This is a genomic window from Luteibacter sp. UNCMF366Tsu5.1 (assembly GCF_900119235.1).
In the GTDB taxonomy this organism is placed as follows: Bacteria; Pseudomonadota; Gammaproteobacteria; order Xanthomonadales; family Rhodanobacteraceae; genus Luteibacter; species Luteibacter flocculans.
In genome coordinates this window covers 1,487,832-1,545,502 of sequence record NZ_FPIS01000001.1, presented here as the reverse complement: position 1 = coordinate 1,545,502, position 57,671 = coordinate 1,487,832, and the positions used below count along the sequence as shown (strand labels likewise).

General features: G+C 64.7%; 51 protein-coding genes (2 of these 51 cut by a window edge). 39 read left to right on the top strand and 12 right to left on the bottom strand.

The window, feature by feature from the left end; genetic code table 11:
- From fliD to BT115_RS06685, 35 genes are all read left to right on the top strand, one after another.
- Window positions 1-1,185: the 3' portion of a flagellar filament capping protein FliD gene (fliD, locus tag BT115_RS06850; RefSeq protein ID WP_072321721.1), read on the top strand. 171 nt of this gene lie to the left of the window's left edge; only the last 1,185 of its 1,356 coding nucleotides appear in the window; its start codon lies off the left edge, out of view; it ends in the stop codon at window positions 1,183-1,185.
- Window positions 1,186-1,205: 20 nt separating this feature from the next.
- Window positions 1,206-1,622: a flagellar export chaperone FliS gene (gene fliS / locus BT115_RS06845; RefSeq protein WP_072321720.1), complete on the top strand. Its 417-nt coding sequence runs from the start codon at window positions 1,206-1,208 to the stop codon at window positions 1,620-1,622.
- The gene (locus BT115_RS06840) at window positions 1,619-1,912 is read left to right on the top strand and encodes a flagellar protein FliT (RefSeq protein ID WP_072321719.1); all 294 of its coding nucleotides are present in this window, start codon (window positions 1,619-1,621) and stop codon (window positions 1,910-1,912) included. The genes fliS and BT115_RS06840 overlap by 4 nt, the downstream gene beginning before the upstream one ends.
- Window positions 1,913-1,939: 27 nt before the next feature.
- Window positions 1,940-2,521, top strand: coding sequence for a PilZ domain-containing protein (locus BT115_RS06835; RefSeq protein WP_072321718.1), 582 nt, complete (start codon window positions 1,940-1,942; stop codon window positions 2,519-2,521).
- A gap of 284 nt (window positions 2,522-2,805) precedes the next feature.
- On the top strand, window positions 2,806-4,224 hold the full coding sequence (locus BT115_RS06830) for a sigma-54 dependent transcriptional regulator (RefSeq protein ID WP_072322291.1): 1,419 nt from the start codon (window positions 2,806-2,808) through the stop codon (window positions 4,222-4,224).
- Window positions 4,225-4,291: 67 nt separating this feature from the next.
- A complete protein-coding gene (gene fliE, locus BT115_RS06825; protein WP_072321717.1) occupies window positions 4,292-4,621 on the top strand; it encodes a flagellar hook-basal body complex protein FliE in 330 nt (109 codons plus the stop codon).
- A 37-nt stretch (window positions 4,622-4,658) separates the two neighbouring features.
- A complete protein-coding gene (gene fliF / locus BT115_RS06820; RefSeq protein WP_072321716.1) occupies window positions 4,659-6,365 on the top strand; it encodes a flagellar basal-body MS-ring/collar protein FliF in 1,707 nt (568 codons plus the stop codon).
- A gap of 13 nt (window positions 6,366-6,378) precedes the next feature.
- On the top strand, window positions 6,379-7,368 hold the full coding sequence (gene fliG / locus BT115_RS06815) for a flagellar motor switch protein FliG (protein WP_250340766.1): 990 nt from the start codon (window positions 6,379-6,381) through the stop codon (window positions 7,366-7,368).
- On the top strand, window positions 7,368-8,030 hold the full coding sequence (locus BT115_RS06810; protein ID WP_072321714.1) for a FliH/SctL family protein: 663 nt from the start codon (window positions 7,368-7,370) through the stop codon (window positions 8,028-8,030). The genes fliG and BT115_RS06810 overlap by 1 nt, the downstream gene beginning before the upstream one ends.
- A complete protein-coding gene (fliI, locus tag BT115_RS06805; RefSeq protein WP_072321713.1) occupies window positions 8,027-9,388 on the top strand; it encodes a flagellar protein export ATPase FliI in 1,362 nt (453 codons plus the stop codon). The genes BT115_RS06810 and fliI overlap by 4 nt, the downstream gene beginning before the upstream one ends.
- On the top strand, window positions 9,388-9,822 hold the full coding sequence (gene fliJ, locus BT115_RS06800; RefSeq protein WP_072321712.1) for a flagellar export protein FliJ: 435 nt from the start codon (window positions 9,388-9,390) through the stop codon (window positions 9,820-9,822). The genes fliI and fliJ overlap by 1 nt, the downstream gene beginning before the upstream one ends.
- Before the next feature lie 52 nt (window positions 9,823-9,874).
- A complete protein-coding gene (locus BT115_RS06795; protein WP_072321711.1) occupies window positions 9,875-10,978 on the top strand; it encodes a flagellar hook-length control protein FliK in 1,104 nt (367 codons plus the stop codon).
- 192 nt (window positions 10,979-11,170) lie between these two features.
- Window positions 11,171-11,665, top strand: coding sequence for a flagellar basal body-associated FliL family protein (locus BT115_RS06790; RefSeq protein WP_072321710.1), 495 nt, complete (start codon window positions 11,171-11,173; stop codon window positions 11,663-11,665).
- A 16-nt stretch (window positions 11,666-11,681) separates the two neighbouring features.
- On the top strand, window positions 11,682-12,698 hold the full coding sequence (fliM, locus tag BT115_RS06785; protein WP_072321709.1) for a flagellar motor switch protein FliM: 1,017 nt from the start codon (window positions 11,682-11,684) through the stop codon (window positions 12,696-12,698).
- A 305-nt stretch (window positions 12,699-13,003) separates the two neighbouring features.
- The gene (locus BT115_RS18650) at window positions 13,004-13,159 is read left to right on the top strand and encodes a hypothetical protein (RefSeq protein ID WP_177257387.1); all 156 of its coding nucleotides are present in this window, start codon (window positions 13,004-13,006) and stop codon (window positions 13,157-13,159) included.
- A 389-nt stretch (window positions 13,160-13,548) separates the two neighbouring features.
- On the top strand, window positions 13,549-13,824 hold the full coding sequence (gene fliN, locus BT115_RS06780; protein WP_250340764.1) for a flagellar motor switch protein FliN: 276 nt from the start codon (window positions 13,549-13,551) through the stop codon (window positions 13,822-13,824).
- Window positions 13,825-13,829: 5 nt separating this feature from the next.
- Window positions 13,830-14,243 (top strand): flagellar biosynthetic protein FliO, encoded by a 414-nt coding sequence (gene fliO / locus BT115_RS06775; RefSeq protein ID WP_072322290.1) that lies wholly within the window; start codon window positions 13,830-13,832, stop codon window positions 14,241-14,243.
- A gap of 86 nt (window positions 14,244-14,329) precedes the next feature.
- On the top strand, window positions 14,330-15,031 hold the full coding sequence (fliP, locus tag BT115_RS06770; RefSeq protein WP_143144514.1) for a flagellar type III secretion system pore protein FliP: 702 nt from the start codon (window positions 14,330-14,332) through the stop codon (window positions 15,029-15,031).
- Window positions 15,028-15,297, top strand: coding sequence for a flagellar biosynthesis protein FliQ (fliQ, locus tag BT115_RS06765; RefSeq protein ID WP_072321706.1), 270 nt, complete (start codon window positions 15,028-15,030; stop codon window positions 15,295-15,297). The genes fliP and fliQ overlap by 4 nt, the downstream gene beginning before the upstream one ends.
- A complete protein-coding gene (gene fliR / locus BT115_RS06760; RefSeq protein ID WP_072321705.1) occupies window positions 15,297-16,073 on the top strand; it encodes a flagellar biosynthetic protein FliR in 777 nt (258 codons plus the stop codon). The genes fliQ and fliR overlap by 1 nt, the downstream gene beginning before the upstream one ends.
- Complete coding sequence (gene flhB / locus BT115_RS06755) at window positions 16,070-17,212, top strand: flagellar biosynthesis protein FlhB (RefSeq protein ID WP_072321704.1); 1,143 nt, start codon at window positions 16,070-16,072, stop codon at window positions 17,210-17,212. Before fliR ends, flhB begins: the two co-directional genes overlap by 4 nt.
- Before the next feature lie 2 nt (window positions 17,213-17,214).
- The gene (flhA, locus tag BT115_RS06750; RefSeq protein ID WP_072321703.1) at window positions 17,215-19,323 is read left to right on the top strand and encodes a flagellar biosynthesis protein FlhA; all 2,109 of its coding nucleotides are present in this window, start codon (window positions 17,215-17,217) and stop codon (window positions 19,321-19,323) included.
- Window positions 19,324-19,416: 93 nt separating this feature from the next.
- Window positions 19,417-20,757, top strand: coding sequence for a flagellar biosynthesis protein FlhF (flhF, locus tag BT115_RS06745; protein WP_072321702.1), 1,341 nt, complete (start codon window positions 19,417-19,419; stop codon window positions 20,755-20,757).
- Window positions 20,758-20,806: 49 nt separating this feature from the next.
- Entirely contained in the window at window positions 20,807-21,682 is an 876-nt protein-coding gene (locus BT115_RS06740) for a P-loop NTPase (protein ID WP_072321701.1), read from the top strand.
- Window positions 21,679-22,410 (top strand): RNA polymerase sigma factor FliA, encoded by a 732-nt coding sequence (locus BT115_RS06735; RefSeq protein ID WP_072321700.1) that lies wholly within the window; start codon window positions 21,679-21,681, stop codon window positions 22,408-22,410. The genes BT115_RS06740 and BT115_RS06735 overlap by 4 nt, the downstream gene beginning before the upstream one ends.
- Window positions 22,411-22,469: 59 nt before the next feature.
- Window positions 22,470-22,871 (top strand): chemotaxis response regulator CheY, encoded by a 402-nt coding sequence (gene cheY / locus BT115_RS06730; protein ID WP_072321699.1) that lies wholly within the window; start codon window positions 22,470-22,472, stop codon window positions 22,869-22,871.
- A gap of 9 nt (window positions 22,872-22,880) precedes the next feature.
- Window positions 22,881-23,522: a protein phosphatase CheZ gene (locus BT115_RS06725; protein WP_072321698.1), complete on the top strand. Its 642-nt coding sequence runs from the start codon at window positions 22,881-22,883 to the stop codon at window positions 23,520-23,522.
- Window positions 23,523-23,529: 7 nt separating this feature from the next.
- Window positions 23,530-25,596 carry a chemotaxis protein CheA gene (locus BT115_RS06720; protein WP_072321697.1) on the top strand — a complete coding sequence of 689 codons (2,067 nt, stop codon included), beginning with the start codon at window positions 23,530-23,532 and terminating at the stop codon, window positions 25,594-25,596.
- 1 nt (window position 25,597) lies between these two features.
- Window positions 25,598-26,338: a flagellar motor protein gene (locus BT115_RS06715; protein WP_072321696.1), complete on the top strand. Its 741-nt coding sequence runs from the start codon at window positions 25,598-25,600 to the stop codon at window positions 26,336-26,338.
- Window positions 26,335-27,351 (top strand): flagellar motor protein MotD, encoded by a 1,017-nt coding sequence (motD, locus tag BT115_RS06710; protein ID WP_072321695.1) that lies wholly within the window; start codon window positions 26,335-26,337, stop codon window positions 27,349-27,351. The genes BT115_RS06715 and motD overlap by 4 nt, the downstream gene beginning before the upstream one ends.
- On the top strand, window positions 27,351-28,139 hold the full coding sequence (locus BT115_RS06705) for a ParA family protein (RefSeq protein WP_072321694.1): 789 nt from the start codon (window positions 27,351-27,353) through the stop codon (window positions 28,137-28,139). The genes motD and BT115_RS06705 overlap by 1 nt, the downstream gene beginning before the upstream one ends.
- Window positions 28,139-28,708, top strand: a complete 570-nt coding sequence (locus BT115_RS06700; RefSeq protein ID WP_072321693.1) for a chemotaxis protein CheW — start codon at window positions 28,139-28,141, stop codon at window positions 28,706-28,708. Before BT115_RS06705 ends, BT115_RS06700 begins: the two co-directional genes overlap by 1 nt.
- Window positions 28,705-29,154, top strand: a complete 450-nt coding sequence (locus BT115_RS06695; protein WP_072321692.1) for a chemotaxis protein CheW — start codon at window positions 28,705-28,707, stop codon at window positions 29,152-29,154. The genes BT115_RS06700 and BT115_RS06695 overlap by 4 nt, the downstream gene beginning before the upstream one ends.
- Window positions 29,155-29,325: 171 nt before the next feature.
- On the top strand, window positions 29,326-29,733 hold the full coding sequence (locus BT115_RS06690; protein ID WP_072321691.1) for a DUF2802 domain-containing protein: 408 nt from the start codon (window positions 29,326-29,328) through the stop codon (window positions 29,731-29,733).
- An 81-nt stretch (window positions 29,734-29,814) separates the two neighbouring features.
- A complete protein-coding gene (locus tag BT115_RS06685) occupies window positions 29,815-30,351 on the top strand; it encodes a YaeQ family protein (RefSeq protein WP_072321690.1) in 537 nt (178 codons plus the stop codon).
- Window positions 30,352-30,444: 93 nt separating this feature from the next.
- Here BT115_RS06685 and BT115_RS06680 read toward each other — a convergent pair whose 3' ends face one another.
- From BT115_RS06680 to BT115_RS06640, 8 genes are all read right to left on the bottom strand, one after another.
- The gene (locus BT115_RS06680; protein WP_072321689.1) at window positions 30,445-31,080 is read right to left on the bottom strand and encodes a TMEM175 family protein; all 636 of its coding nucleotides are present in this window, start codon (window positions 31,078-31,080) and stop codon (window positions 30,445-30,447) included.
- Window positions 31,081-32,530: 1,450 nt separating this feature from the next.
- Window positions 32,531-34,675 carry a peptidase domain-containing ABC transporter gene (locus BT115_RS06670; RefSeq protein ID WP_072321687.1) on the bottom strand — a complete coding sequence of 715 codons (2,145 nt, stop codon included), beginning with the start codon at window positions 34,673-34,675 and terminating at the stop codon, window positions 32,531-32,533.
- Entirely contained in the window at window positions 34,672-35,943 is a 1,272-nt protein-coding gene (locus tag BT115_RS06665) for an HlyD family secretion protein (RefSeq protein WP_177257386.1), read from the bottom strand. The genes BT115_RS06670 and BT115_RS06665 overlap by 4 nt, the downstream gene beginning before the upstream one ends.
- Before the next feature lie 246 nt (window positions 35,944-36,189).
- Window positions 36,190-36,411, bottom strand: a complete 222-nt coding sequence (locus BT115_RS06660; RefSeq protein ID WP_072321685.1) for a hypothetical protein — start codon at window positions 36,409-36,411, stop codon at window positions 36,190-36,192.
- A gap of 1,277 nt (window positions 36,412-37,688) precedes the next feature.
- Entirely contained in the window at window positions 37,689-41,438 is a 3,750-nt protein-coding gene (locus BT115_RS06655) for a translocation/assembly module TamB domain-containing protein (protein ID WP_072321684.1), read from the bottom strand.
- A gap of 11 nt (window positions 41,439-41,449) precedes the next feature.
- On the bottom strand, window positions 41,450-43,216 hold the full coding sequence (locus tag BT115_RS06650) for an autotransporter assembly complex protein TamA (protein WP_072321683.1): 1,767 nt from the start codon (window positions 43,214-43,216) through the stop codon (window positions 41,450-41,452).
- 139 nt (window positions 43,217-43,355) lie between these two features.
- Window positions 43,356-45,962, bottom strand: coding sequence for a glycosyltransferase family 2 protein (locus tag BT115_RS06645; RefSeq protein ID WP_177257396.1), 2,607 nt, complete (start codon window positions 45,960-45,962; stop codon window positions 43,356-43,358).
- Between the two features lie 176 nt (window positions 45,963-46,138).
- Window positions 46,139-46,606 (bottom strand): Dps family protein, encoded by a 468-nt coding sequence (locus tag BT115_RS06640; RefSeq protein WP_072321681.1) that lies wholly within the window; start codon window positions 46,604-46,606, stop codon window positions 46,139-46,141.
- Window positions 46,607-46,727: 121 nt separating this feature from the next.
- Here BT115_RS06640 and hrpA point away from each other — a divergent pair, with 121 nt between their 5' ends.
- Both hrpA and BT115_RS06630 read left to right on the top strand, forming a co-directional pair.
- The gene (gene hrpA, locus BT115_RS06635) at window positions 46,728-50,624 is read left to right on the top strand and encodes an ATP-dependent RNA helicase HrpA (RefSeq protein WP_072321680.1); all 3,897 of its coding nucleotides are present in this window, start codon (window positions 46,728-46,730) and stop codon (window positions 50,622-50,624) included.
- A gap of 13 nt (window positions 50,625-50,637) precedes the next feature.
- A complete protein-coding gene (locus tag BT115_RS06630; RefSeq protein WP_072321679.1) occupies window positions 50,638-52,743 on the top strand; it encodes a bifunctional (p)ppGpp synthetase/guanosine-3',5'-bis(diphosphate) 3'-pyrophosphohydrolase in 2,106 nt (701 codons plus the stop codon).
- Between the two features lie 45 nt (window positions 52,744-52,788).
- Here the strand turns inward: BT115_RS06630 and BT115_RS06625 are convergent, their stop codons facing one another.
- Window positions 52,789-53,364 (bottom strand): YggT family protein, encoded by a 576-nt coding sequence (locus tag BT115_RS06625; protein WP_072321678.1) that lies wholly within the window; start codon window positions 53,362-53,364, stop codon window positions 52,789-52,791.
- Window positions 53,361-54,185 carry a pyrroline-5-carboxylate reductase gene (proC, locus tag BT115_RS06620; RefSeq protein ID WP_072321677.1) on the bottom strand — a complete coding sequence of 275 codons (825 nt, stop codon included), beginning with the start codon at window positions 54,183-54,185 and terminating at the stop codon, window positions 53,361-53,363. The genes BT115_RS06625 and proC overlap by 4 nt, the downstream gene beginning before the upstream one ends.
- A 125-nt stretch (window positions 54,186-54,310) precedes the next feature.
- Here proC and BT115_RS06615 point away from each other — a divergent pair, with 125 nt between their 5' ends.
- The gene (locus tag BT115_RS06615) at window positions 54,311-55,348 is read left to right on the top strand and encodes a type IV pilus twitching motility protein PilT (RefSeq protein WP_072321676.1); all 1,038 of its coding nucleotides are present in this window, start codon (window positions 54,311-54,313) and stop codon (window positions 55,346-55,348) included.
- Between the two features lie 135 nt (window positions 55,349-55,483).
- Window positions 55,484-56,647: a PilT/PilU family type 4a pilus ATPase gene (locus BT115_RS06610; protein ID WP_072321675.1), complete on the top strand. Its 1,164-nt coding sequence runs from the start codon at window positions 55,484-55,486 to the stop codon at window positions 56,645-56,647.
- A 209-nt stretch (window positions 56,648-56,856) separates the two neighbouring features.
- Here the strand turns inward: BT115_RS06610 and BT115_RS06605 are convergent, their stop codons facing one another.
- Together BT115_RS06605 and BT115_RS06600 are read right to left on the bottom strand one after the other, a co-directional pair.
- Complete coding sequence (locus BT115_RS06605; protein WP_072321674.1) at window positions 56,857-57,222, bottom strand: BON domain-containing protein; 366 nt, start codon at window positions 57,220-57,222, stop codon at window positions 56,857-56,859.
- A 237-nt stretch (window positions 57,223-57,459) separates the two neighbouring features.
- Window positions 57,460-57,671, bottom strand: partial view of a hypothetical protein gene (locus tag BT115_RS06600; protein WP_072321673.1) — the end only. 1,543 nt of this gene lie beyond the right edge of the window; only the last 212 of its 1,755 coding nucleotides appear in the window; its start codon lies beyond the right edge, outside the window — the gene reads right to left on this strand; its stop codon occupies window positions 57,460-57,462.

Sequence of the window (57,671 nt, the reverse complement as noted above, 5' to 3'; positions counted from 1 at the left end):
CTGCAGACCGCGATCAAGTCCCTCACGGACGGCACCGCGTTCACCACGCAGACGACCTCGGTCCAGGATTCGACGGTCCTCTCGGCCAGCGCCGACAACACCGCGCAGCCCAACAATTACAACATCGTCGTCAGCAAGCTGGCCACGTCGCAAAAGACTACGTCCACCGCGTTCACGGACTCCAAGACCGCTGTCGGAACGGGCAATCTCACCATCGCCATCGGCAGTAAGTCGATGAGCCTGGACATCGAAGCCGGCGCGAACACGCTCGAAAACATCCGCGACGCCATCAACAAGTCCAAGGACAATCCTGGCGTCAACGCCAGCATCGTCACCGGTACGGATGGTGCGCATCTTGTGTTGACGTCGGCGGCCACCGGCAAGGCCAATGCCTTCACGGTCACCAGCAGCGGCGGGGACGGCAATCTCGCGCAGTTCAACTTCGATCCGACCACCGGTACCACGCCGACCCCGGCGCAGGATGCCGAGTTCACCATCGACGGCCTGCCGGCAACGAGTTCGTCCAACGTCGTCACCCAGGCGATCGATGGCGTGACCCTGTCCCTGTCGAAAGTCGGCAACAGCAGCGTCACCATCGCCAACGACACAACGGCGGTGAGCACGGCGCTCGGTTCGCTTGTCAGTGCCTATAACTCGTTTATATCGACCTATCAGACGCTGACCAAGTACGACGCCACCAACAACCAGGTCGGCGCGCTGATTGGCGATGCCACAGTCAATTCCATCAAGAGCCAGGTGTCCTCGCTGCTCGGTTCGCAGGCCACCGGCACCACCAGCGGCCCGACGTCGCTCAGCAATCTTGGCGTCTCGTTTCAGGTGGACGGTACGCTCAAGCTCGACACCAACCAGCTCAACAAGGTGCTTGCGCAGAATCCGAAGGAGACCCGCAACCTGCTCAGCGGCGATAACGGGATCGCGCCGCAGCTGGACAAGCTGATCACCAGTTGGACCTCGACCACCGGCATCCTCACTCAGCGCACGGCCAACCTGAACCAGAAGTCGAAGGACCTGGACGATCAGGCCACTGCCTTCAACCAGCAGATGGACGACTATGCCGCTCGCCTCACCAAGCAGTACTCGGCGCTCGACGCGATGATGACCAAGCTGGCGGGCACCAGTAGCTATCTGCAGCAGCAGTTCGACGCGCTGACGGCGAACAAGTAGCGGTAACCAGGACTCAAGACATGGCACTCGGATATTCCCAGGGCGCAGGCGCCTACCAGCAGGTCCGTACGCAGGGCGGCATCGAAACCGCCGATCCGCACGGGCTCATCACCATGCTCATGGATGGCGCGCTGGAACGCATGCGCTTCGCCCGCGGCTGCATCGCCACGGGCAATGTGGCGGGCAAGGGCGAAGCGATTTCGAAGGCACTGGAAATTGTCGGTGGCCTGCAATCGGCGTTGAATCCCGAGGTGAAGACGCCGCTGGTGAATCAGCTCGACGCGCTGTACGACTACATGAGTCGTCGCCTGCTCGAAGCCAACGTGCACAGCGACCCCGAGGCGCTTGACGAAGTCAGCCGTCTGCTCGGCCAGATCCGCCAGAGCTGGGTGGCCATCCCTGTCGAGGCACGCCAGGTGGCCGGAGCCGGGGCATGACCGAGGTCTGGTGCGATCTCGATCGGGCGCTGGTCCTGACCGAATCGATGCACGCAGCGGCCAGCGAGAGTCGCTGGGACGATCTCACCGAACTCGAAGCACAGCGCGAGCCCGTGCTGCGCGCGGGCAGCATGCGGCCCGCGCCGGAAACGCTCGAAACCTTGAAGTCCATCATGCTGCTGGATGGCCTCATCAAGGATCTGGTCTCGGTCGCTCGCGACGAAGCGGCGGTGGCCTGGGAAACTTCCCGCCGCGTGCGCCGCGCGGTGGCCGCGTATAGTTCGTTCTAAGCGGCGGCTTCGGCAGGAGTGAAACGCATGAGCGACGAAGGCTGGAACGCATTTTCGGACCGGGTCGCCTGGCAGGCGGCATTTCACGCCACCTGCGATGCCTGCCCTCGGCCCGATGCGGCCGCCCTCGCGCTTATCAACGACCGAAATGCCAGCGTTCTCGTCGCCGTGTCCGCTCTCATGGACCGGCGCAGCGACAGCGTCGAGGACGACAGTCCGCTGACTCAGGAAGTGGCTCGCCTCGATGCGAAGCTCAACGTCCTTATGGAGATCGTGAACCGTCTCTTGCTTCCGCAGTCCGGCCTGCCGCCGCGGGTGCCCCTGCGTTTCAATGCCGCGGGTGCCGTGCTGTCCTGGGCGGCGCTGCCGCCGGTGGGTGAGCCGGTTCTGCTCAAGATCCATTTCGACGTATGCCGGGCTTTGCCACTGGAGTTGCCCGGCCTTCGCCTGCCCGGGCCGGTGGACGGCAAGGGTTTCGTGGGCTTCGAAGGGCTCTCCGAAGCGGTCCGGGACGGCATCGAACGCCTCGTTTTCCGCCAGCATCGGCGCCAGGTCGCCGAGGCCAGGGCGCTCGGACGGCCCGCGGAAGGCGCCTCCGAGCCCATGTGACCTTTTACGTCACGTGACGTTGGAACGTCGCGTGGCGCCCAGCGTCACATTTTGAACACGCGTCGTCATCCTTGACGCTCAGTGCGCTCCGACGGCGTCCGGCCACTTCCTTGCCGGCTTTGCCCACGCCGCGCCGCAACCCGCCGCCACGTCAATTTCCTCCGGCATGCGTCGGAATTCCGGCGTTGGCACGCTCCTTGATTGATACCTTGCAACGAGGCCGACGGGATTCCATCGCGAATTCCTCGATGACCTTCGAAACACACGCCAAGCGAGGTATCCACGTGAAGTCTTCCCACTTTCTCGTCGTCGAATCCGACAGCTCCCGTGCCGACAATGTCGTCTCCGCGCTGGCCTTCCTGGGCTATCGCCCGGTGCTGGCCCGCGGTGCGCAGGCGGTCGAGGGTGTCGAAGGCTGGCGTGGTGTCTACGTCGGCAATGTCGAGGACGAGAACGAGCTGGAAGGCCATCTTGCGGCCCTGGGCCGTGGTGGTCGCAACCTGCCGATGCTGGTTGCGGCGGATTCCCCCCTGGCTACGGCGCTGATCGCCGATGACACCCGCACCAATAACGTGGAACTGGTCGACATTCCGCTGCGCTACGAGCGCCTGTCCGAAGCGCTGCGTACGCTGCAGTCACGCATCGAGCCGGCGCATTCCAACCGCCGCTTCGTGGGTCAGTCCGGCCCGATGCAGCGCGTGAACGCCCTGATCCGCCAAGTCGCCCCGTTCGATTCGAGCGTGCTGGTGCTCGGCGAATCCGGCAGCGGCAAGGAACTGGTCGCTCGCACCATCCATGACTGCTCGCCGCGCCGCGACAAGCCGTTCGTCGCGATCAACTGCGGCGCGATTCCTGCCGAACTGCTCGAAAGCGAGCTGTTCGGTCACGAGAAGGGTGCCTTCACCGGTGCGATCAGCACCCGCAAGGGACGCTTCGAGATGGCCGAGGGCGGCACGCTGTTCCTCGACGAAATCGGCGACATGAGCCTGCCCATGCAGGTGAAGCTGCTTCGCGTGCTGCAGGAGCGCGTGTTCGAGCGTGTCGGCGGCAATCGTCCGCAGCGCTGCGACGTGCGCATCATCGCAGCGACTCATCGCGATCTCGAGAGCGCCATCGAGCGCGGCGGCTTCCGCGAAGACCTGTTCTACCGCCTCAGCGTGTTCCCACTGGAAATGCCGCCGCTACGTCAGCGCCTCGAAGACCTGCCGGCCCTGATCTCCGAGTTCAACCAGCGTCTCGTGCAGCGCGGGCTGTCGTCCGTCCGCTTCTCGCCCAGCGCCATGGGCGCACTCTGCCGCTACGGCTGGCCGGGCAACGTGCGCGAACTGTCCAACCTGGTCGAGCGCATGGCCATCCTCATGCCGCAGGGCGAGGTGCGTGCGCCGGATCTGCCGGAAAAATATCGCGGCGCGCTCCCGGTGGAAGAAGTCTCCGGTGCCGCCCTCATCGCGATGATGGAGGCGGAGCCGGAAGTCACCGAGTCGTTCTCGTTCGCCAGCGAAGGCGATCCGTCCGTGCTGCCGCAGGGTGGCCTGGATCTGAAGGATCACCTCGCCGGCATCGAAATCGGGCTGATCCGCCAGGCGCTGAACTCCGCGAACGGCGTGGTGGCTCATGCGGCGAAGCTGCTTCGCGTCCAGCGCACCACGCTGGTCGAGAAGCTGCGCAAGTACGGTTTGTCCGAGACGGTGCAGGCCGGCTGATCGTCGACGAGTTGGCACAGGTCGTGCATCGGGTGTCGCAAACCCGTTCCCGCGTTGGAAAACCGTCATGACCACGATCGACGTCAACAGCCTCCTGCTCCAGATGCGCCGCATCAGCGCGCAGACCGAGATGCCCGCCCTGCGCGGTGTGGGCGAGGCGGCTCCGGCGGCCAAGGGGGAATTCGGCGATCTGCTCAAGCAGTCGATCGAGGGTGTGGCGAAGACGCAGGACAAGGCCGCGAAGATGTCGGCGGCTTTCGAGCGTGGCGATCCGGGCATCGATCTGGCGCAGGTGATGATCCAGGGGCAGAAGGCCGATCTTTCGTTCCGCGCCATGACCGAGGTGCGCAACAAGATGGTCGATGCGTACAAAGAAATCATGAACATGTCGATCTGACGCGACATGCACGCAATGACAGGATTCGAGTCGAACCATGGCAGATAACGGCGTAGCCACCACGGACAGCAATGCGTCGCGCATGGACTCGTTGAAGTCGCTCGCGCAGACCCCCGCTGTACGACAGATCCTCTTGCTGGCGGGCATCGCCGCCGCCGTGGCTATCGGCATCGCTGCGGTCATGTGGTCGCGGGCGCCGAACTACGGCCTGCTCTACGGTGGCCTCGAACAGAAAGACGCCGCCGCCGTCACCCAGGCCTTGCAGGCTGGCAACACGCCTTACACCTTGAGCGCCGATGGCAGCTCCATCTTCGTGCCTGCGGCCGATGTCGCCGGTATCCGCCTGAAGCTCGCAGGGCAGGGGCTGCCGCAGGGCAGCGCCGCCAGTGCGATGCCGCAGGCGGATTCGCCGTTCGGCATGAGCGACATGGCCGAGCGCTCGCGCTACCAGTCGATGCTCGAAAGCGATCTGTCCAACACGATCGCCGGGCTGCAGTCCGTGCGTGCTGCCCGCGTCCATCTCGCGCTGCCCAAGCCGTCGGCCTTCATCCGCGACAACAAGCCGGCCAGCGCCTCGGTCGTCGTCACGCTGTATCCCGGTCGCCAGCTCGACCAGGGGCAGGTGGCCGCCATCGTCCACCTCGTGGCCGCCAGCGTGCCCGATCTGGACACGCGCCAGGTCTCGGTCATCGACCAGGCGGGCAATCTGCTCACCGTCAGCGATCCGGACAGCGCTTCCGCCATCGGCGACAGCCGCCTGCGCCTGTCCAATCGCATCGAAGCGACGTACACGCAGCGCGTCGAAGACCTGCTCACGCCGCTCGTCGGCGCCGGCAAGGTGCGCGCACAGGTGTTCGCCGATCTGGATTTCTCGCAGACCGAAAAGGCCAGCGAGACCTTCAATCACGACAACCCGGCGCTGCGCAGCGAGCAGACCAGCAGCGATACGCGCACCGATGCGGCGAACAACGGCGGCGTGCCAGGCGCGTTGAGCAATCAGCCGCCGAACACGGGTGCCAACGCTACGGCGGCGAATCCCGCTGCGGGTGGCAAGGCCGGCGCGCAGACCGCCAGCACGCAGGGTGCGCAATCGCCGACGCAGCAGACGCAGAGCGCCACGCGTAACTACGAACTCGATCGCACGGTGAGCCACGTCACCGATCCGGCGGGGAAGGTCGCTCGTCTGTCGGTGGCCGTGGTGGTCGACAACAAGCAGGTTCCCGACAAGGACGGCAAGACGAAGAGCGTGCCGTTTACCACCGAGGAACTGGCCCGCCTTACCGAGCTCACCAAGAATGCGGTCGGCTTCAGCGCCACGCGCGGCGACAGCGTCAGCGTCATCAACGAACCGTTCCATGGCACGCTCGCCGAAGATGCGCCGCAGAGCACACCCTTCTGGGAGCGGCCGGGCATGCTTGATCTGATCAAGCAGGGCCTCGGTGTCATGATCGCGCTCATCGTCGGCTTCTTCGTCCTGCGTCCGATTCTGAAGGGCTTGCTGAAGCCGGCGCCGATCGTCATGAACAACGCCGCGCTCGCCGGGCCGATGCCCACGGTGTCGGTCATGGTCGATGACGACGACATGACGCCCGATCGCGTCAGTACCTCGTCCCAGGCCCAGCTCGGTTCCCCCGCGCTACTTGCCTACGAACAAAAGGTCGGCCTTGCCAAGCGCATGGCTGCCGAAAATCCGAAACAGATGGCTCAAGTCGTGAAGAGCTGGGTATCCGACGATGGCAGCTGAGCAGAAAGAGGCCCTGACGGGCGCACAGAAAGCGGCGATCCTGCTCCTCACGCTGGGTGAGGAAGATGCAGCGTCGATTCTGAAGCACCTCGGCGCACGCGACGTGCAGGCCGTCGGTACGGCCATGGCCGCACTGAAGAACGTCACCCGCGAGCAGGTCGACCATGTGTTGACCAAGCTGCAGGAAGACGTGGGTCAGCATACGTCGATCGGTGTCGGTACCGAGGATTACATCCGCCGCATCCTCGTCAATGCACTGGGTGAGAACAAGGCGGGCGGTCTGATCGATCGCATTCTCCTGGGCCGCAGCAGCAAGGGCCTGGAATCGCTCAAGTGGATGGAGAGCCGCGCCATCGCCGAGATGATCGGCCAGGAACATCCGCAGATCATCGCGCTGGTCATGGCTCACCTGGAGGCCGATCAGGCCGCCGAGGTCATCGGCTACCTGCCGGCGCGTACGCGTAGCGACGTGGTCATGCGTATCGCCACGCTCGACGGCGTGCAGCCGCATGCGCTCAACGAGCTCGACGAAATCATGGAGCGTCAGTTCTCCGGCAATTCGACCAAACTCAAGTCTGCAAACGTGGGTGGCCTCAAGGCCGCGGCCGATATCCTCAACGCGATGGAGACGGCGCGCGAAGCCGAGCTGATGGCGTCCATCCGCGGCATCGACTCCGGCCTCGGCGAGCGCATCGAGGAGCTGATGTTCGTCTTCGACGACCTGGCCGAACTCGACGATCGCAGCATGCAGACCCTGCTGCGCGAAGTACCCTCCGCTCGGCTCATCACCGCCCTCAAGGGGGCCGAAACCGCCATTCGCGAGAAGATTTTCGCCAACATGTCCAAGCGCGCCGCCGACATGTTGCGCGACGACCTCGAGGTCAAGGGCCCGGTTCGCCTTTCCGAGGTGGACGCGGCACAGAAGGAAGTGCTCGCCACCGCGCGGCGTCTTGCTGACGCCGGGCAGATCAACCTGGCGGGCGGCGGCGAAGAATTCGTCTGATGAGCCTGACTTCCATCCTCACCCGGGAGCGGGTCGCCAACTTCGAGCGTTGGGAGCTTCCCGTCGTCGGCGCGCCCGATGTGCGCGAAGCGGAAGAGGCGGTCGACGAAGGCCCGCAGCGGCCCACGGTTGCCGAGATCGAGGCGATCGAACGCCAGGCTCGTGAGGAAGGCTTTCATGCCGGCCTCAGCGAGGGCAGGGCGATGGCCAAGCGTGAACTGGAAGCGCAGGTCGCCCGGCTCGATGCCTTGTTCGCCGCGGTGGAGCGCCCTTTCAAAGATCTCGATGACGACGTCGCGGGCGACCTCGTCGCGCTGGCGACGGTCATCGCCGAGCGCGTGTTGGGTTTCGAGATCGCCACGCGTCCCGAGACGATCACCGAGGTCGTGCGGCAGGCCGTGGACGTCCTGCCGGCCGCGTCGAATCACTTGAAGATTCATTTGCACCCTGCTGACGCCGCCATCGTGCGGGAACATCGTTCGTCGCTGGATCACGAAGGCACGGTCGTGGACGATGCGACGCTGGAGCGCGGCGACGTGCGCCTGGAGAGCGAGCATTCGCGCCTCGACGGGCGCGTGCGTACCCGGCTTGCGGCCGTGATCGACGGACTCCTGCAAGGCCAGTTTTCCGCCGACTCTGCCGACGGCGCGGAGTCACCGTGAGCGGGGATCGACACGTTGCCGCTCGGCATGCGCGCTGGCGCGAGACGATCGCGGCACAGCGCGCAAGCGCAGAGCACGTTCGCCCGTTGCAGGCCGAAGGCAAGTTGCGCCGCGTGGTCGGGTTGACGCTGGAAGCCGTGGGCTGCGAGGCGCCCGTGGGCGCTCGCTGCATGGTCGCGGGCGCTGACGGCAAGCAATTGGAAACGGAAGTCGTCGGTTTCTCCGATGGGCGGCTGCTGCTCATGCCGACGGGCGAGATGCACGGTGTGCTGCCCAATGCCCGCGTCATACCCGTGGCTGCGGTGTCCGGTGTACCGGTCGGCGATTCGCTGCTCGGTCGCGTGATCGGCTCCGATGGCGCGCCACTGGATGGACAGGGGCCCCTGCTCGCGCGCGAGCGCACGCCGCTGCGCCGCGAGCCGATCAATCCCATGCTGCGCCAGCCGATCGATACGCCATTGGATACCGGCGTGCGAGCGATCAACGCACTGCTTACCGTTGGCCGCGGTCAGCGCATCGGCCTGTTCGCCGGCTCGGGCGTCGGTAAGTCGACGCTGATGGGCATGATGACGCGCTTCACCAATGCGGACGTGGTAGTCGTCGGTCTGATCGGCGAGCGCGGCCGAGAAGTGAAGGAATTCGTCGACCACACGCTGGGCGAGGAAGGTCGTCGCCGTGCCGTGGTAGTGGCTGCCCCCGCCGATGCGCCGCCGTTGTCGCGCCTGCGCGGCGCTCAGGTGGCCACGGCGGTTGCCGAACATTTCCGCGATCAGGGCAAGCGCGTGCTGTTGCTCATGGATTCCCTGACGCGTTACGCCCAGGCACAGCGCGAGATCGCGCTCGCCATCGGCGAGCCGCCGGCCACGAAGGGTTATCCGCCGTCGGTGTTCGCGATGCTGCCGGCGCTGGTCGAACGCGCGGGCAACGATGCCGAGGGCCGCGGTTCCATCACCGCGTTCTATACCGTGCTGACCGAAGGCGACGATTATCGTCACGATCCCATCGCCGATTCCGCCCGCGCCATTCTCGACGGCCATATCGTGCTTTCGCGCGACATGGCCGAAGCGGGCCATTACCCGGCGATCGACGTCGAGGCGTCGATCAGCCGCGTGATGCCCGCGGTGGTCACGAAGGAGCACATGCGTTCCGCGCAGCGTTTCCGTCAGGTCTATTCGGCGTATCGCCAGCAGCGCGATCTCATCGCCGTGGGCGCCTATCAGAAGGGTAGCGATCCGCGCACCGACGAGGCCATCGCGCTCTATCCGAAACTGTCGGCCTTCCTGCAGCAGGAGACCGATGTGCCGGTCAACCTCGAAGAGGCTCAAGCCGGTCTCGCCGACGTCACTCAGGTGAACTGATGCCCTCCCGCGCCGACCGCCTTCAACCTGTCGTGGACCTCGCAGCCGAAAAAGCCGAGGACGCCACCCGCGCGCTCGCCACACAGCAGCGCGCGCTTGCGGATGCGGAACACCAGCTGGTGGAGTTGCGTCGCTACCGCAACGAATACGCCGAGATGCCAAGTGGCATTGGCGTAAGTGCGTTGCTCAACCGGCAGCAGTTCCTGCAAAAGATCGATATGGCGATCGTGCAGCAGCTGGGCGAGGTACAGCGCCGCGAGCGTGCGCTCGAACGCGCTCGCGAGGACTGGACCGCGGCCCGCGGCCGCGCCAAGGCACTGGATTCGGTCACCACGAAATACCGCGAGCAGGAACGCAAGAGCCAGGATCGCCGCGAACAGGAACAGGCCGACGAACGTTCGCAGCACCGTCGTCCGACGCGAAGCGACGCTTGATGTGTCCGACCGGCCACCTCATCCCCATGCACGCATTGAACGGGTACATCGCATGAACAACGCCACGCTTGCTCTCAACATCGCCCGCCCGCCGGCTCCTGCCGCTGCTGCGACGCCGACCGCGGCCGGTCGCGAGCAGGAGGGCGGTGCCTCCACGAAGCGTTTCGACGCAGCGTTGGATGCGGCTCATGCGGACGCGCACGCGCCGCGAGACCAGGCGCGCGACGCGCAGGACACGAAGACAGCCCCAGCGGCTCCTGCTCAGGCGGCCGCCAATGCGAAGGCGGACAAGGAACCCGACGCGAAGCCTTCGGATAAGGAAGCGTCCGCCGTGGACGATCCGTCCATTGCCGCGACAATGCTTTCACTGATCGGCGTGCCGGCGAAAGCGGTCGACGTGGCCGCTGCGGCGCTGGGCGTCACGAAACAGGCGGGCGCCGCGCTCGGCATGCCTGGCGCCGCCGCGCCGTTGGCTGGCGCACTCGCCGCGGGCGGCGATGCCGCCGGTGCGGTTGTGCCGGACGCGACCGCCGCGCTGCTCGACAAGACGACTCTTCCGGCTGCGGGTGTAGCAGGTGCGGCTGCGGGTGTGGTGCCGCCATCGTTCGCGGCGTTGCTGGCGACGCAAGGCGGTGCGGCGGCATCGAAGGACGACAATGGCCCCGTCGTCGACGCTGCCAATAGCCCGATGCCGCTGATGCATACGCCTGACCTTGGGAACGCCGCGCCGGTGATGCAGGTGCAGGCCACTCAGGCGGCCACTACACCGCAGTTCGCACAGGAACTCGGTGAACAGATTGCCTGGATGGGCTCCGGTCAGATCAAGGAAGCACGCATCAAGCTGCATCCGGAGGAGCTGGGCAGCATGGACGTTCGCGTCCACCTCGACGCGGGCAAGGTCAACGTGGCGATTCTGGCGCAGCATCCTGCGGCGGTGCATGCCGTACAGCAGACGCTTTCGCAATTGGACAGCATGCTCGCCCATCATGGCCTCTCCCTGGGGCAGGCGGACGTGGGGCAGCGTCAGGGCGGCGAAGCCGCGGATGGGCGCAGCGACGGTTCGCAGGGGCAGGGCGCCGAGCCGGGCGCATCCGGCGCCGCAGAGACGGTCGCTGTTTCCTCCGTAAGCCGCAGCCTTCTGGACGAGATCGCCTGACGCTTGCCTGACGTAAAACCGTCGGTCGTCAAATTTTCGACCGACAATCCTTCGGGCGGGAACCGCGAACCGCGCTGTGGCGCGCCCCTGTCTCTCGGTGAGCATGGCACGCGGTTTGCAATACGATTCGCGAGGCCCAGGCGCCGAGTCGCCCGGGCCCATTCCATTCGACAGGCAAGAGGTTTTCCCCGCATGGCTGCTGTACCCGACGAAGTGACCGAACAGGCACCCAAGAAAAAGAAGAAAGGCCTGCTGCTCATCATCGGCGCGCTGGTGGTCCTCGCTGCGGGTGGCGCGGGCGCCTGGGTCATGCTCAAAGGCGGTCACGCCAAGGGTGCGGAGAACGCCGCTGAAGCGGCGAAGTCCAAGCCGGCGTTGTATCTCCAGCTCGATCCCGCCTTCGTCGTCAACTTCCAGGACGAGAACGCCCTGCGCTTTCTGCAGATCGGCGTGAACGTCATGTCGCACGACCCGGAAGCCATCGCTGCGGCGAAGCAAGCCGATCCGGAAATCCGCAATGCACTGCTGATGCTGTTCTCGGCGCAGGACGTGAAAAGCCTGTCCGACGTGAAGGGCAAGCAGAAGCTGCAGGCTGCGGCGCTCGCGGAGATCCAGAGGGTACTGAAGGAAAAGATCGGCCGCCCCGGTGTGGATGCGGTCTATTTCACCAGCTTCATCATGCAGTGACGGGAATCACTCGGCCATGAGCGACATCCTCACCCAGGAAGAAATCGACGCCCTGCTCGCAGGCGTGGAAGGTGGCGCGGTCGAGACCGAGGTCGAGCTGCCGCCACCCGGTGGCATCCTCGATTACGACTTCACCCAGCAGGACCGCATCGTTCGCGGTCGCCTGCCCACGCTGGAGATGGTCAACGATCGTTTTGCCCGGTATTTCCGCGCGAATCTCTTCAATGTGTTGAGAAAGTCGTGCGAAGTGTCGGTGCTCGGCGTGAAGATGACCAAGTTCAACGAGTACGTGCACTCGCTGGCGGTCCCGAGCAATCTGAATCTCATTCGGATCAAGCCGCTGCGCGGTACTGCGCTGATGGTGTTCGAACCGCGTCTGGTCTTCACCGTGATCGACAACTTCTTCGGCGGCGACGGCCGGTACCACGCCCGTATCGAGGGTCGTGACTTTACGCCGACCGAAAACCGGGTGATCCAGATCGTGCTGCAGGAAGCCTTCGGTGCGATGGCCGAGGCCTGGGCGCCGGTCTTGAAGATGCATTTCGAGTTCTTGAATTCCGAGATCAATCCGCAGTTCGCGAACATCGTGAGCCCCACGGAAACCGTGGTGGTTTCGCGCTTCCACATCGAACTGGATGGCGGTGGCGGCGAAGTCCATCTGACGCTGCCGTATTCGATGGTCGAGCCGATCCGCGAATTGCTCGATGCCGGCGTGCAGAGCGACCGTGCCGAGCGCGACGATCGCTGGATCCAGAACCTCCACGAGGAAATCCTCGATGCGGAAGTCGAAGTCACGGCGATGCTCGCGGAAGCGCGGCTGACGATCCGGGATTTCCTTCACCTGCGTAAGGGCGACGTCATCCCGATCAGTCTTCCCGAAACGGCCACCATCTTTGCCGAGGACGTGCCGGTCTTCCGTGGTCGCATGGCGAATTCCAACGGCAACAAGGCGATCCAGTTCGAATCGCTGCTGCGTCGTAGCGCCCCGCGCTCCACGCCGGTTCCCGTCCAGCCGGTGACCGAGCCGGCTTGATCAACTGTGCCGCGGTCGACCGCGGCACAGCCGCAACAAACAAAGCCTGGGGCCGAGTACTACAGTACGGGCGGCTCCCGCTTACATACATAGCACCTGAGCCTCCGTAGCTTTCTCGCGCTCTACAAGCGGTAGAGAATTCAACCGGAGGTGATGATGCGCAACGTGACACTTGAAGAATCTCGGCGCGTCGATCCGATGATTGTTCAACCATGGATCATGCGTGGGCACCCGTGATGGTTGCCTCGGGAGCAACCGCCAAGCGGCAAAGGCGGCCTTCATGGATCAAGGAATGGATGGTGTGTATGTCCGTGTTCCTGCTGGCTCAAATTGCCAGCTATGAAGGCGGCTTTTATCAAAACCTTAAGCATGACGTCGTTTTCTGGTTCATCGGCGCCGTGGCCTTGACGATGGTAGGGGTGGTAACCGCCATCTTCTTCAAGAAAAACGCTGCCCGTTGATATCCGGTGGTCCGGGCGGCTCGGCCACCCCGACTATGCAACGTCCCTGACGCCACCCGCCATCCGTCGATGGCGGGTGGCGTCCTGCGTTCCGGGCGAGCTTTCCGCCATGTGACGCGTCAATGCCCCGTCATGGTGACTAACTGCCGTCGAGCGTCAGGTTTCCGTCTGCCCTCCTGCGTCACCTTCCGTTCTCGACCTCGCCCTGGCGTCCAAGTGACTGATTCAGCGCAGAAACGTGCGATTCACGCGGCGCAGACATCGTGGCACGCCGCTTGCTTCAAGGGGATAGCAACCCGCCATACCCTCTCTTACACGGAACGGCCATGAACGAACCCACCATCCACGAAGAACTCGACAACGGTGCCGAGGCGTCCATCGCCGCCACCATGGGCCTCGGCAGCGAGGTCAATCTCGACGTCATCCTCGATGTGCCCGTCACCATGGCCATGGAAGTGGGCCGCACCAAGATCAGCATTCGCAACCTGCTCCAGCTGAACCAGGGTTCGGTGGTGGAACTGGACCGCGCCGCGGGCGAGCCGCTCGACGTGTTCGTCAACGGTACCCTGGTCGCCCACGGCGAAGTGGTCGTCATCAACGAGAAATTCGGTATCCGGCTGACCGACGTGATCAGCCCGGCCGAGCGCGTCCGCAAGCTGCGGTGATTCTCGTGCGCCGTACGTTCGCCGCCTTCGTCGCAGCCCTTCTCCCGTGCGTCGTGCTGGCGGCTCCCGCCGTTGCGCCCGCGGTCGACTCGGGCGCGGAAATCGTCCGCGTGCTGATCAGCCTGCTCGGTGTCGTGGCGCTCATTTTCTTCGTCGGCTGGCTGAGCCGTCGCGCCCAGGCAAGGGTGCGTCCGGGCGGCCGGCGGATTCGCGTCATCGAGTCGATGCCGGTCGGTATCAAGGAAAAGGTCATGTTGATCGAGGTCGGCGGTACCCAGTTGCTCGTCGGCGCCTCGCCGACCGGTGGCCTGCGGACGCTGCACGTGCTCGACACCCCGATCGCGGAGGACGTGCTGCCGCCGTCGTCGCCTGCCATTCGCGGCTTCCGCGACGTGCTTAACCAGTGGAAGCGTCCATGAAGTCTGCCAGTCCCGCGGCCCCCCGCCGCTCGCGCGCGATCCTGCGTTCCGCCTGGTGGATCCTGATCCTGTTGCTCGCAACACCCATGGTTGCGTTTGCCGCGGAGCCGCCGGGCATTCAGTTGCTCAACGTGCAGCCGGCCGGCAACGGCGGCCAGACCTGGTCGCTGTCGATCCAGATGGTGGCGCTGATGACGGCGTTGACCGCGCTGCCAGCGATCCTGCTGATGATGACCTCGTTCACCCGCATCATCATCGTGCTGGGCTTCCTGCGTCAGGCGCTGGGTACGAACAGCACCCCGCCGAACCAGGTGGTGCTCGGTCTGTCGCTGTTCCTCACGTTGTTCGTCATGACGCCGGTGATGAACAAGGCGTACGACGCAGGCGTCAAGCCGTACATGGATGGGCAGATGAGCGTGCAGGACGCGCTGCCGCTGGCTGCCGCGCCGTTCCGCCACTTCATGCTCGAGCAGACGCGCGAACCCGACCTGCAGTTGTTCACCAGGCTTGCCGGTGAGCAGCCCTATGCGGACAAGGATGCGGTGCCATACCGCGTGGCGCTGCCGGCGTTCGTCACCAGCGAGCTAAAGACGGCGTTCCAGATGGGCTTCCTGTTGTTCATTCCGTTTCTCATCATCGATCTCGTCGTCGCCTCCGTGCTGATGTCGATGGGCATGATGATGGTCTCGCCGATGATCATCTCTCTGCCGTTCAAGATCATGCTCTTCGTGCTGGTCGACGGGTGGACCCTGTTGCTCGGTACGCTGGCGGGGAGTTTCTTCCCATGACGCCGGAATCGGTCATCGGCTTCGGCCAGCAGGCCCTGCACATCGCGATGCTGATCGGCGCGCCGCTGCTGCTCACTGCGCTCGCAGTCGGTCTCATCATCGGCATGGTCCAGGCGGCTACGCAGATCAACGAGCAGACCTTGAGCTTCATTCCGAAGCTGATCTCCATGGCCCTGGTGATGATCATCGCCGGCCCGTGGATGCTCCGCACGCTGGTGCAGTTCACGCGTACCTTGATCGAGAACCTGCCCCAGGCGGTGCGTTGATGCCGATCGACGTCGGCCAGCTCGAAGGGTGGGTGGGCAGCGCGTGTTGGGCGTTGGCGCGGATCTCGGGTCTCCTGCTCGTGGCGCCCGTCCTGGGTGCCACCATGATTCCTGCGCGGATTCGCCTCGGTCTGGCGCTGCTGCTGACCATGGCGCTTGCGCCGTTGGCGCCGCTCGACATTCGGCCGCTCTCCGCCGAAGGCGTGGCGACGCTCGCCCAGCAGGTGCTGGTCGGCGCCTCGCTCGGTTTCATCCTCAAGCTGATCTTCGAAGCCGTGTCGTTCGGCGGCCAACTCGTGTCGCAGGCGATGAGCCTTGGCTTCGCCGAGACCGTGAACCCCGGTGTCGGCGGCACCACGCCGGTACTCAGCCAGTTCTACACGATGCTGGTGACGCTCCTGTTCCTGGTCATGAACGGCCACCTGCAGCTGATTGCGCTGCTGGCCGATAGCTTCCGCTCGTTGCCGGTGAGCGAGCAGGGCATCGGCACCAACGGTCTGTGGGGTGTGCTCGAGTTCGCCAGCCATTTGTTCGGTGGCGCGGTACGCGTGGCCTTGCCGGCGTTGACCGCGACGCTGGTGGTGAACCTGGGCTTCGGTGCAATCAGCCGGTCTGCTCCGTCCATGAATCTCTTCGCGGTCGGTTTTCCGATCACGATCTGTCTCGGCCTGCTGGCCGTCTGGCTTGCGTTGCGCGCGCTCCCCGGCGCGTTCGATTCGCTGCAGACCGAGGCGTGGGACGCCATGCGTCAACTCGTCGGGAGGTCCTCGCCATGAGCGAGACCGACAAGGAAGACCGCACCGAAGCCCCTAGTGATAAACGCCTTCGCGAAGCTCGCGAGAAGGGCGACCTTCCGCGTTCGCGCGACCTCTCCACCGCGGTGGTGGTGCTCTCGGGCGTCACCACCATGATCGCCTCGCGTGAGCAGATGGCTGCGCATGCGGCCAACATCATGCACGTGGGGCTGCGCTATTCGCGCGACGACCTGTTCGCCGCCGATGGCATCTCACGCGCGCTGGCGGCGGCGGCGCTGGAAGCCTTGAAGCTGCTGGGCCCGGTATTTGCCGTGACCGCAATCGCGGCGATCGCTGCGTCGGCGCTGATGGGCGGACTCAATTTTTCGGGCCAGGCACTCATCCCGAAGTTCGACCGGCTCGATCCGATCAAGGGGTTTTCCCGGCTGGTTTCGATGAACGGGCTGGTCGAACTCGGCAAATCCTTGCTGAAGCTGCTGCTGATCGGCGGCGCGCTGGCCTGGTTCCTGCGCCGTTCGACGCAGGAGATGTACACGGCAGGCACCGGCCCGGTGAGCAACGGCATCGCCCAGGCCTTCGGCATCTTCGGGCATGCCTCCCTCGTCTTCGCCTGCGCCCTCGGCGCCATCGCTCTGGTGGACGCGCCCTGGCAGAAGTTCAGCTTCACCAAGAAGATGAAGATGACCAAGCAGGAAGTGAAGGACGAGCACAAGGAAAACGAAGGCAGTCCGGAGCTGAAGTCGAAAATCCGTCAGATGCAGCACCAGATGGCACGCCGTCGAATGATGGAAGACGTGCCGACGGCCGACGTGATCGTGACCAATCCGACCCACTTCGCCGTCGCGCTGAAATACGACGAAGACCGCATGGGAGCGCCGCGCGTGGTGGCCAAGGGCATGGATGTGATCGCCCAGCAGATCCGCGACGTGGCGGGTGGCGCGAAGGTGCCGGTGGTGGAATCGCCGCCGTTGGCACGCGCCTTGTATCACACGACGGAGATCGGTCGGGAAATCCCGTCGGCGTTGTATATCGCCGTGGCTCAGATCCTGGCCTATGTGTTCCGGTTGAAACAGGCGATCGCCATGGGCGATCTCCCGCCCGACCTCCCGAAGCAGGACATCGACCCTGAATTGATGGGTCCCTACCGCATGGACAACTGACGATGGCAGCCTCCACCAACCTCATGGGCACGTTCCGCCAGATCGGCCGCCGCGGCGTCGTGGCACCGGTGGCGATGCTGATCATGCTCGGCATGATGATGCTGCCCCTGCCGCCGTTCATGCTCGACCTGCTGTTCACCTTCAACATCGCGCTCTCGCTGGTGATCCTGCTGGCGACGATGTACGTGATGCGACCGCTGGAACTGGCCTCGTTCCCCACCGTGGTGCTGTTCGCCACGTTGCTGCGCCTGGCGCTGAACATCGCCTCGACCCGCGTCGTGCTGCTGCACGGCCACAACGGTCCGGGTGCGGCGGGCAAGGTGATCGAGGCGTTCGGCGAGTTCGTCATCGGCGGCAACTTCGCCGTCGGCTTCGTGGTGTTTGCAATCCTCACCATCATCAACTTCGTGGTCGTGACCAAGGGCGCCACCCGCGTGTCCGAGGTGACGGCACGCTTTACCCTCGATGCGATGCCCGGCAAGCAGATGGCGATCGACGCCGACCTCAACGCCGGTCTGTTGACGCAGGAGCAGGCGCGCGAGCGCCGCCAGGAAGTGCGCGAAGAAGCGGACTTCTACGGCTCGATGGACGGTGCGTCGAAATTCGTACGCGGCGATGCCACGGCGGGCATGCTGATCCTCGCGATCAACATCATCGGCGGCTTCTTCATCGGCATGCTGCAGCATGGCCTCTCCGCTGCCGAGGCCGCGCGCACGTACACGCTGCTCACCATCGGCGATGGCCTGGTGGCGCAGGTGCCCGGCCTCATGCTCTCGATCGCCACGGCCGTCATCGTGACGCGCGTCTCCAAGTCGCAGGAGATGGGCAAGCACGTGATGGGGCAGCTCTTCGGCCAGCCCAAGGCGCTCGGTGTCGCGGCGGCGGTGCTGGGCACGATGGGTCTCATCCCGGGCATGCCCAATATTCCGTTCCTCATCCTGGCGGCCATCGCCGGCTTTGCTGCGTGGAAATTGAACCGCGCGCAGCTCGACGCCGCGGCGGGTGTCGCCGCCGGTACGGGTGCCCCGGGTACCGAGCTGGCGCTGGAAGCGGCGCCGCCCGCCGAGCGGCTGGAACTGTCCTGGGAAGACGTGGCTCAGGTGGACACCATCGGTCTGGAAGTGGGCTATCGCCTGATCCCGCTGGTGGACAAGGCGCAGGGCGGCGAGCTGATGGCGCGGATCAAGTCCGTGCGCCGCAAGCTCTCGCAGGAACTGGGTTTCCTGGTGCCGTCGGTGCACATCCGCGACAACCTCGATTTGGCGCCGCACGGCTATCGCATCTCCCTGATGGGTGTGCCGATGGGCGAGGCGGAGATCCACACCGAGCGCATGCTGGCGATCGATCCGGGTCGTGTGCACGGCACGATCAACGGCATCGCCACGCGCGACCCCGCGTTTGGCCTCGATGCGGTCTGGATCGAGCCGGGCATGCGCGAGCACGCGCAGACGCTCGGCTATACCGTGGTCGATCCGGCGACGGTGATCGCCACCCACCTTTCGCACATCCTGCAGAACCATGCGCACGAGCTCATCGGTCACCAGGACGTGCAGCAGTTGCTCGACCGTCTCGCCCAGCAGACGCCGAAGCTGGTGGAAGACCTCGTGCCGAAGCGCCTGTCGCTCGGCGCCGTGGTCAAGGTGCTGCAGAACCTGCTCGCGGAGCGGGTACCCATCCGCAACTTCCGCGGCATCGTCGAATCGTTGGCGGAGCATGCAGGCCAGAGCCAGGATCCCGGCGTGCTCGCTGCCGCAGTGCGCGTCACCCTCGGCCGACAGATCGTGCAGGAAATCGCCGGCCTCGGGACGGAAGTGCCTGTCATTACTTTGGCGCCGGAGCTGGAGCAGATCCTGCTCCAGTCCCTGCAGGGCGGCGGTCCTGCCGGAGCGGCCGTCGAGCCGGGCCTGGCGGATCGCCTCCAGCAGAGCGTCGCGGACGCCGCGCGGCGTCAGGAAGCGGCGGGGGAACCGGCCGTTTTGTTGGTCTCGCCGGCACTTCGTCCGTGGTTGTCGCGCTTCACGCGGCATGTGGCCCAAAACCTGCATGTACTCGCCTACAACGAGGTTCCGGACAACCGTCGCGTCAAGCTGGTGACGGCCCTCGGGCGATAGGAATGAGACGCCGCGCGAAGAATAGGCGCGCGGACCGAACGAACATGGTGGCGCCTGGGAAAGAGGCGCCAGGACAAAGACAGGATCGAACGCATGAAAATCAAACGATTCGTTGCTCCCGACATGCGCCAGGCCATGCGCCAGGTCAGGGACGAACAAGGCCCGGACGCCGTGATTCTGTCGACGCGCCGCCTGGATGACGGCATCGAGATCATCGCTGCGCTGGATTACGACGAAGCGCTGGTGCGCGAGGCCGGCTTCGGTGTCGACGCGCCGAAGCGCGACGAGTCGCCGCTGCGCGCGCTGCGCGACGACGCCGAGCGCGCCGCACGTATCGATCAGGCCCGCGCCGCCACCGCCGCGGCCGTCGAACGTGCCGCGAAGGGCGGGGCACCGGCCAGCCAGCCGAACACCAATGCTCCGCAGCGTCAGTCGAGCGCGGCGCTGGCTGCCAGCGTCGCCGACGTGGTGCGTGCCGCCACCGTCACCCCCAACAACGATGCCGCCGTGAACGGCGTGCGCGCCGAGATCAACAACCTGCGCGAGATGCTCGAAGTGCAGCTCTCGACGCTGGCCTGGAATCAGATGGATCGCGAGCAGCCGCTGCGTGCCCGTGTGCTGCGTGAGATGACGCGGTTGGGCATCGACGCCGACGTGGCCCGCGCGCTGTGCGCGGAACTGCCGCCGGGCATGACGCCCGAACAGGCGCGCTATCTGCCGCTGGGCATCCTTTCGCGCAACATCCGCACGAGCGGACGGAATTTCGACACGGTGGGCGGCGGCGTCATCGCGCTGGTCGGTACCACCGGCGTCGGCAAGACCACCACCATCGCGAAGCTCGCCGCGCGCGCGGTGCTGCGTCACGGTGCGTCCAATGTTGCCCTCATCAGCACGGACCAGTACCGCATCGGTGCCGGGGCACAGCTCGAACACTATGGTCGCCTGCTCGGCGTGCGCGTGTTCAACGCGCAGGACGCCAACAGCCTGCGCAACGTGCTGCTCCAGCTGCGCGGCCGCAACACGGTACTGGTCGATACGGCCGGGCTGGCGGGCAACGATCCGAAGCTTCAGCAGCAGTTCGAGACGCTGCGTGCGACCTCGGATCTGCGCGTCTGTCTCGTACTGGCGGCCAACGCGCAGGCGCAGGCCATCGACAACGCGGTGCGCGCTTATGCGCCGCTGGCTCCGCAGAGCGCCATCCTCACCAAGCTCGATGAGGCGCCGCTGATCGGCGGCGCGCTGTCCGCACTGATCCGCCACGGCCTGCCGTTGGACTACACCACCGACGGCCAGCGCGTGCCCGAGGACATTGCGTCCGCCGATGCGCGCAAGCTGGTCTGCCTGGCTGCGCAGCTCGTCAAGCAGCGTAGCGACGAACCCGACGACGCCATCCTCGCCGACCGCTTCGGCGGTGTGGCGCCGGCCCTGGCTTGACCCTCTTTCTCTTCAACCGCAACCGACTCCCACGGCAGTGACTTACTTCATGAGCACACACGTCGATTCCACCCAGGCCGCCGGGCTCCATTGGCTCGCCGATCGCCGCCCCACCCGCAGCATCGCGATTGCCGGCGGCAAGGGCGGCGTGGGCAAGACCACGGTGGCGGTCAACCTCGGCATGGCGCTCGCGATGGGCGGCCGTGACGTCCTTCTACTCGACGCCGATCTCGCCATGGCGAACGTCGACGTCCTGCTCGGCTTGCAGCCGACCCGGCACCTGGGTCACATGCTGGAAGGGGAGTGCGGCATCGAAGACCTCATCCTGCAGGCCGCACACGGCCTCAAGGTGATCCCTGCCACGTCGGGCGCGCGTCGCATGGCGCAGCTGCCGAACATCGAGCACGCGGCGGTGATCCGGGCGTTCGACGAATACCCGCTGGCGCCGGAGTACCTGATCGTCGATACGGCGGCGGGCATCTCGGACAGTGTCTCCATGTTCGCCGCGGCATCGGACGAGGTGGTGGTGGTGGTCTGCGACGAGCCGGCCTCGCTCACCGATGCCTACGCCCTGATCAAGGTCATGAGCCGCGAGTTCGCGGTCAACCGCTTCCGCATCGTGGCGAACATGGTTCGCCACGCCCAGGAGGGGCGCCAGCTCTTCGAGAAGCTGTCCCGGGTGACCAATCGTTTTCTCGATGTTTCCTTGGATTTCATGGGCATGGTTCCGCACGACGAGTACCTGCGCCAGGCGATCCGCCGCCAGTCGGCGGTGGTCGATGCCTGGCCCAGCAGCCGGTCGGCGGTCGGATTCAAGAATTTGGCCAGGTCGGTCGATACATGGGGTGAACCCGAACCCCGTGCACAGGGCCGTATTGGCTTCTTCGCCGAACGGTCCCATCAGGGGGGAGGGCTACCACTGTGAGCGTCGCGACCGAATACCTTGAAATCACGCGCATCCCAGCGGATGAACTGGTAAAGACCCACGCGCCGCTGGTGCGCCGAATTGCCTATCACCTGATGGGCCGGCTGCCGCCGAGCGTGGATGCAAACGACCTGATGCAGGCCGGGATGATCGGGCTGCTTGAGGCCGCAAGAAATTACTCGCCGACTCGCGCGGCCAGCTTCGAAACCTATGCGGGTATCCGCATACGTGGCGCCATGCTGGACGAACTGCGCAAGACGGATTGGACCCCGCGCTCCGTCCACCGGAAGTTGCGCGAGGTTGCGGAGGTGACGAGGCAGATCGAGAACGAGACGGGTGGCGACGCCGAAGACGCGGAAGTGATGAAGCGGCTGGGCATCGACGCCATGGAATACAACCAGATCCTGGCGGACGCGGCGAGCGCGCGGTTGTTGAGCCTGACGGCGCCCGAGGGCGACGAAGGCGCGGCGATCGACGTGGTTGACCCGGACGCGGCCGGTCCGGAAGGTACGTTCGAGCAGGAAGGTCTGCGTGGCGCACTGGCGCAGTCCATCGACGGATTGCCCGAGCGCGAGAAGCTGGTCATGTCGCTGTACTACGACGAAGAACTCAACCTGAAGGAAATCGGTGCGGTGTTGGGAGTGAGCGAATCGCGGGTATGCCAGATCCATGGTCAGGCCCTGATTCGACTCCGCGCACGCATGTCGGGCTGGAAAGACAAGCAGTGACGGCACCTTTCGTGACGTCGCCGAAAAAGAACACGCGGTAGCAAGGCGGAGAGAACGTTTTGGACAAGAACATGAAGATTCTCGTGGTGGACGATTTTTCCACCATGCGACGCATCGTCAGGAATCTGCTGGTGGAGCTTGGCTTCACCAACACCCTGATCCAGGAAGCCGAAGACGGTAATGCCGCGCTGGCGATGCTGCGCGCGCAGCCGTTCGACCTGGTGGTCACGGACTGGAACATGCCGAACATGACCGGCATCGACCTGCTCCGCGCCATTCGCGCCGACGCCGCCCTGAAAGCCATGCCCGTGCTGATGGTGACGGCGGAGAACAACCGCGATCAGATCATCGCGGCAGCACAGAGCGGCGTGAACGGCTACGTCGTCAAGCCCTTCACGGCGGTCACGCTGAAGGAAAAACTCGACAAGATCTTCGAACGACTCGCCGCGGCCGCGGGCTAAGGAACGACCATGAACACCGTGATTTCCCCTGGCCACGACGTGGCGCCCGAACTGCGCGAGCTGCTGGATGCGAACGATCCCGCCTCGGTCGAGGAGGCCCTCGATCGCCTCCTGCGCAGCCGCGAACAACACCTTTTCATGGCGCTGGGCCACCTGGCCCGCGACCTGCACGAATCCGCGCGCCGGCTTGCCGCCGACATCTCGCACGATGGTGTGCCGGGCAACATGAGCGACGCGCGCAAGCACCTGCGCGACGTGCTCGAGATGAGCGCCCAGGCTGCCCATCGCACCCTCGATTTCAGCGAAAAGCTGCGCCCGCAGGCACAGGCGCTCGCCCGCCAGGCCGATGAAGTACTGGTGCTCGATCACGCCGACCCCGCCTTCGCCACCAGCGCCACGGCGCTTGCCGTGCGTGTGGGCGACTTCGCCCAGAGCTGCGACATCGGCTTTGGCGAAATGGTCGAGGCACAGTCCTGGCAGGATCTCTCCGGTCAGCGCGTGGCGCAGGTCGAAGCGTTCATGGCCAAGGTGGAATCGTCGCTGGTGGAGCTGGTGCGCCTGACCGGCACGCTGGCCGGTGGTGCCGCGCCTGCTGCTGAAAAGGTCAGTCAGGACGAAGTGGACCGCCTGCTCAGCGAATTCGGCTTCTGAGCGCCCTATGAGCGTGGAGCTGGACAACGAGCTGCTCAACGTCTTTCTGATCGAGGCGCGCGAGCTGCTGGAAAGCCTGGGCGAACAACTCGTGGACCTCGAGTCCTCGCCCGGCGACGTCGACCTGTTGAATGCGGTGTTCCGCGCGTTCCACACGGTGAAGGGCGGTGCGGGCTTTCTTGGCCTGAACCCGATGGTGGAGCTGTGCCACCGCGCCGAAGATCTGCTCAATGAAGCCCGCAACGGCGCGATCGTGCTCAATGCCGGTTTCATGGACGCGCTGCTGGAATCGCTCGATCTGCTCAACGACATGATGCGGGCTGCCGATGGTGGCCTGCCGATCGAGGCCGCGCCGCGCTCGTTGCTCGACCGCCTGCTGATTCCCGGCCGAGCTGCCACGGCCCCTCCGGTGGCCCTGGCGCCACCCACCGCCGCGCCAGTCAGTGCGGCGCCCACTTCGCGCGCATACGATCCCATCGAAGACGAATTCGAGGCGATGCTCGACGCGGCGCGCAATGAGCGCGAGCCGGCGTCGGCATCGTCCGGCCCGATCTCCGACGACGAATTCGAAGCGCTGCTGGATTCCCTCTACGGCACCGGTGCTCCCGGTGCCGAAGGCGTTGCGAACTCGCCGAACCCGGCACCGGCACCCGCCGCTGCCGTTCCCGCTGCACCCGCTGCGGCGACCGCCGATCCGAACGCGATCAGCGACGACGAATTCGAAGCCTTGCTCGACAGCCTGCACGGCACCGCGGCACCGGGCGTCGTCCCAGGTGCTGCTGTTGCTGCTGCGCCGCCACCGGCACCCGTACCTGCTCCGTCGCCGACACCCGCGGAACCGGCTCCCTCCGCTCCCACGGCTCGCGTCGCAGCGCCGACGGAAAAGCGCGCGGCATCCACTGCCGACACCACGGTGCGCGTCGACACGCATCGTCTCGACGGGCTGGTGGATGCTGCGGGCGAACTCGTCCTCGTGCGTAACCGCCTCACCAATCTCGCGCCGCGTGGCACAAACGACCCGATGGAGCGTGCCATCGGCGAACTCGAGCGCGTGGCCGAAGACCTGCAGAACGCCGTGCTGCGCATGCGTATGCAGCCGGTCGGCAAACTGTTTTCGCGCTTCCCGCGCATCGTCCGCGATCTGGCTCGCCAGCTCGGCAAGGACATCGACCTAGTGACCGAGGGCGAAGAGACCGACATCGATCGTACGGTGGTCGAGGCCCTCGCCGATCCGCTGGTCCACCTGCTGCGCAATGCGGTGGATCACGGCATCGAGATGCCCGACGTCCGCGCTGCCGAGGGCAAGCCGCGCAACGGTACCGTGCGCCTCGCTGCGGGTCAGTTCGGCGACCGCATCGTCATCACCGTGACCGACGACGGCAAGGGCATGGACCCCGAAGTGCTTCGTCGCAAGGCGGTAGAAAAAGGGCTGATGGATGCGGAGCAGGCTGCGCGTCTCGACGAGCGCGAATGCTACGAGATCGTGTTCCGTCCTGGCTTCTCCACGGCCAGTCAGGTCTCCGACATCTCCGGTCGCGGCGTCGGTATGGATGTCGTCAAGACCAAGATCGTGGAACTCGGCGGCACGTTGTCCATCGATTCGCGCGTGGGTCACGGCAGCACGGTGCGTCTCTCCGTTCCGCTGACCCTCGCCATCCTGCGTGTCCTCATGGTGCGCGTCGGGCATCGGCTGCTGTCGTTGCCGCTTTCCAATGTGGCGGAAGTGTTCGAGCTGGTGCCGGGGCAAATCCAGGAACTGGACGGCCGCGTCGTCGCTGCGCATCGGCAACGCGCTCTCCCGCTCGTCGATCTCGGTCGCTGGGCGGGCGCGGCGGGGAAGGGCGGCCACGTGGTCGTGGTGCAGATCGGGCATCAGACGCTCGGCTGCCTCGTCGACGAAGTGCTCGGCCGCGAGGACGTCATGGCCAAGCCGCTGGGTCCGTTCCTCAAGGACGTGCCGGGTATCGCCGGTGCCACCATCACGGGCGATGGCCGCATCTCGCTGGTGCTCGACCTCGCCGGTCTCGCCGATGACAGTGGGCAGGTACTGCCCTCGCTGAGGATGGCTGTCTGACATGGATCTCGTGAGCGTTGTCGGTACGATCCTGGCCTTCGTGGTCATCATCGTGGGCACCATCCTCAAGGGCTCGAGCCTCGACGCCCTGTGGAATCCCGCCGCCTTCGTCATCGTTTTCCTCGGTACGTTCGCGGCGCTGCTGGTGCAGACGCCCGGAGCGGTCCTCAAGCGCGCCTGGAGCATGTTGCCCTGGGTATATCGGCCACCGGATATCGAATCGGAAAACCTCGTCAGCCGCATCGTCGGCTGGAGCGAGATTTCGCGTCGCACGGGCCTTCTTGGCCTCGAGCCTTCGATCGAGCGCGAGACCGACCCCTTCATCCGCAAGGGTCTGCAACTGCTCGTGGACGGCACGGAGCCGGATGCGATGCGTTCGGTGCTGGAAGTGGAAGTGCTCGCGCGCGAGCACACCGACATCGAGGCGGCCAAGGTCTACGAGAACGCGGGCGCCTATTCCCCCACGATGGGTATCATCGGTGCAGTCATGGGTCTGATGTCCGTGATGCAGAACCTCGCCGAACCGAGCAAGCTGGGCCACGGCATCGCCGCGGCCTTCGTGGCCACGATCTACGGCATCGGCCTCGCCAATCTGCTGGCGCTGCCCATGGCGTCGCGCCTTAAGGGCCTGGCGCGGCAGCGTTCGCAGATGCGCGAGATCCTCGTCGAGGGTCTGGTTTCCATCGCGCAGGGCGACAACCCGCGCCATATCGAAAGCAAGCTGCAGGGTTTCCTGTCGTGAAACGCAGGCACCAGGAAGAACACATCAACCACGAACGCTGGGCGATCCCCTATGGCGATCTGATCACGTTGCTGCTCGCGCTGTTCGTGGTGATGTACGCGGTGTCGGCCGTGAACGAAACGAAATTCCGTGTCATGGCGCAGTCGATCAACGAGGCCTTCAACGGCACCGGCAAGGTGATCGAGCCGATTCGCGAAGCCACGCCGGCGGCACAAGTACCGTTGCCGAACCAGTCGCGTGCGCCGGCGGCGGCCCCCATCGCACGGATCGACGTGCCCGTCCCGCCGCGCAATCTGCCTCTTCCGGGGCACGAAGGCGCAGCGACGGAGCGTCAGGAGGCGGCGAACATCAACACCGCCACGGCCGCGAACACCAGCGTGGGCAAGACCGAAGACGCCAGCCTCAGCCAGATCTCGGACGAAGTGAAACGGGCGATGCGTCCGTTGATCGACAAGAACCTCGTCAACGTGCGGCAGACGGCCGACTGGCTCGAAATCGAAGTGCGCACGGACATCTTGTTTCCCGTCGGCGTTGCCAAGCTCCAGCCGCCTGCGGAAGATGTGCTGCGCAAACTGGCAGGCATTCTCGGTCCGTTCCCGAATGCCATGCGCATCGAGGGTTATACCGACAACACGCCGATTGCGACGGCGCTGTTCCCTTCCAACTGGGAGCTGTCGGCCGCGCGCGCGGCGACCGTCGCGCGTCTACTCACGACGTCGGGCGTCGATCCGCACCGCGTAGGGATCATCGGTTGGGGCGAGTTTCGGCCGAGTGCCGACAACGCAACCGAAGACGGTCGCAATCGCAATCGTCGCGTACTCATCGTGGTCATGAGCGACAAGGCCGCACCGGCCCGGTTCTACAGCGATGCGGACCGCGTCGATCTCACGGCGACGCCGGCCGGCCAGCATGCCGCCGCAGCGAGCAGTGTGTCGTCGACGGAAGCGGGCCGGGGTACCGCCGCTCCGACGGCCGGCGCCGCGCGATTCGCGCCCTCGGCGGAGGCACGCTGATGCGCATCTGGGCGATATCCAATCAAAAGGGCGGCGTGGGCAAGACCACCACCACGGTGGCGCTAGGAAGCCTGTTGGCGCAGTCCGGCCAACGCACCTTGCTGGTCGACATGGACCCGCACGCGTCGTTGTCCGGCTACATCGGCGTGGAAGGCGGGGCACACGGCAGCGTGTACGACCTGTTCGGCGTGGGCGGCAACCCGCTTCCCGTGCGCACGCTCGTTCACGGCACGAAGTGGGACAGGCTCAGCGTGCTACCGGCATCGGCGGCCATGATTACCCTCGATCGTCAGCTCGGTACCCGTCCGGGCATGGGTCTGGTGCTGACGCAAGCGCTGGCTGAACTCGCGCCCGATTTCGACCATGTACTGTTCGATTGCCCGCCCACGCTGGGCGTCCTGATGGTCAATGCACTGGCGGCGAGCGACCGGCTGCTCGTGCCGACGCAGACCGAAGCGTTGGCGCTGGCCGGCCTCGAGCGGATGCTGCGCAGCCTGTCGATGATCGAGCGCTCCCGTGGCAAACCCATGCCGCGCACGATCGTGCCGACGCTTTACGATGCCCGTACGCACGCATCTCGGGCGTGCCTCGCGCAACTGCGTGAGCAGTACGGCGATGCCGTGAGCCAGGCTGTGATTCCGACGGATACGCAGATCCGGGAGGCCAGCGCGGCCGGCGTGCCGTTGGCGTCGTGGCCTGCCGCGCGCCGTGGCGGCTTGGCGTATCGCCAGTTGCTCGACGAACTGCTGTCCCTTCCGTCCGCGTCTGTGACGGACGCGGCCGCGTGATGCGTACCATGCACGACGCCGAACAACTCGTGGCCGACTACCTCGCGGAGCTGCTGACGCCGGCCGCGCATGCCGTGCCTGCGCCCGCGCCATCGACCGACGTCAAGGTCGTGGCGATCGAGCCGTGGCGCGGTGGCGCCGCCACGGCGGATAAGGCATGCCGCTATCTGCTGTGCGTGGCGGCGGGCGTGAAACTCGCCGTACCCATGGCCGACGTGACGCATCTGCTGCCGATGCCTCCGTTGACCCCGCCGAACATCACGAACCCCATCTGCCTCGGCCGCTGGCGGCATCCCAGTGGCGAAGCCCGAGTAGTCGATCTCGCGGCCGTGCTCTCCCCGGACATGGCGGGCGCACCGGTGACGACGCTCGTGATCCTGCGCGACCGCATCTGGGCGCTGGCCTGCGTGGTCGACGAGGAGACGGTGGACATATCTCCCGACGCCATCCAATGGCGTGACGGTGCGACCACCCGCCCTTGGCTGGCGGGTATGTCGCTTGAACCGAAGTGCGGCGTGGTAGGTACCACGGCGTTGATCGAATGGCTGGAAAAGGAGTTGGGACCATGACCACATCCCTCCATGATGGACGCGGCGCCTGGCTCGGCTTCTCGTTGAAGGGGCAGCGCTATGCGGTATCACTCGCCAGTGTGCGCGAGGTGATTCGCCCCGGCGGCATCACGCCCGTGCCGGGCGCCCCCGAGGACGTGCTCGGCATCGTGAACCTGCGCGGGCAGATCGTGCCGGTGCTCGACGGTCGTCGTCGCTTTGGACTCGACCTTGCCACCGAGGCTGACGACGATGACGCGCGCCGCGTCATCGTTTTCGACGAAGGTGGCACGGTGGTCGGCATGCGCATCGACGTCATCGGCGAGATGCTCACCTTCGATCCCGACGATGTGGCGCCGCCCCCGCCCGGTCGCGCCGAACGGCGCGACGACCCCGTCAGCGGCGTCGTCACCCGCGACGACGGCTTCATCGCCCTGGTCGACGTGCCGAAGTTGTGCCGCGCCTGAGCAAGCGGCGGTGATCGTCCCGCAGGCGATGGCGTCGTCCGCGGGTTCGCCGTGCCGCGCTCGCTGTCATCGATCCGATCCCTGCGACCTACGCGGGGGACGCCCTGCGCCGCTTCGAAAACCGCGCGCATTGGGTTACCGTGTGCCGCGACCTCACGGAGTCCCACCTGCATGAACGCCGCCATCGGATACGTGCTGATCGCTCTTGCGATCCTCAACCTCGTCGGGCTGCTGCTCCTGTTCCGCCGCGTGGGTGGTGGCGCCTCGGCGGCCCCACGCAGTGAACCCGCAGCTCAGCCCGTCCCGCCGGCTGCCGCCCCACCGGAGCCTGTCATTGCGGAGGACGTACTGGCGAACATGCTTCGCCGGCTCGATCACCGCCTGGGCGATATCGAGGACCAGGTCCGCCGTACGCCGACCTTGTCGGCGGCAGGCGACCACGGCGCAACCTCCGATCGCGCGCTGGCCCTCGCGCAGCGCCTCGCTCGGCAAGGGGCGTCCCCGCAGAACATCGCGGAGACCTGCGGTATTTCGCTGACGGAAGCCGAACTCCTGCACCGGTTGCACGCGCCCCAGTAACACCGGAGCGCGACGCGTCCGGCGGCTGGTCGCCGCGTTCGTGTACGCTTTGCGGCCGGCAGCGACCCCAAGCGACTCCTCATGGCACTCAAATCCACGGTCTTCAAGGCTGACCTGCAGGTCAGCGACATGGACCGGCACTATTACCAGTCCCACGCGCTGACGATCGCCCAGCATCCGTCGGAAACCGACGATCGGATGATGGTGCGCGTCCTGGCCTTCGCGCTGAATGCGGACGAGGCACTGGTCTTCGGCAAGGGCATCAGTTCCGACGACGAGCCGGACCTTTGGCGGAAGGAACTCACCGGCGAGGTCGATCTATGGATCGAGATCGGACAGCCTGACGAGCAGCGTATCCGCCGCGCCGCCGGTCGCGCCAAGCGCGTGATCGTCTACAGCTACAGCGGCCGCAGCGCGGAAGTCTGGTGGAAGAAGACGGCGGCGGCCGTGGCCCGGACGAAGAACGTATCCGTCATCGATATCGCCCCGTCGACAGTCGAAGCGCTCGCCGCACTCACGCAGCGCACGATGCAGATCCAGTTCATGGTGCAGGACGGCCAGGCCCAGGTCATCAGTGGCGATGCGATCGTACCGATCGAGCTGACGACGTTGGCTTGACGTTCTTCGGCTCCGTTGTCATCCACGCGCCGGTGCGCTGTGGGGGGGGCGTCGACGAGCATCCCCTCGCGGGCTAACAGTCCGCCTGCGTCGTCACTCCGCCGCGGCTGCCGGTTCCACAGCACGCGACTTTCTCATCCGTGCAAATAGCATCACCATCAACGGCATGAGCATCAGGGGCAGGTTGCTCGGACCTGGCCACCAGATAGCGAGGACACCCGAAAGCAACGCCATCAGCGGCAAAGCCATCGTTCGGCGCCGAAGCGTGGCGACCACCTCATCGGTTACGTCTTCCCGAAGGAATGGCGCGCGCAGGACGCGCTTGACCAGGCGGTGCTGGAGCAGGCCCGCCAGCAGCAGGGTGCCCGTGTAGAACCATTCCGGAACGCGCTCGGTGGGGTGGGAACTCATCAGTGCCGAGGAAAATGGCATGAATGCAACGACCATCAGCAGGAACAGATTCGGCCATACGATGGACGGATCGTAATGGCGCAGTAGTCCGAATACACGATGATGGGCCGCCCAGAGCGCGCCGATGACGATAAAGCTGAGGATGAAACCGACGAAGTGCGGCGTGAGTTGAAGCAATGCCAGCAACCACGCCCGGTCGCTCAGGTCCTCAGGATGCGGCACGTGAATTTCGATCACCAGCAAGGTGATGGCAATGGCGAAAACGGCGTCCGAAAAGAACGTCAGCCGTTCGAGCTGCTGATCCTGCGCCTGCGACATGCGTTACCCCTTTCCCCTGGCTAACTCCCCTGGGGATCATCGCCCGAGCCGGTTCTGAGGGGAAGGGGTATGGCCTTGCGACTGCGTTTCATTGTTGGAAAGCCGCGTTTCCCACGATGAGGTCGGCCCAGGTTCGTGTGGCTCAGAGGCTTTCGCGCTGCGTCTGCGGACCCGGTAGCGGTTTCTGGAGTATCGAAGGAACGTTATGCAGGCTGCCAGATAAGTGATTGTAGCAACGGAATAGAAAGCGGCATTGTGCTCGACATCGTCATAGTGGCCAGCAGCGAATCCAAACATGAGCAATGCGGCGAAACCGGCGCATTGCCAAAGCCACTCTTTAACCCATGGCTCCACCGTTAATACAAGGTGCTCAACAGCAATCCCGCTGGGGTTTGGCGCAGCATAGACCCGGCAATACGACCGGCTACAGCCGAAGGACCCTCAGTGGAACCAAAAACTGCGCTATAGAGGGCCCCAGCCACTGTGTGTTTGAAAGTGGTGTTCACTAAGCTGCTGAACGCAGCGTCCACAGCGGCGTCGCCGGTTAGCCCAGCTTGCGGCGGAGGCGTTCCGCCCGCGACGAAATTACATTCTGTGTAAGTCAGGCTTCTCATGTTGTCTCCTTGCGAGGTTGATGTTGCGGAAAACCGGTTGTGATTATCAGTGATATAAGGACGGATTGCGGGCAGGCATTACCTCGCGGCTCGCGGGTATTCGGCTAAAAATTTGTCAGATTTTCTCTTCGTTCGAACGTGGCAAACCTGGTTCGAGGCTTATCGCTTGCGAAGAAGCCACAGGTTTCGTCCATGTAGGACGGGGAGAAGGGCTTGGCCGAGAATGATCGGCAGCTTGTCGAGATGTAGCGCGTACAAGAGCGAGATGAGACTTCCCCAGAAGCTCAAATGCCAAAATACAGGCGGTACGACCACGCGGCCCGAGCGTTCGGAGCAGATCCACTGAACGACAAAACGAGAGCCAAAGAGCGCGGTTCCGAAAAGTCCGATCGCCGTCCATGCGGACGAATCCGCATAAAGCCACGGGGTCACGGATTCCAGGCGATTCTGAAGAAATGACATCGTCGGTCTGCGTTCAGTGGTGAGCAGTCGGCAAAGCCGGGGTGCCCTTAATGCGGCGCGGTTAGCACGTTTTGTGTAGACCCATTACCTGTTCTGCTGGAAATATCGAATAGAAACGATGCAGCAAAGCAAATAGCACACGCCTCCGGTAGCGAAAAAGAGAGTGTCATGCTCTATGCCGTCGTATTGGCCGAGGTGAAAGCCGGCGACGAGAACAAGCGCGAAAACCATGCAGGAAGAGACCCATTCGGTGACCCATCTTGGATTACTTTTCGATCGCTTCGACATGGCGTATTTTTCTAATCATTAAGTGTCGCTTGCGGTGCGCACGTTGTTCAGCTCTCGCCGAGGCAAGCTGCCCTATCCACCGGGGATCAAGCAACGCTTGCGGGATATATCTCAGTAAACCGCCCGTCCACCAACGCGACAACACGATCCGCCGCGCGAATCGTTTCCGGGCGATGTGCAACGGTGATGCGCGTCATCTTCAATGCTTTCAGTTGTATCGCGACGTCGCTTTCCGTGGCCAGGTCGAGATGGCTTGTCGCCTCGTCAAGCACCAATACCGAAGGCTTTCGGTAAAGAGCGCGGGCCAGGACGATGCGTTGTTTCTGTCCGCCCGATAGCCCGGAGCCCATGTCCCCGACGAGGGTGCGGTAACCCATAGGCATCGCGCAGATATCGTCGTGTATCTTGGCAAGAGATGCTGCGGCGTAGATGTCTTCCATGTTTGCCGAAGCGTCGAAGAAACAGATGTTGTCGGCGATCGTCCCCGAAAAGAGGTGATCGTCCTGTAGCACGATGCCAGTGCGGTCCCGGAACGACGATTTGCCGAGATGGGCGAGATCGATGCCACCGATGCGCACGCTCCCCTCGCAAGGATCGATGAGGCCGAGCAACAGGCGGAGCGCGGTGGTTTTCCCCGCGCCCGATGCTCCTACGATGGCGATGCATTCGCCCGGCTCGATGGATAGGGAAGCATGTCGGAGGATCCAGGGTGAGTTACTCGAGTACCGGTAACTGACGTCGTCGAATCGTAAGGATGGCGCATGCTCCGGCCCCTGATAAGACCCGTGCATGTGGGGTTCTTCCGGTGCCAGGACGACATCCGCAACACGCTCGCCCTGTATCTTGAGCAACCGTAGCTGGATGATGTAGTCGATGAGGGCGTTCGATCGATGGGAAAACTGGTCGGCGTACGCCGAGAATGCCATGAGCATGCCGGCGGTCATGTGACCTCGCATCGCGAGGGACGCGCCTACCCAGAGAACGATCACCCGTTGGACACCCGCGAGGATGCTGCCGACTGCCTCGAAGAGAATTCCAAGCTTGTCGCTTCGAAACTGGTGTGCCTGGACGGACGCCGTCTTATTGGCATGCAGCGCAGACCTGATCGCGGTCTTGTTGTTCAGGCGAATGGTGCGAATGCCACGAATGCACTCGACAAGATCGGTTCGTTGCGCGGCCGCCGCCTCGATCTGATCGATGCCAACCTCGCGGAGAGGCCTGTATATCGAGAGTCGCAGGAGCGTGTAGGCCAGCGTGCCGCAGACCACGACGCCAGCGAGCATCGGACTGTAGACGAGGAGCAATGCGAGCGTGGCGACACCCACCATGCCGTCCATCAGCGCACCCACGAGCTGGTTGGTGACGGCTTGCTGGATAGTATGAACGGCATCGAGCCGGGACACGACGTCGCCCACGTGCCGACGTTCGAAGTAGTTCTGCTGGAGACGAAGCAGGCGATCGAACAGCACACCCGTCCAGCGCATGCCTCCGTGAGCGCGAAGCCAGGCCACGGACCAACTGCGGCAGGCCGAAACCGCCGACGAAATCAGCGTAAGGAGAACGAAGCTGATTCCCACGAGGGTCAGCAGGTCATAGTCGCCGTTGGCGAGCACCTGATCCACCACGGTCTGCACGAGTTGTGGCATGAGGAGGGCGAGCACTTCCAGTGCCAGCGAGAACCCGAGAATGGACCACAGCGACGACGCGTAGCCATTCAACATGCGAAGCATCGATGCCAGAGGAATGTCCGGCTTCTTGCGCGCACTGATGAAGTGGTCGGCAGGCACGGCTTCCATGGCAATGCCGGTAAAGAGTCGCGACACTTCGGCTAGGGGAACGCTCCTGCGACCGGCAGCGGGATCGTGAACGATCGCATGCTTGCCGGATACCTTGATGAGTACGACGAAGTGATCCATCCGCCAATGAAGAAGGCATGGGGTCTGAAGCTGCCCTAGCTCTGCCAAATCCAGACGCAATGGCCGGCAACGTAACCCGCGTTCACCCGCGACGTCCATGAGATCGTTAAGGCTGGCGCCGCGTGACGAAACGTCCGAATGCTTGCGCAGGTCGCGTAGTGACACGTGCTGACCGTGGTGGCCGAGGATCATGGCGATGCAGGCCAGCCCGCATTCGTTCTGCTCGGACTGCCTGATGATGGGTGTTCGCTTGCCAAATCCCAGCCGCTTTGCAAGCCCCCAGGTGTTGGATGGCGACTCGTTCACGGCATTCATGGCGTCGACGCCTGGCTGTCCATGCGCTTGTTCATCGCTATCAGCGGTTCGAACATCCATTCGATGAGCGTTCGGCGGTCAAGTAGAAGATCCGCGGTTACTTCCATGCCTGTCATGAGAGGTTCCTCCTTGCCGTAAACGCTAACGGTCTGATGCGGCAGGTCGACGTCGACGCGATAGGCCGCTACCGTCGAACCGAGGTCTCGCGAGGCGGATATCGCGTTCGCCTCGATCGCCGATCCGGGAACTCTCGAAACGTGCCCGTGATGCAGTCCGAATTTTTCGTAGGGGAAGGGCTGATAACGAATGGCGACGGGTGTTCCGCGCTTAATGAAGCCAATGGCGCGGCTGTCGACGAGAACTCTCGCCACGAGATCGGACTCACTCGGAATGAAAGTGATCAAGGTCTCTGAGGGAGATGCGCCGCTTCCTTCGGCGATGAAGATATTGGTTACTTCGCCGTCGGTTGGCGCATTGACCAGCAGGGAGCGCTGGGTCTCCGTCTGCAGGATGGCCTGCTCCACGTTCGATAGTCGGTCATTGACCAGCCCGAGTTTTTCCGTGAGCTCGTCGGAAAGACGTTTTAGGCGGGACGCCAGGCTGGCCTCCGCTTGTCGAGCGTCTTCGTATTGTGCCGATATCGATTCGAGTTCGGATTCGGCCTGCAAACGCTCGGATTCCCTTTCCTTGTATTGGAGCGACGACACATACCCCTTGGCCAGCAGCGGTGACATCCTGTCCAGAAGATCTTGTTTGATCGCGATCTTCCGAACCTGCAGGTCGCGCTGGGTCGCCATTCGTGTGGACCTCGATCGCGCTGTGTGGAGTTCATCGGTCAAGGTGCGTTCCTGTTCCTTGAACGACCTTTCCACACTGGATGCTTCTATGCGGAGGCGACGTCGGTCATCGAGCAGTCGGTTGAGTTTCGCCGCACCCTCGTCACCATGTCGTTCTGTTGTCTGATCTGCGGCCAGCGTGAGGAGCGTAGCTCCTGCCTTGACCTTGGTGCCGGGGGATACGTGGATCTTCACGACCTTGCCCGGCATGGGGGCGCGAAGGTGTATCACTCCGTTTCGTGGCTCCAGGACGCCCTTGACCGCAACACGCCGCGTATAGGAGCCGATACATAGCCATGTGACGAGCGCGACGACGACCCCAACGGCCAGCTTTGCCGCAATTCCCACGGCATTCGGCGGCTTTACGGCAACGCCAAAGTCCGCCGATTTGAGGTGATCGAGAGCTTCCTGCCGGTAAAGATCTGCCTTCATGGCCATGTCGTTCCGAGGTCAAGTAGCGTAAGTACGAAAATCGTTACCAACTTTCGCGCAGATGCTCAGCGGTGCGTGCGGGCGATTCACATGCAGACGGACATCTAGTCCTGATGCGTTAGACCGAGCATTTGCGCAATACAAATACAGACGATCAGCACCAGTACGGCATTCCTGGCTACTCGATTTTTCGTCAGCATGCTGATGACGCCGCCGACGATGACGGCCAGTGACCACGGGTCCACGCTACGGGGAAAAGAATGACGAGCAGGCCATTTGTCCCACGGCGTTTCCGAGCGTTGCACCCGCACCGAAGCCGATCCCTGCACCGAATCCGAAGGTTCCCGAGCCGCCGATGACGGCGCCTGCGCCACCGAAGATGAGGGACGTCGCCCCAACGCAGAATTCGACTCTGTTGAGCAGGCCGCCGTTTACGCAGGCAAGTTCTTCATGGGTTAGATCGCGCATGGTCGCTTCCTCCTTGATGGCACGTGTTGTGCGGAGGTGCTATTCCAGCAGTTTGTCAGTGTGGACACCCGCGGGCGGCGCCATCTTCACGTGTAGGAGTATGTCTCGCTGTCGGTAGGTTTTGCCAAGTGGTATGGCGCTTTTTCTAGGTTCATCGTGGAATTCCGGGGCGCTGTCTGGATACGCCGATTCATTCGCCGCGTGACCGCATGTGTCCAGCGGCTGGAGCTACCGCTAGCTCGTGCGACGAGGCCTGAGCCTTCGGTGTCCCCCTCGCTGCTCAGACAGGTCCTCCGCGTTCGGAAAGGATGGCCGCTGGCGCGGCCCGTGTACCTAGTGGCCTTCGGCCGCTCTCTTGTGCGGAAACTCGCATCGAGGGGGACACCGAAGACTCCCGCGATGACTGAGGTCGCGTGTCGGGAGAGGCGCCGCGCTGCGCCACCTTGCCGTCGTGACTGCGGAGGCAGTGACGCCCAGCGAAGCCATGCGAACGCGGTGCGAAAATGTTGAAGCAGATGTTCGCATTGCGCGAACCTCTGCCCGATAAGGGAATGATGTCAACGCTTCTGATTGCGCTGCCTGCGACGTACATCGATCTCCGCCTGCTTTCTCAGTGCCCACCGTCCGAGGGGGTATCCCCCTAGTCCGTATATCAAGCCGAAGAAAAGACATCGGATGGCTGTTTCCATAAACCAGTCGGGATTATCGATGTCAGTTGCGACTTGGTAAGAACTCAGGAACATTATCGGGGAGAACCAGAAGATTCCCGCTCGCACCGTGTAACCAAGCAGACTGCCGGTGGGGAGGAAATACCATCGTATGCATCGCAGTAGTTTCGAGCGAAGCGTCTCGGTGCTGTCGCAATCTTCAGCCATTTTGTCAGCGTCTGTATTGACGCAAGTCGTTGGCACAGGTTTGAAGTTGGCCTATTCCTCCAATCGATGCGCCAAAGAGCATCCCGGAGAATCCGACAGCGGGACCGCCAGCAAAGCCCGGAATGCCAGCCAGCGCACCGTAACCCGCTGCCGTGAGCATGGATCCAAGAGAGCAACTAGCAGGCAAGGGCCGGTTCGGCAATCCACCGGATACGCCACGCGTTTCAAAGATAGTAAGTTCACGCACTGCGACTCTCCAGTTTTTAGGGAGAGCGAACACTAAACGTGCGTTCCAATTCCTTCAGTCAGCGAATGCTTCTCGTTGTGTAGGCATGAGTCCGTCGTCTCGGACGGTTTGATCATTCAACCAGCACTCCTCGTACGCCAACACCATCTGGCTTACTACCGCTCCAACCGATAGTTCAAGCTCGCGCGGCTGAAATCCGTCGCGTTCTGCGCCTCGAAGTTCCAGCGGCGGCTGAACAGGTAGCGCAGGGTAATGACCTGGCCGGGGTCGAAGAGGCCAACGCCGTAGCTCAGATAGAGGCGCGGCGAGAGGTACTTGCCCACGGTGAATGCGGAGGTGCCACCCAGGGCATCGTTGTTGCTGACGCCTATGTCGTCGATGCCGATCTTCGAGCCGACGCTCTTGGCGAGCAGGTCGCCCGCGGCGGAGCCGAGTGCCTGGGCCGCGGCGCCTACCATGTTGCCTTCGCCGCCCTTGACCTGGGAGAGCGGCTTGCCCGTCACGAGGTAGGAGAGGGCATCGGACTGTTCCATCACGGGGTTGGAGAACACCGTGAGGATCGGGCGACGTGCGGTGCCCGATACGTAGAGACCGACCTTCTGGCCTTCGTCGATAGTGGCGTTGGGATTGAGCGTGCGCGCGGCGCGAATGTTCAGACCTGGATTGTCGATGGGCGTGGTGGCGAAAAGCAGTTGTCCCTGTTCGATGCGCAGGTCCTGACCGTAGGCCTTGTAGGTACCGTCGACGCCGATCTGGCCCTGTCCCGTCGTGGCGCGCCCTGGGCGTTCGCGCACGTCGAGCTGCCCGGTGATGCGACCGTCGATGCCGAAGCCGACGAGATGCACCTTTTGTCCGAGATCGACGCGGATATCGGCGCTGATGGGGGCGGATTCTTCCGCGGCTTCGCGTTGCGCGTCGTCGAGCACCACGATGTCCGGCGATGCCTTGGTGGCACCTGCGCCGGGCAGACGTTCGACGTTCACGTCGGCCATGTCGATGTTGACCTTGCCGCTGACGTTCATGCCCTTGGCATCCTGCACGATGGTCACGTTCGGCGACACGACCGCTTTCGCGGCAGGGATGTCCACGGCGGTGAACCTGGCGCCTTCGATGCCGAGTCGCATCTGCGCGCCCGCGCCGAGCGCGGCGTTGCCCTTGATGGACAGGCTGCCCTCGCCGGAGCGCACGGTACCGTCCACGAGATAGTTCTTGGCGTCAGTTGTATCGATGGCAAGCCGCCCGTCCTTCAACTTGAGGCCCGCACTGGGCACCTCCGCGGCGAATCCGTTCACCACGGCACGCCCGGTGATGGCGGGCGAGGCGGCAGTACCGCCCAGATTGAACTGCGCGTCCAGCGCGCCTTTCACGTCCGCGAGTTCGGTGGTGAAGAGTTCGATGACCGAGAGGTTCTTCAGTCGCAGCGATACGTTTCCGCCAAGTGCCTGTTGCGCACCGCGGATGGTGACGTCGCCGTCCAGGCTGCCGCCGTCGTTCAGTGCGGCGCGCAGGATCACGCGCTGGTTGTCGGGTGCGAGTTGCGCGTTGGCCGTGAGGTTGTCATAGACGACGAGCGGTCGATCCGTACGGTCCGCATAGGCCACCGAACCGTGGGCCGAGGTGATCGTGGCCTGACCGGACAACGCGCCAGCGGCCGTGCGGCGCACATTGCCATCGCCTTCGATGATGCCGTCCGCGCGCATCGGGCTGTTCGACGCCTCGGCTGCGGTCATCAGCAACGCGAGCGGTACACGACGCAGGCGGTAGCTCGCGTCGAGATTGCCGGCCTTGTCCTGCTTCGCTGCCACGCAGAGCAGCGGTTCGCCAGCGGTAAGGCAGAGGTCGCTCATGCTCGCAGCGCCCTGGTTCCAGGCGAGCTGGCTCGGCCCCTGCAGGCGCCACGGGGGCAGGCCCTGGTAGTCGATGTTCAGCGCGGACAGCGTGCCGTTCCACGCGTCGTTCTTCATGGCGCCGGTAAGACGCAGGTCAGCCGAAAGCTGGCGTCCCTTGGCGGAGACGCTCAGCTGGTGACGTTCCTGATTGCCGTCGGCGGCGATGGCAACGCGGTCGAATACCAGCCCGCCGCTTACCACACCCGTGCCAACGACATCGAGCTTGCCACCGGGCGCACTGATGTCCGGAATGTCGGCATCCACCGTGAGCGCGTCGACTTTCTGGTCGGCATAGACGATGGCATTGCCGCGGAGGTTGGCCTTGACGGCGAGCTTGGGCGGGATGCCCTTGGCCGAGATATCGCCGTTGACGCGGCCGCCCGCGTTGGGAAGCCAATCGCCGAGCGAGGCGATGGCCAGTTTCAGCGTCGCGTCGTTGGAGGTCTCGCCGCGCGCGTCGAGACGAATGGTGCTGCCACCGGAGGCAAGGTCGAGCTGTCCGTTGACGACGGTATGCGGCTTGAGCGTCAGCTTGCCGTTGCCGCGCAGCGGGCGCTTGCGCAGGGTGCCGTCCAGCTTGCGCAGGTCGAACGTACCGAGCGGCTCATCCTGTACGAGCTGTCCTTCGGTGTTGAGGTCGACGTCGAGCGCGCCCGGCCACTCCGCGAAGAGCTGGCCGGGATCGAAGCGCTCGCCCGTCACCTCGAGGTTCCATGCCAGGGCGGGTTGCAGCGTGAGCGTGCCGCGTGCCCCCAGTTGCCCCTTCGGTTGCTTCAACTGCACGTTGTGCAAGGTGACGAGTCGGGGCGTGCCGTCGACATCGAGCGTGAACTTGCCGACCTGGCCCGGCGGTCCGATATCGACGTCGCCAGCAGCGTGGTAGGCCTCGGCGCTGCCCTTGAAGGTGAGCCGGCCCGTGCTCGCCAGATCCTGTCCCGCGACGTTGGCCGGCACGAGGACGTCCGTCCAGCGCAGGGCAAGATCGGCGGACACCGGTTGTGTCGCGACGTCTACCGTTCCCTTCGCGGTCAACGATCCCCGTACCTGCGGCGAACCCACGGTCAATTCGTCGAGCGTCAGGCGCTTGTATGCGTGATCGAACGCGCCCTTGATGGGTGCAAGGCGCACGCGGTAGTCATTGAGGTCCACGTCGCCGGTGAGGTTGGCACCATAGCGGTCGCCGGAACCTTGCAAGCTCAGCCCGAGCGACGTGAGCGAGCTTTCACCCAGCAGCGGCTTCGGATCGAAACGCGGCGCGTCGATCTTCGCGTCCCACGGGAAATCACCGCTTTGCACGAGATTGGCGTCTACCTGCGCCACGAAAGGCAGGGTGAGGTTCACGAGGGTATGCGCTTTCGCTCCGTCGCTGTGCGCCTCGATCGTGCCCGCGTAATCGATGTCACCGAGCTTCCAGCGGAAGCCTGCCTTGCCGTCGCCCTTGTATCCGTTGCCGATGGCGAGCGTGCCGCCGAGATCGACATGTCCATCGTCCGAGCGCAAAGCCAGCGATCGCAACGCAATGCCTTCGCTCGTCCACGAGCCGGCGAGGTCCAGCGAGTTCGACGAGAACAGCGTCTGACCCTGCTGCGTGACCTGGACGCGTCCGATCTTCACCCGGTCGAGAACGATGTCCAGCGGCGGCTTCAGCGAGAACGGCTGCGCGGGGCTATCCGGTTCGGTGGAGGTGGGGCCGAGCTCCACGGCAATGCCATCTGCCGACAGATCGTAGACATGCGCGCGGCGGCGCAGGAGCGACCCGAACGAGCTGTCGAGATGCGCCTTCGCGACGCGTACGTCCATGCCGCTGCCATCGCGGTAACGCACGCCAGCGAGATCGAGCGGCCCTGCGAGACGGCCGTGCGCCTCCTGCACGGTCAGTGCGCCGTTGGTGAATCCCTGTGCGCGCGCGAGCGCGAAGCGCAGGCCCGAGGCGGTTCCTACGAGCCACCACACGCCCAGCGCAACGACGACCAGCAGCATACCGAGAGCCACGCCGACGCGGATCAGCCATTTCATGCCGGTGCTCCTCACAGGTCGGGCCCGATGACGACGTGCAGATGGATGCCGTGCTCGTTCTTGTCGCCGACCGGCACCGCGACGTCGAAGCGGATCATGCCGACGGGAGACAGCCAGCGCACGCCCAGGCCCGCGCCGACGCGGGGGCTGTAATCGGTGCCGGTGAAGGCGTTACCGGCATCGACGAACGCAGCCATGCCCCAGTTGCGAGTGAAGTAATGTTCGACCTCGGTGCTACCGACCAGCAAGCCTTCGCCACCGATCACGCGTCCATAGACATTGCGCGGGCCAATGCTCTCGTAGTCGTAACCACGCACCGAACGGTCGCCACCGGCGAAGAAGCGGAGCTGCGGGGGGAGTGCGCTGAAGTTGCTGGTCCAGATCTTGCCGGCGCTGCCGCGCAGGATGAGGCGGTTGTTGCCCCAGAACGAGCGGATCCATTTCACGTCGCCGATGAGCTGCGAGAAGCTCGCGTCCGAGAGCAGAGGACCCGCGGTGCTGCGGCCGGTGACCGTGATGGACCAACCACTGCGGACGAAGGTGGGATTGTCGCCCTTCTTGCGGCTCAGGCTCACCTCGGGGTAGAGCAGCGTGCTGCGACCGCGCTCGAGACCCTCGGCGTTGTCGCCCTCGCCACCGCGCTTGCCGACGGTGAATGTGCCGGAGAGCGCATTGATGCCGATGGTCCGCTGCCAGCCGTACCAGAGGCGCGTTTCGTTCGCGACCAGTTGCAGGGTGCGCGACTTCGAGGTCACCGTGTCCGCGTCGCGGAAATTGGCGCCGAAGTTGAAGCTGCGCTGGTTGGGGCCTGGCATCGGAATCTGGTACAGCGTTGACAGCGTCTTCAGGCGCTGCGCGAGCACCAGTTCGTTCTTCCACTTGTGTCCGCGATCGTTGATCCAACGCTTCTCGATACCGCCACGCAGGCCGGCCCCGGTATCGGTGCCGAAGAACGGGCCGCCGGTGTAGATCGTGCGCTTGGCCGGGGCCAGTTCGACGTTGATGTCGATCGTGCCGTCCTTGGCGTCGTCGGTATCGGGTATGACGTTGACGACGGCGAAGTAGTCGGCGCCGTTCAAGGCCTGCTGCAGTTCGAGCAACTGGGACTGATTGAAATAGTCGCCGCTCTTGAACGGCACGTAGCGATCCAGAAAGCCGTCGCGAAACTGCGAGTTCTTGAAATGGATCTGCCCGTAGCGATAGCGCGGTCCGGCGTCCCAGGTCAGCTTGACGGCCGCGCTGTGCTCGGCGCGATTCACTTCCACCGTGTGCACGGTGAGCTTGGCGTCGAGAAAGCCGGTGGCGGTCAGCGCGCCGCTGACGGCGTCGCGCGCGCCATCGTAAGCGCCGTCATTGAGCTGCTGGTCCTTCAGGCCGGTGACGCCACGCAGCGCGCGACGCACGGCCGGAACCTTTCCCGCGACGTCGTCGATGTTCACCTGGACGGTGGTGACCTTCACCGGCGTGCCGGGCACCACGTGCAGCGTGACATCCCAGTTGGTACCCACCTGCTTGAGGTCGCCGGTGGCCGTGGCCTCGTAATAGCCGTAGGGTCGCAGCGCCGCCTGTACCTCGTCGGGTGCCTTTTCGTAGAGACGACGGACCTGCGCGGCGGTGACGTCGCGCTGCGCGTATTGGCTCAGCTCCACGCTCGCCCGTACGGCGTTCGTCAGGGTTTCGTCGACACCGTCGACATGAAGCACGATCCCCGCGTAGGAGATCGATGGAAGCAGGAACCACGGCAGAAGCAGCAGTCCATGGCGTCTGGTTAGGCGCATGAGCGTCCCGTTCCGGTCGTGATTCGAAGGCCGCGCGGTGCGACCGCCAGCGAGAGGCGTCCATCGCCTCCCGACGTCAGATCAACCGTAAGTTACCGCGCGTAGCGCGGCAGGTCGATACACGAATGTGAACGAACGCTCAGCCTGCCTCGTCACCCGCGCGATGAGCGATCCACGCGCCCACCAGTGCAGACACGTACGGTATGGACTGTGCAGCGAGGATGAACATCCACAGTTCGCTTTCGACGTAGTTCGTGCCGTAGTGCAAGGCCATGCCGATCACCGCCAGGAGCAGGGCGATCGCCATGAGACCTTCCTCACGTACCGGCGCGAAAGCGGCAAAGCTGCTGCCACCCATGCGGCGACTCTTGGCCGTGACGACGAAAGCGGTCTTCTCGCGAGTGAGGCCGTGAAGAATGCCGCGCGCAATGGCGTGCGAGAGGCCCATGCTGGCGACGGAGGCCATGAGCGTGTCGTACCAACCGCATGGGACCCGCGCCCGATACAGCACGATGCCGAATATCGCCTTCGCAAAGAAGAATCCGATGACGGGGATCAGGAACAACTGCATCGGCAGGTTGAAGTATTCCGGCGCGTAAATCATGCCGGCGGTCCAAAGCAGGCCCATCATCGTGAAGACGAAGTGCAGCGCGTCGGCAAACCAACTGAACCAGCCGGTGAGGAAGTGGAAGCGCTGGCCGGCCGAAAGCGGACCCTTGCGCGTCATCCAGCTCCAGCGGCCCTTGAGGATCTGCATGGCGCCGAAGGCCCAGCGGTAGCGCTGGCTCTTGTATGCCTTGAAGTCCGCCGGCGTGAGGCCCTTGCCCATCAACTCGTCGACGTAGACGAGCTCGTAGCCGGCGTGCATGAGGCGCAGACCAAGCTCCGCGTCTTCGCAGATGGTCCACTCCGACCAGCCACCCGTGCCTTCCAACGCGGAACGCCGGACCATCGTCATGGTGCCGTGCTGGATGATGGCGTTGCGCTCGTTGCGATGGTGCATGCCGATACGGAAGAAACCGTCGTATTCCCATGCCGTCATGCGGCGGAAGCGGTTCTTTTCGAAATCGCGGTGGGCTTGTGGGCACTGCACCACGGCCACCTTGGCGTCGTGGAAATAGCCGGTGAGCGTCGAGAGCCAGTCCGCGCGCACCACGTAGTCGGCGTCGATCACCGCCACCACTTCCGCGCGTTCGTCAGTGGCGGTGAGGCCGAAGTTCAGTGCACCGGCCTTGTAGCCGGGCCAGGGTTCGAGATGGAAGAAGCGGAACTTCGGACCCAGTTGCTTGCAGTATTCCTCCACCGGCTTCCATACCGCTGGGTCCTTGGTGTTGTTGTCCAGGACCAGGACTTCGAAGTTCTCGTAGTCCAGCGCGGCCAGCGAGTCCAGCGTGATCTGGACCATTTCCGGTGGCTCGTTGTGGCAGGCGAGGTGGATGGACACGAACGGCTGCTTCTCCACCGGATCGGGCGGAAGCATGCCGGCGTGGCGCACCCAGCCGCGCCGCCAGAGCACTTCGGTGAATTCGAAGCCATTGATGAGCAGGATGCCGAGGATGGCGATCTGCGCCGGGAACAGCAGGATCAGCATCGCCCAGTCGAACGGGCTCAGGTAGAAATTGAACGGTAGCGTCGCCGACCAGACGATCAAGCCACAGGCAAGCTGGATCAGCGCCATGAAGAACAGGCGGCCGGCGAGCTTGAAGCGGTTGAAACGGATGCCGAACCAAAGCATCGGGAAGAACGCGAGCAGGGAGGCGGCGAAGGCCTTCCACGGCCAGCCCACGTCCTCGGTCACCGGGCCCGTGAAGGGGAACTTCAACTGGCGGTCCGCGTTGAACATGCCCCAGTAGGCGCCGGTGCGGCCCTCGCCCAGGTTTTCCTTCCACGGCTGATCGATGGCTTCGAGGACGTAATAGTCGTCGATGCCGTTGGCCTTGGCCTGGTTGAAGAATGTGCGCAGGAAGATCGCTTCGTTGGAGACGCTGGGATAGGCGTACTTGTAGCGGTCGCCGTTGGACGGCCAGCCGATTTCGCCGATGGTGATGTGCTTGCCGGGGAATTCGGCGCGCAGCGCCTTGTAGCTCTCGACCGAGTCGTTGACGCCCGCCTTCGCCTCGATGCCGTTCCAGTAGGGGAACAGGTGGACCGTGATGAAATCCACGTGGTCGGCGAGTTCGGGATTCTGCACCCAGACGTGAAACGGCTCGGCCACCGAGACCGGCTGCTGCACGGCGGCGCGCACGCGGTCGAGGTAGGACATGACCTGCTCGGGCTTCAGGTCGCCGCGGAACAGCACCTCGTTACCCACGATCACGCGGCTGATGGTCTTCGGGTAGCGGTGGGCCTGGGCGATCAGCGCCTCGATCTCGCGCTCGTTGTTCTCGAGGCGGGTATCGATCTGCGCGCCGGCCATGACGTCCAGGCCTTCCTTGTCCGCCAGGCGCACGACCTGGGGGTTTTCCAGCATGGAGTAGGTGCGGATGCGCGGCGAGTACCGCTTGATGAGGCGCAGGTCGCTATCGATTTCGGGGTCGGTCGAGACGTCGCCCTTCATCGGATTCTGGTAGCGCTGGTAGGCCGTGAAGGCGAACCCCGGGATCGGGCCGTGCCAGTCGTCCGGTCCGTTGGGCAGGTTGGCTACCAGCCAGAGGCCCACATTCAGGGCCGCCACGAGGATCGCGAGGATCAGCGCGGCAAGGATCGGATGGCTTCGTTCGGTCGTGGTGGCAGCGCTCAAAACAATCCCCGGACCGGTCGGCCCCCGAATGACATCAATGAGGTAACCGGGGGAGCTTAACGAACGGGGCGTGACGGCTCAACGCGCAGCGGGCTGTCCGGTCAGGCTGAACTCAGCGTCGGTCTGACCGAAAGGTGGCGTGCGCCCCGGGGAAACGGGGCGCACGCGCGTCGGATGTGCGCTTATTTCAGCAGCGAGCGAAGCATCCAGGCGGTCTTCTCGTGGTCTTTCAGGCGACCGGTGACCATGTCTGCCGTGCCCTCGTCGCCGGCGGCGTCGGCGGCCTTGATCGTGTCGCGCGAGGTGGCGGCGGCAATCTCGTGGCCTTCCACCAGTTGGGCAACCATGTCCTTCCAGTCGGGTACGCCGGTCTCTTCCTTGATCGAGGTCAGCTTGCCGAACTGGCTGTAGGAGCCCGGTGCGAACACGTCGAGGATGCGGATGCGCTCGGCCACCTCGTCTGCGGCCAGCCACAGTGCGTTGTACTGGGTCTCGAACATGGCATGCAGGCTGTTGAACTGTGGCCCGGTCACGTTCCAGTGGAAGTTGTGGGTCTTCAGATACAGGGAATAGGTGTCAGCCAGCAGCTTGGAAAGATGCTTGGCGACCGCCTCGCGGTCCTTCTTGGCAATGCCGATATCGATGGCCATGTTGCAATTCTCCTTGGATTTTCTCGGATCTTTACAGCGAAAATGCTAACGAACGGCGACGGTGAGAGGAAATGAAACGTTCCAATGCCGTTGATAGGCGCACGCTATTATTGGCGTTCCCATGAGTACCTCCACAAGCCCCGCCCGATCTTCCTCCCCCGATCCGCGCCTGCGCCAGCTGCGCGACGCGCTCGACCGGGTCGCCAGCCGCGACTTCGGCCGGCTCCTGGGCCGCTGGCGCGCGCTGTCGCGCAAGCCGGACAGCGGCAAGCTGCAGGCGCTGGAGGCCGACATCGCCGTCTCGGCCGCGCGCCGCGCGGCCCGCGCCGCGTCCAAGCCTGCCGTCACGGTCGATGCCTCGCTGCCCATCGCCGCCCGTGCCGACGACATCGTCGAGCTGATCCGCAAGCACCAGGTCGTGGTGATCGCGGGCGAAACCGGGTCGGGCAAGACCACCCAGCTCCCCAAGCTCTGCCTTTCCGCCGGGCGTGGCGAGGCGGGCATGATCGGCTGCACCCAGCCCCGCCGGCTCGCCGCACGCTCGGTGGCGACTCGTGTGGCGGAGGAACTCGGCACGCCGCTGGGCGACAAGGTGGGCTTCCAGGTGCGCTTCACCGAGAAGGTGTCCGACCAGGCGCTGGTCAAGTTCATGACCGACGGCATCCTGCTTGCCGAAACGCAGTCCGATCCCTGGCTGTCCGCCTACGACACGATCATCATCGACGAGGCCCACGAGCGCAGCCTCAACATCGATTTCCTGCTGGGGTATCTGAAGCGCCTCGCCGTGCGTCGACCCGAGCTGAAGATCATCGTCACCTCGGCCACCATCGACACCGAGCGCTTCGCCGAGCATTTCGGTGGCGCCCCCGTCGTGGCGGTCGAGGGACGCACCTATCCCGTCGAGGTCCGCTACCGGCCGCCCGGCGAGCGGGTCGAGGGCAATCTTGCTCAGCAGATCGCCGACGCCATGGATGAGATCACCCGGGAGGACCCACGCGGCGACGTGCTGGTCTTCCTGCCGGGCGAGCGCGAGATCCGCGACGCGCACCTGCTGCTGTCGCGAAGGCAGTACCGGGAAACCGAGGTGCTGGCGCTCTACGCGCGACTGTCGGCCAACGAACAGGACCGCGTGTTCCGGCCGGGTCCGAAGCGTCGCATCGTGCTCGCCACAAACGTGGCGGAAACCTCGCTGACCGTGCCGCGCATCCGTTACGTGGTGGACTCGGGCACGGCACGCGTCAAACGCTATAGCCAGCGCGGCCAGCTCGAGCGGTTGCATGTCGAGCCCATCTCGCAAGCCGCTGCCAACCAGCGCAAGGGCCGCTGCGGTCGCGTGGGCCCCGGCATCTGCTACCGCCTCTACGAGGAAGCCGACTTCGTCCTGCGTCCGGAATACACGGACCCGGAACTGCTGCGCTCCTCGCTCGCGAACGTCATCCTGCGCATGCTCGCGCTGGATCTGGGCGAGGTGGAGGATTTCCCGTTCCTCGAAGCTCCCGATCCGCGCGTCGTCGCGGACGGTTATCGGCGCCTGGCGGAGATCGGCGCGATCGGCGAAGACCGCCGCCTGACCGAGATCGGCCGTACCGTGGCGCGGCTGCCCATCGACGTGCAACTCGCGCGCATGCTGGTGGAAGCGCGCCGGCTCGGCAGCCTGGCCGAGCTCACCACCGTCGTGGCCTTCCTCAGCATTCAAGACCCCCGCGAGCGGCCGCCGGACGCCCGTGGGCAGGCCGATGCCGCGCATGCGCAGTTCGCTGATCCCAAGTCCGACGTCGTCGGCGTGCTGAACCTCTGGAAGGCCTATCTGGAGGCTGCCGAGGAACTCACCTCGTCGAAGCTCCGCGACTGGTGCTCGCGGCATTTCCTGAGCTTCATGCGCATGCGCGAATGGCGTGAACTGCATCGGCAACTGGTGCTGGTCATGCGTGATCTCGCCTGGTCGGACAGCCCTGCGCAAGCGGGGCGTCCCGAAGGCGACGCGCTCTTCGAAGCCGTTCACCGCAGCCTGCTTGCCGGCCTGCCGACACAGGTCGGCCACAAGGACGAGAAGGGCGTCTATCGCGGCACGCGTGAGCGTCGCTTCCAGGTATTTCCCGGTTCGGCGCTGGCCAAGTCGCCGCCGGCCTGGATATTCGCCGCGCAGATCCTCGATATCGGCGGCAAGGTGTGGTCGATGATGTGTGCGCGCGTCGATCCGGCGTGGATCGAGTCGCAGGCGGGCCATCTGGTGCGATCGACAGCGCGCGATGCGCACTGGTCGCGCAAGCGCGGCACCGTGGTGGCCTACGAACAGGTCACGCTGTTCGGACTGGTCCTCGTCGAGCGTCGCCCGGTGACCTTCCGTCGCCAGGATCCCGCACTGGCTCACCAGATCTTCGTGCGTGAGGCGCTGGTGCGCGCCGACCTCGACAGCCGCGCCGACTTCGTGCGCGCGAACGCGCGCGTTCTTGAACAGGCGCACGACATCGAGGCGAAGCAGCGCCGCGCGGGTCTGCTGCGCTCGGACGAAGACCTCGCGGCCTTTTTCGACGGCAAGCTGCCCGAGAGCATTGCCGATACGCGTGCGCTGGATGCCTGGTATCGCAAGGCCTCGCCATCGGAGCAGGCGGCTTTGCGCTGGACGCTGGCCGATGTCATGGATACCGGTGCCGGTCTCGATCCGAAGGCGTTTCCCGCCTCTCTGGAGATCGGTCAGCACCGTTACCGGCTCGAGTACCGCTTCGTGCCAGGCGACCCCGCCGACGGCGTCACCATGCACGTGCCGCTCGCGTTCCTCAACGCGTTGCCGACGGCGCGCGGCGACTGGCTCGTGACCGGCCTGCTGGCCGACAAGGTCGCCGAGTTGATCCGTACGCTGCCCAAGGCGCTGCGCCGCAATTTCGTGCCGGCGCCGGACTTTGCGCGCGCCTTCGTCGAGGCGGAAGCGCCACGCGACGAGCTGCTGACGGCGGCCCTCGCGTCCTTCCTCAAGCGCACCACGGGTGTGGACGTGGGGGCGGACGCGTTCGCCGATGCGGAGTTGCCGCCCCATCTGCTGATGCGCTATCGCGTGCATGACGAAGACGGGCGCAGCGTGGCCGAGGGCCGCGATCTGGCGCAGATTCGCGCACGTTGGGAAAGCAAGGCGCGCGAGGCGTTCTCGCGCAAGACGGACGTCGAACTCACGCGCGAGGGCATCGTCGCGTGGGATTTCGACGCCATACCGGAAGCCGTGCGTTCCGACGCCGGCCTCCAGGCGTATCCGGCGCTGGTGGATCTCGGCGAAGCGGTGGCGCTGCGAGTTTTCGAGCGCGCCGACGAGGCGGCCGAGGCGCACGTCGGCGGCGTGGAGCGCTTGCTGCGGCAGGCGCTGTCGCCCGAGTTCAAGCGGGCACGGCGCCAACTGCCCATCGCCAATCCGCTTTCGCTGAAATATGCGCCGCTGGGCAGCATCGACGGCCTTCGCGAGGATCTGGTCGAAGGCGGCTTCGCCGATCTGGTGGCACGCCGGTCGTTGCAGGTACGTACCCAGTCGACGTTCGAGGCGTTGCGCGCCGAGCTGGCGCGGGAGCTGTTCGGTGCGGCGATGGCGCGACTCAAGCTGGCGGAGCCGATCATCGAGGCGCAGGCGGAACTGAAACCGTGGATGGAGCCCCCGTTGATGGGCTTTGCCAAGGCCAGCTACGACGACCTCAGGGAACAACTGGCGGCGCTGGTGCAGCCCGGCTTCCTGCGCGAACTCCCGCTGGACCGCCTTGCCCACTTCCCTCGTTACCTCCGCGCCATGCGCCTGCGCGGCGAAAGGCTGCGCCAGGACCCGGCGCGCGACCAGTCGCGTATGCTGCAAGTGCTGCCGTACTGGCGCGCTCTGCTCAACGCGGGCGGCACGGGATTGAACGACGGAATCTGGGGCGAGCTGCGTTGGCTGCTCGAAGAGTGGCGTGTCTCGTTGTTTGCGCAGGAATTGAAGACGGCCGAACCTGTATCGGCGAAACGGCTCGCCCGGGCGCTGGAAGCGGCGCAGGCGGCACGATGAACGGAGGCAGGCCATGAGCGGGACCCTCCCGGCGGAGGTGAAGGACCAGGCGATGCCGTTGACCGAGCAGGCGCGGGAGGCGTGCGCCGCACTGCCGGTGACTGCCCGTGCCGAAGTCGAGACGGTGATCGAGCTGCTGCGCTCGCTTGGATGCGACGACGAGACCTGCGCGTCGGCGTTGTGGTTCGCGCTCTCCTGTGGCGTGCCCGGTGCGACCGACGAGGCCGCGAAAACCTGGCGACCGTCATTGCGCCGGCTGGTCGAAGGGCAGGGCGAGGCGGAGAAGGTCTGGGCCCTGCACGCGCAGCACGGTCCGCGCAGCGGCGCCGAAGGCTTGCGCCGTCTTCTGCTGGCGATCATTCGCGATCTTCGCGTGGTCTTCGTGCTGCTGGCGCGGCAACTCGCCGCCATGCGTACGGCCATGGCGTTGCCTGACCACGAGCGCCGTGAGCTGGCGCAACTAACCTCGGACATCCACGCGCCGCTGGCCAATCGCCTGGGTATCTGGCAGTTGAAGTGGGAGCTGGAAGATCTTGCCTTCCGTTACCTCGAACCGGATACCTACCGGCGCATCGCGCGGCTGCTGGACGAGCGCCGCGCCGACCGCGAACGCTTTATCACCACCAGCCTCGCGCAGTTGCGCGTCCTGCTCGAAGGCGCGGGTATCCGCGCCGACCTCGCCGGGCGACCGAAGCACATCTTCTCGATCTGGAAGAAGATGAAGAAAAAGGGGCTGGAGTTTTCCGACCTCTACGACATCCGTGCCGTGCGTATCCTCGTGGACAGCGTGGCGGACTGCTACGCGGCACTCGGTCTCGTGCACAGCCTGTGGCCGCATCTGCCGGGCGAGTTCGACGATTACATCGCACGACCCAAGGGCAACGGTTATCGTTCGCTGCATACGGCGGTGCTGGGTCCGGAAGGCAAGACACTCGAAGTGCAGATCCGTACGCACGAGATGCACCGCGCGAACGAACTCGGTGTCGCCGCGCACTGGCGCTACAAGGAAGGCGGCGGTGCGGACGCCGAATTCGAGGCCAAGATCGCCTGGATGCGCAAGCTGCTGGAGCCGCGCGGCGAGGACGAAGCCGAACTGGCGGCCGGGTTCGAAACCGAATTGATGGAAGATCGCGTCTACGTGCTGTCGCCGAAGGGCGAAGTGGTGGACATGCCGCGCGGCGCCACGGTGCTCGACTTCGCGTATCACATCCATACCGAGGTCGGACACCGCTGCCGCGGCGCGAAGGTCAACGGCCGCATCGTGCCCCTCTCGACGCAGCCGCGCAGCGGCGATCGCGTGGAGATCCTCACCACGAAGGTCTCCGAGCCGAGCCGCGACTGGCTGTCCACGCATCACGGATACCTGACGACCTCGCGTGCGCGGGAAAAGGTGCGCGCGTGGTTCCGTCGCGAGGCCCATGAGGCGAACGTCGTGGCCGGCAAGGCGGCACTGGAGAAGGAGTTGCGCCGTTTGGCGCTCGATGACGTCGATCTGGCGAAGCTTGCCGCCCAGTTCCGCCTGAAGAGCGTGGACGAGCTGTACGTCACTGTGGCGCTTGGCGAAGTCACGCTTGGCCAGGTGGCCCGTTCGCTACAGGAACCTGCGGAGCCGGAGATCACGCAGTCGGGCAATCCGGTGGCGTCGCGTGCCGCGCAACACGACCGCGGGGCACTGTCCATCGAAGGCGTGGGCAACTTGCTCACGACGCTCGCGCGTTGCTGCCAGCCTTTGCCGGGGGATCCCGTGCGCGGTTTCATCACTCGCGGTCGTGGCGTATCGGTGCATCGCGCCGACTGCGTGTCGCTCGCTCGCCTCGCACGCCGCGATCCCGATCGCGTGATCGAGGTGAGCTGGGGCAGGGTGGACGTGCAGAACTACGAAGTGGACGTAGAACTGCGCGGCTACGACCGGAAAGGCCTGCAAAAAGACGTCGCCACCACGATCAATAACGTGGGGCCGCACATCGTCGCGTCCTCGAGCCGCGTGCAGGTGCGCACCGGCGAAGTGGAGATGCGTTTCACCTTGCGCGTCAAGGATTACGAACAGCTCTCGACGCTGCTCGGACGGCTGTCGGCGTTGCCGAACGTGACGGACGCGCGGCGCCTCGGCGGTCGCTAGCTCGTCGTACGTTGGCACTCGCCTTGCGGCGAGTGCCATGACGCCTCAGGCGCCGAGCAGCAGTCGCGTGCCCCAGTCCGACAGTGGCTGCGCCACAAGGATGCGAGCCAGGAACAATCCCAGCAGCACCGCCGTGGGGGAGAAATCCAGCCCGCCGATCGTGAGTCGGCCACGCAGTGGGCGCACCAGCGGCTCGGCAAGACTGGAGACCAGTCGCGCCACGGGGTGATAGCGGTCCGTCGAGAGCATGCTCATGATCGACCAGACGAAGACCAGCACGATCCATGTCAGCAGGAAGAAGTCGAGCGTCTCGGCCACGGCGGCCACCAGCACGCCAAGCGGCGCGGGAGCAAATCCCGCCAGGGCGACGATCAGTACGACCTTCAGGGCCTCCAGCGCTACGATGATCAGCAGCGCCGCCGTGTTCACCCGGCGCACCGGCGGCAGCACCTTGCGCAGCGGACGCAGTACGGGATTGGTGAATCGGTAGAGGAACTGGCAGATCGGGTTGTTGAAGTCGGCGCGGTTGGCCTCGGCGAGCAGCCGCAGCACGAACAGCGTCACGAGCGCTCCGAAGGCGAACTGCAGGAGCAGCACGCCGGCATTGGTCAGGTAATTCACAGCATGGATTCCATGTCTTCGGAAAGTTGGCGGCCACGGCGGCGTGCCGCGTCCACGGCGCGTGCCACGATGGCCGGGAAGTGGTCCGCGCGGAAGCTGTCCAGCGCGGCCTGGGTGGTGCCATTCGGCGAGGTGACGCGTTGGCGCAGCGTCGCCGCGCTTTCGCCACTCTCGACAAGCATCCGGCCTGCGCCGAACGCCGTCTGCGCCGCAAGGGCCCGTGCGGTCTCGCGCGACAGACCCTGGTCGTAGGCGGCGTTTTCCAGCGCTTCCACCAGCAGGAAGAAATAGGCCGGTCCGGAGCCGGACAGGGCGGTGACGATATCGAGCTGTTCCTCGTCGGGAACCCACACGGTGAGGCCGGCAGCATCCAGCACGTGCTGGGCCTCGGCGCGCTGTGGCGCGCTGACCCGCGCATTGGCATAGAGCGCCGTGGCGCCCGCGCTGACCATGGCCGGCGTATTGGGCATGCAGCGCACCACCGGAAGCGCCGCGTCGAGCCAGCGCTCGATCTGGTGCACACGGATGCCGGCGGCGATGGAGATCACCAGGGGGCGGTACTTCTGGACCGCCGGCCGCAGGTTCCGGCATACCTCGGCCAGCATCTGCGGCTTCACCGCCAGAACCAGGATGGCAGCGCCTTCCGCGGCGTCCAGGTTGTCGGTATAGGTTGCCACCCCATACTCGCGGGAAAGCTCCTGCAGCGCTTCCGCGCGCGGTTCCGAAACCGCGATGCCGCCCGGCTGGGCGCCGTGGCGGATCATCCCGGCGATCAAGGCGGTGGCCATGTTGCCGCCGCCGATGAAGGCGATCCGATTCATGGGGTATGCGCTCCGTGGGCGACGACGTTCACAACCTGGAAGGATATACGGAGCCGCGGCGGGTGTGTCCCTTGTCGCGGCCCCCCGGGCATGGTTACCTATGCCGACCAAGACAGGGGACCACAATGGATATCGCCGAACTCCTTGCCTTCTCCGTGAAGAACAAGGCCTCCGACCTGCACCTTTCCGCGGGTCTGCCGCCGATGATTCGCGTCGACGGCGACGTCCGGCGCATCAACATCCCGGCTCTGGAACACAAGCAGGTCCATTCGCTGATCTACGACATCATGTCGGACAAGCAGCGGCGCGACTATGAGGAATTCCTCGAAGTCGACTTCTCGTTCGAGATCCCGGGCCTGGCTCGCTTCCGCGTCAACGCCTTCAACCACAACCGTGGCGCGGGCGGCGTGTTCCGTACCATTCCGTCCGAGGTGCTGACCCTGGAAGACCTCGGCGCGCCGAAGATTTTCCGCGAGCTGATCGAGCAGCCGCAGGGGCTCATTCTCGTGACGGGCCCTACCGGCTCGGGCAAGTCCACGACGCTGGCGGCCATGGTCGACCACGTCAACAAGACCGAATACGGCCACATCCTCACCGTCGAGGATCCGATCGAATTCGTGCATACCTCGCAGAAGTGCCTGGTAAACCAGCGCGAGGTGCATCGCGACACGCATGGATTCAACGAGGCGTTGCGCTCGGCACTGCGCGAAGATCCGGACTACATCCTGGTCGGTGAGTTGCGCGATCTGGAAACCATTCGCCTCGCCCTGACCGCCGCCGAGACGGGGCATCTGGTGTTCGGCACGCTGCATACGTCGTCCGCGGCGAAGACCATCGACCGCATCATCGACGTGTTCCCGGCAGGCGAGAAGCCGATGGTCCGCTCGATGCTCTCCGAATCGTTGCGCGCAGTGATCTCCCAGTCGCTGCTGAAGAAGGTGGGCGGCGGGCGACTGGCGGCACACGAGATCATGGTGGGTATCCCCGCGATCCGTAACCTGATCCGCGAGGACAAGGTCGCGCAGATGTATTCCTCCATCCAGACCGGCCAGCAGTACGGCATGCAGACCCTGGACCAGAATCTGGCCGACCTGGTGAAGCGCGGCCTCATCACCCGCCAGGAAGCCTCGACCTACGCGAAGAACAAGGAAGGCTTCCGCTAGGGGCGTAAGTCGGCCCTTTGGGCCTGTGAGTCGCGGCCGAAGGCCGCTGGAAAGAGTAAGCTGGGGCTAGGGGCTAGCTTACGGTTCACGCTTCACGATGCCCCGGCGCAGCCGGGGCCAACTTACGGACTTCCGATGAGCGACTTCGATTTCACCTCATTTCTCAAGCTGATGGTGCACAAGCAGGCATCGGACTTGTTCATCACCGCTGGCGTGGCACCTTCCATGAAGGTGCAGGGGCGTATCGTCCCCATCACCCAGAGCCCGCTGTCCGCGCAGCAGTCGCGCGACATGGTGCTGAACGTGATGACGCCTGCGCAGCGCGAGGAATTCGAAAAGACCCACGAGTGCCAGTTTGCGATCAGTGCCTCGGGCATCGGTCGTTTCCGCGTGTCGTGCTTCTACCAGCGCAATTGCGTGGGCATGGTGCTGCGCCGGATCGAATCGAAGATCCCGACGCCGGAAGAACTGAACCTGCCGCCGATCATCAAGCAACTGGCGATGACCAAACGCGGCATCATCATCTTCGTCGGCGGTACCGGTACCGGTAAGTCCACCTCGCTCGCGTCGATGATCGGCTACCGCAACCAGAACTCGACGGGGCACATCATCACGATCGAGGATCCGATCGAGTACGTGCACAAACACGAGGGCTGCATCATCACCCAGCGCGAACTCGGCATCGATACCGACAGCTGGGAAAACGCCCTGAAGAACACGCTACGCCAGGCACCCGACGTGATCATGATCGGTGAGGTGCGCACACGCGAGACCATGGAGCATGCGATCAACTTCTCCGAGACCGGTCACCTCTGCCTGTGCACGCTGCATGCGAACAACGCGAACCAGGCCCTGGATCGCATCCTGCACTTCTTTCCCGAAGATCGGCGCCAGCAGCTCTTCATGGATCTCTCGCTGAACTTGAAGGGCATCGTGGCGCAGCAGCTCATTCCCACGCCCGATGGCAAGGCGCGTCGCGTGGCGGTGGAGGTGCTGCTCGGTACGCCGCTCGCCCAGGATTACATCCGCCAGGGTGAGGTTCACAAGCTCAAGGAACTGATGCGCGATTCCAACCAGCTCGGCATGCGCACGTTCGACCAGAGCCTCGTGGAGCTGTACCACCAGGGCGAGATCTCCTACGAGGACGCGCTGCGCCACGCGGATAGTTCCAACGAAGTCCGCCTGCGCATCAAGCTCGCGCAGGGCGGCGACGCGCATACGCTGTCGCAGGGTCTGGAAGGCGTGGAGATCGACAAGACCACCGATCGCAACACCTTCGGCGGCATGCTGCATCGCTAAAAAAGTAGGAGCCGCTATAGCGGCGAGGGAACATACCTCACCGCTACGCGGCTCCTCTTACATCTAACCGCTACAAGGGCAAGGCAACATACCTCGCCGCTTCACGGCTTCGTGGGCTTCTCGCCGCTGTAGCGGTGGAAACAGGCTTCGCTGCTTCGCCGCTTCGTTGGCTTCTCGCCGCTATAGCGGCTCCCACATGTGCCTTATTTTTACTTAGCGGCGCCGGAGACGGTCAGGCCGCTCGCATCGACGCTCTTCACGCCCTTGATCTTCTTGGCGATCGCTTCAGCGTGGCTCTTTTCCTTCGCCGTGGCGACCGTACCGGTCAGGGTAACGACACCTTCGGTGGTGCTGACCGAGATATCGGTCGCCTTTACCGACTTGTTGGCAGCGAACTCGGACTTCACCTTGGTGGTGATCCAGGTGTCATCGGCCTTGCCGGCGACCGTCTGGTTGTCACCCTTCGACGTGGCAGCAGCCGAGTCCTGGGCGTGGACCTGCGCGAAGGGAACCGTGCCGAGACCGGCAACGAGGGCAGCGGCAAACAGGGCCTTACGAAGGTTGGCATGGCTCATGGATAACTCCTTTCTCGCACTGAAAAATGGATGGCGATGGCGCCGCGCGCTGTGGCTGCCGTTTCGCGAGGCCTATGGAAACAGCGCATCCGTGAACGATCCGTGCCGGCTCAGTCGGGCTGTTCAGCTTTGTGCAGGGGAGGGCGGTACACGCGTCGTCGAGTGCGCACGTGGGCCGCTATACAACGAAAAAGGCGCTCCGAAGAGCGCCTTTTTCGTGTCACGTGTAGCGATGGTTTACTTGTATTCGACCGCGCCGGAAATCACGAGGCCCTTCTCGTCCATGTGAGATTCGCCGGAGACCTGCACGATGCGGGCAGCCTGCGCCTTCATCGCTTCGAACTGTGCCTTGGAGCGGTCCGCCGCGGAGGCCTGCTTGGCCGAGTCGTCGGCCGCGCCATCGGTGCCGTCCGCACCAGCGGCCTGGCTCATCGCATCGGCATAGGACT

What these genes read in the sequence shown, in the direction of transcription:
- fliJ (WP_072321712.1), top strand. Translation starts at nt 9,388, where the DNA reads ATGCCCTCCCGCGCCGACCGCCTTCAACCTGTCGTGGACCTCGCAGCC.
- BT115_RS06725 (WP_072321698.1), top strand. Translation starts at nt 22,881, where the DNA reads ATGAACACCGTGATTTCCCCTGGCCACGACGTGGCGCCCGAACTGCGC.
- fliP (WP_143144514.1), top strand. Translation starts at nt 14,330, where the DNA reads ATGGTTGCGTTTGCCGCGGAGCCGCCGGGCATTCAGTTGCTCAACGTG.
- BT115_RS06685 (WP_072321690.1), top strand. Translation starts at nt 29,815, where the DNA reads ATGGCACTCAAATCCACGGTCTTCAAGGCTGACCTGCAGGTCAGCGAC.
- hrpA (WP_072321680.1), top strand. Translation starts at nt 46,728, where the DNA reads ATGAGTACCTCCACAAGCCCCGCCCGATCTTCCTCCCCCGATCCGCGC.
- BT115_RS06705 (WP_072321694.1), top strand. Translation starts at nt 27,351, where the DNA reads ATGCGCATCTGGGCGATATCCAATCAAAAGGGCGGCGTGGGCAAGACC.
- BT115_RS06810 (WP_072321714.1), top strand. Translation starts at nt 7,368, where the DNA reads ATGAGCCTGACTTCCATCCTCACCCGGGAGCGGGTCGCCAACTTCGAG.
- fliE (WP_072321717.1), top strand. Translation starts at nt 4,292, where the DNA reads ATGACCACGATCGACGTCAACAGCCTCCTGCTCCAGATGCGCCGCATC.
- BT115_RS06795 (WP_072321711.1), top strand. Translation starts at nt 9,875, where the DNA reads ATGAACAACGCCACGCTTGCTCTCAACATCGCCCGCCCGCCGGCTCCT.
- fliF (WP_072321716.1), top strand. Translation starts at nt 4,659, where the DNA reads ATGGCAGATAACGGCGTAGCCACCACGGACAGCAATGCGTCGCGCATG.
- BT115_RS06720 (WP_072321697.1), top strand. Translation starts at nt 23,530, where the DNA reads ATGAGCGTGGAGCTGGACAACGAGCTGCTCAACGTCTTTCTGATCGAG.
- fliS (WP_072321720.1), top strand. Translation starts at nt 1,206, where the DNA reads ATGGCACTCGGATATTCCCAGGGCGCAGGCGCCTACCAGCAGGTCCGT.
- flhA (WP_072321703.1), top strand. Translation starts at nt 17,215, where the DNA reads ATGGCAGCCTCCACCAACCTCATGGGCACGTTCCGCCAGATCGGCCGC.
- BT115_RS06700 (WP_072321693.1), top strand. Translation starts at nt 28,139, where the DNA reads ATGCGTACCATGCACGACGCCGAACAACTCGTGGCCGACTACCTCGCG.
- fliR (WP_072321705.1), top strand. Translation starts at nt 15,297, where the DNA reads ATGCCGATCGACGTCGGCCAGCTCGAAGGGTGGGTGGGCAGCGCGTGT.
- BT115_RS06840 (WP_072321719.1), top strand. Translation starts at nt 1,619, where the DNA reads ATGACCGAGGTCTGGTGCGATCTCGATCGGGCGCTGGTCCTGACCGAA.
- BT115_RS06605 (WP_072321674.1), bottom strand. Translation starts at nt 57,222, where the DNA reads ATGAGCCATGCCAACCTTCGTAAGGCCCTGTTTGCCGCTGCCCTCGTT.
- BT115_RS06640 (WP_072321681.1), bottom strand. Translation starts at nt 46,606, where the DNA reads ATGGCCATCGATATCGGCATTGCCAAGAAGGACCGCGAGGCGGTCGCC.
- fliQ (WP_072321706.1), top strand. Translation starts at nt 15,028, where the DNA reads ATGACGCCGGAATCGGTCATCGGCTTCGGCCAGCAGGCCCTGCACATC.
- BT115_RS06740 (WP_072321701.1), top strand. Translation starts at nt 20,807, where the DNA reads ATGAGCACACACGTCGATTCCACCCAGGCCGCCGGGCTCCATTGGCTC.
- BT115_RS06660 (WP_072321685.1), bottom strand. Translation starts at nt 36,411, where the DNA reads ATGCGCGATCTAACCCATGAAGAACTTGCCTGCGTAAACGGCGGCCTG.
- BT115_RS06615 (WP_072321676.1), top strand. Translation starts at nt 54,311, where the DNA reads ATGGATATCGCCGAACTCCTTGCCTTCTCCGTGAAGAACAAGGCCTCC.
- BT115_RS06665 (WP_177257386.1), bottom strand. Translation starts at nt 35,943, where the DNA reads ATGAAGGCAGATCTTTACCGGCAGGAAGCTCTCGATCACCTCAAATCG.
- BT115_RS06610 (WP_072321675.1), top strand. Translation starts at nt 55,484, where the DNA reads ATGAGCGACTTCGATTTCACCTCATTTCTCAAGCTGATGGTGCACAAG.
- proC (WP_072321677.1), bottom strand. Translation starts at nt 54,185, where the DNA reads ATGAATCGGATCGCCTTCATCGGCGGCGGCAACATGGCCACCGCCTTG.
- BT115_RS06630 (WP_072321679.1), top strand. Translation starts at nt 50,638, where the DNA reads ATGAGCGGGACCCTCCCGGCGGAGGTGAAGGACCAGGCGATGCCGTTG.
- BT115_RS06680 (WP_072321689.1), bottom strand. Translation starts at nt 31,080, where the DNA reads ATGTCGCAGGCGCAGGATCAGCAGCTCGAACGGCTGACGTTCTTTTCG.
- BT115_RS06695 (WP_072321692.1), top strand. Translation starts at nt 28,705, where the DNA reads ATGACCACATCCCTCCATGATGGACGCGGCGCCTGGCTCGGCTTCTCG.
- BT115_RS18650 (WP_177257387.1), top strand. Translation starts at nt 13,004, where the DNA reads ATGTCCGTGTTCCTGCTGGCTCAAATTGCCAGCTATGAAGGCGGCTTT.
- BT115_RS06690 (WP_072321691.1), top strand. Translation starts at nt 29,326, where the DNA reads ATGAACGCCGCCATCGGATACGTGCTGATCGCTCTTGCGATCCTCAAC.
- BT115_RS06670 (WP_072321687.1), bottom strand. Translation starts at nt 34,675, where the DNA reads ATGAATGCCGTGAACGAGTCGCCATCCAACACCTGGGGGCTTGCAAAG.
- BT115_RS06715 (WP_072321696.1), top strand. Translation starts at nt 25,598, where the DNA reads ATGGATCTCGTGAGCGTTGTCGGTACGATCCTGGCCTTCGTGGTCATC.
- flhF (WP_072321702.1), top strand. Translation starts at nt 19,417, where the DNA reads ATGAAAATCAAACGATTCGTTGCTCCCGACATGCGCCAGGCCATGCGC.
- flhB (WP_072321704.1), top strand. Translation starts at nt 16,070, where the DNA reads ATGAGCGAGACCGACAAGGAAGACCGCACCGAAGCCCCTAGTGATAAA.
- BT115_RS06650 (WP_072321683.1), bottom strand. Translation starts at nt 43,216, where the DNA reads ATGCGCCTAACCAGACGCCATGGACTGCTGCTTCTGCCGTGGTTCCTG.
- BT115_RS06835 (WP_072321718.1), top strand. Translation starts at nt 1,940, where the DNA reads ATGAGCGACGAAGGCTGGAACGCATTTTCGGACCGGGTCGCCTGGCAG.
- BT115_RS06655 (WP_072321684.1), bottom strand. Translation starts at nt 41,438, where the DNA reads ATGAAATGGCTGATCCGCGTCGGCGTGGCTCTCGGTATGCTGCTGGTC.
- fliN (WP_250340764.1), top strand. Translation starts at nt 13,549, where the DNA reads ATGGGCCTCGGCAGCGAGGTCAATCTCGACGTCATCCTCGATGTGCCC.
- BT115_RS06790 (WP_072321710.1), top strand. Translation starts at nt 11,171, where the DNA reads ATGGCTGCTGTACCCGACGAAGTGACCGAACAGGCACCCAAGAAAAAG.
- fliM (WP_072321709.1), top strand. Translation starts at nt 11,682, where the DNA reads ATGAGCGACATCCTCACCCAGGAAGAAATCGACGCCCTGCTCGCAGGC.